Genomic DNA, 51,986 nt, shown 5'->3' with positions numbered 1-51,986 from the left:
AACATTATCGGCGTGGAAGGAGACTGGCCCTCTGCTTATCGGTTAAACCGGTATGTTAAAGGGATGGAGGGGTCCGATTCTTCGGCAGCCGATGCACTGGGTGATTTTACCCGCTGGCCGACCTGGATGTGGGCCAATACGGATATTCGTGATTTCGCGGAGTGGCTGAAGGAGTACAATGAGATGAATCAAGGGGGCGGAAGTGATTGTCCCAAGGTTGGATTTTATGGCATCGATATGTACTCGTTATGGGAATCGATGGAGGCAATCATCGCTTATTTGGAGGAGACCAAGTCTCCCCACTTGGAACAGGCCCGCAGGACATACGCCTGTTTTGATCCATATAGCAGGGACCATCAAAATTATGGTATTGCGGCAGGATTGCTCTCGGAGAGCTGTGAGAAAGAAGTGGTTGAGCTACTAAAGCAGATTCAGAGCAGGCGCATGGCGTATCCGGGAAGTGAGGAAGAACTGAATGCGGAGGTGAACATGCTCGTCACTTCCAGTTCGGAGGCCTATTATCGTACGATGGTCCGGGGCGGTCCGCAGTCCTGGAATATACGGGACAGACATATGGTTGAATCGCTGAAGCGAATCATGTCCTATTACGGCGCCTCGGCAAAAGCCATTGTCTGGGAGCATAATACGCATATCGGTGATGCGCGGGCAACGGATATGATGGCTGATGGCATGGTCAATGTGGGTCAGCTACTGCGGGAAGATCCGGAACATCGTGTGTTTGCCGTTGGCTTCGGAACCTATCAGGGCGAGGTACTGGCGGGAAGAGCTTGGGGAGCTCCGGTTGAGAAAATGACCGTGCCGCCCGGACAGCCAGGAAGCTGGGAGTATTGCATGCACCGGGCGGGAGACGGCCGGAATGGCATGGTAATGCTCTCCGATGCATCTTCCATACTGCATACGGTCATTGGCCACCGAGCCATCGGTGTGGTATATGAGCCTGCTCATGAACGATTCGGCAATTACGTGCCTTCCAGCATGGCGGATCGTTATGATGCGTTTGTTCATCTCGACCGGACCACCGCCCTTCAGCCACTGCCTATCCTTCAACCGGTTGCAACGGATGCTTTATTTTCAGAATAACAGCTCGTAAGAACCGTCTGTGGAATGCAGGGTAGCTGGTATAGTTTACCGTCAGGGCTCCGGATTATAATTATAAAACTGGCTCCAATATAAAGCAGCGGCAGGCTCGGACTTTGTTTTATCAGTCTGAGCCTGCCGCTGTTTTATTGAGCTAACGTATCCCGTCAGTTCAATTAAACACTTTCTGATTTTTGGTGGAAAGCGTTAGTCTTCTTTTGATGATAGGTACGTCAATTCAACTGCTCCCTAATATAAGGTCTTGGTATAGACATGCTTGAGAGACATCGTGTTGATGTTATCTGTAAACATCCGCTTTCCACTCATCCGCCGCTTCCAAGCACCAAGATGTTTCTTCCGGGTTGCCCTTTAAGTTTCAAAACTTCTTATCATCCATTATAATACTTTGATTCAAGAGATGCCCAATCTATTCACGTATGGTCCTCACCTGTGACAAAACTGTCGGATGCTATTAGCTAGTTCCTCCGCATGAGTAAGGACAAGCATATGATCGGCTCCTTTGATTTCGGCAAACCTAATTGCAGGTACACGCTTGAAGTGCTCGGCGATATTGTACATATCCGGCCATTCTATGGTTCCTTGTATAAATAACGTACTCGCTGCAACCTTTTCTAAACGTTCAATCGAAGGCGCCTCTGGCCAAAGGACCTCAAAGCTTCTCCACTCGGTAAATACCCTTGTCATGTAGTGATTATGCATTTCAGTCAAAAAACTCCGATGGTGGCTAGCCATCGTAGCCCGATAGATCGGTGCGGCTAAGGACAACTCTACAAGTTTTGAAATATCGGGAGCGACCGCATTCACCGATGTCATATAATTGGTAAATTCTTGCGAATATGCAAATCCCGTTAATGAAGGGGCAATTACCACTAGCCGCTCAACCATAGAAGGATATGATAACGCAAAATCAGTCGCGACTTGCCCACCGATGGAATGGCCAACAAGTGTGACAAGATCCAGTCCGAGATGTTCGAGAAGTTTGCGCAAATCCTCCACAAGTGAAGTCGGCTCTTGCATAGCAGGCGAGCGGCCGGTTCCTCGACCATCGAAGGTAATGATCTTGAATGATTTTGCCAGTCCAGGTACCATATATCTCCATACCCTTGAGTCGACACCTCCCGAGTGAATCATGACTATAGGGACTCCATTCCCTTCGATTTCGTAAAAAAGTTCCACCTTGTTCCCCTCCCCAATGTGGTAATATTTTCCTGGCTACCATTTTAGCCATGACTGAACATACAGTCTATATTAAAAAGATATCCACTATGAAGTCACTTTGAATAACTGCCCGTCGCTTAATTAATGCCTCGTCATCTTGTGTATAGAGGACGAGAGCTGCTGGGATTATGCGAAAAGTGATGAACAAACATGGCGGAGACATATCCTGGACCATCTTCTACTCAACATGCCCAAAATATTTTTTATGCCTCCAAATCCCTCTCTTTGTCAGCAGAAAATAAAGTATTAGACTGGCTCTATAAATTGAACAGCGACAGCCGAGGACAAAAAATAAAGTCCTAGACGGTCGCTGTCCGCCACCCTTCACAACCCGGTAGAAACCGCTTTCGCTATCCAAGTCTCCATACCAGTCCCAACACCATTCTCTTACGTTGCTAGACATATCGTAGTAAATTCCTAACTCGTTGGGTTTCCGAGTATCGATTGATTTTGTTTTATTATTGTTGCTCTCTATAATAGGCCAGTTCCAGTCTCCAGATAAGTATTTGTCTCCGGCGTTTTTCCAATACCATTCACCTCGTCAGCATTATTGCTTCCGCTGTATGTGTAGCCCTTGCTCGCCTGACCTCCGTCTGCAGCATATTCCCACTCCAATTCTGTAGGCAATCGGCAACCGTTAGCTCCCTCATTAATCGTTACTGTCCATTTTATATTATCGTTATCATTCTTATTTAGTCGGGTCTTTTATTATCCTTGTCTATGTTGTAATACGGTTTTAAGCCCTCTCGTATACCTCTTTGATTACAGTACTCCACAACGTCATACCAACTCACCATTTCTACTGGCAAACTGTCGCCAATGAATACCGAGGGATTACTTCCCATGACTTCAACCCACTCTTTTTGAACTACTTCATATTTGTTGATATAAAAGTTCGATAGGGCCACGCTTTTTCCAGAGTTGTTGTACTTGTTGTTCTGAAAAGTCCCACCTTCCACGAATACAAGGTTATCCCTTTTCTCAGGCTTATCTTGCGAACAAGCGCTGATCACAACCATTGGTGCTATTAAAAGGAAAATCAATAGCTTTCTCATTGATATATCCCCTTTAAGCTGATAGGGAAAATGATAGGCCATGACGGCCCGCAATTCGCCTCCAGCAGCGTCGAAGGCCGTTCGTCTAGCAGGTAACGGCCTGCAACGCATCCGCACTGACGGATAGACTGGAGGAGAACGGCCATCGGCCTGTCTACAATGCTTAGAGATCGTTGTTTCCTCCATGGACCAATTCGTGTAAATCCTATCAGACAGCTTTCGGAACCCGTTTATCCCGTGAGACAGCCCCAACCGCGCCTGTTCGTTGAACAGCTTGCAGTTAAGTGGTTACCACACCGTTACGTTAGAGCTCCCGCTACTCTGATACCCCTCTGTCGCCAACACCTGGTAAGACCAGTTACTTCCCAGATTCATTCCTTTGCTCGCCCATGCTTTCACGTGGTTGCTGAAAGTGATCGTGGAGTTGCCCCCGGTCGGTCTCTTCGACTGTCGAACACTCCAGTACTGAATAAACGTCGTTTTTTGGCCTTCAATGGAAGGTGCGTCGTATCGCATTGTTGTGTAGATGTCATATGTGCCCCCATCACTGGTCACCGTACCTTTATACGTTCCGGTAGGTCGATAAGTCCCCCAGCTATCAACGACGTAATATTCGATGAGTGAGTTTCTCGTCCACCCGTAGAGAGCCAAATATCCATTACCGGACGGCGCCCAGACACCGGCATTGTAGTTAATCGTTCTGTTTGGCGATCCAGTAGTCCAGCCTTTGCCGACAACAAAATTCCCGGTATCCTTCCATGTTACGCTGTAATTACCGCCTGATCCATTTACAGCATTGACCGTCCCGCCGCCATCGGTCCAATTTTGCCAATAGTCTGTCGCTGCACTTGAGGTTGTTGCAAACAACCCAAAACTCATGGAAGCTGCAAGAACTACCGTCATCATTTTCTTACTAAACTTAAACATACTCTACCTCCTAAAATTTTGTGTTTGTCCCATACACTTGCTTGTTGGTTGATTCTCTTTGCAGTATATCACCTATCCGTGCCATATTCCGTATTTTTTTACTTTAACCTCCTTTCTGAGTGAAATTATAGAATAATAGCGTTTGCATATAAACCTAGCAAATTAAAGCTTTAACTCTATTATGTTTAGCTTTCTTTGAAATTTTAGAACCCGTCGAGGGTAACAATAGATACCGAGTCCCGTAACGTTGAAAGAAGGGCTTGGCTGCTTTTAATTAATTCGAGCAATATGCGAATCCATTTTTTATGTTTTCCTTTTTAGCTATTCACCTAATCAGTAACGATACCAAGTTCTTGTCCCTTTCGGCAATGGAATCAAGTCTTGTACTCCGACACCTTTGTAGTCTTTTGTTGTTGAGGATTTTCCATTGGTTCAAAATCGGGTCAGTCCCATCACCGCGGGAGCTTTATTTCTGGAATTATTCATTTTACCTTTAACGTTTAGGATTACCTGTCTGACCAAGAATAAATTCAATGCTCACCTTATATGTAGCTTCCACATGTAGTGAACTTTGGCTTGGGTGATGGATTTACGTGAGGATAAAGACTTAGCAAAACAGAATTTATAGAGAGGAAATGGCGTCCCAGTGAACGAATAAAGTCAACCGACCCTGAGTCTCAAAAAGTGAATTAAAAAATTAGTGATCTTATGGAGATGCTAAAAAAATAAACTACCAGCAGTCGATTTTGAACAAATTGAAGTCATGCTTGATTTACTAAGCGAATCAACTTCCCTACACTCGGCAGCAGCGTTCATCCACGGCTATCGAACGGGGCATTAACGATGATTGAAGTGTTTAGCGGGGAACACGAGTTTATACCAAAACGAGTGTGAAGGAACCAGTAATAGATAGGAAGATTTAACGAATGAGTTCAGAAAAGAGCAGCGAGGTTAGACCACCTGCTCTTTCAAAATAAAAGCGGGCAAACCACTCCGATCTAGTATTTATAGTACCTGAGTTATAATTCGTGAATACTCCGCTAAATTGACGGGAAGCTTGGCATTTTCGTAATAAAGAGAGTTTCCTTTTAATATAATATCTTTTTTCATCACATCATTATAGAGGACTGTTTGACAAGTCTTGCAGCTCTTATTGCATAATGATGACGTTTTCCACTCAGACATAGATGACTTGCTATACAGGATGCTGGAAAAACATCTTCGGGCAGTTGTAATGTGTACGTAAGGGTATACTAATTCCCTGCTAAAAGGGAGCACATCAGTATCAGCATCATCAATATCATTATTATTTACCAGATCATGATTGTCTTTGATATCCAGCTTATTACCTTGTATTCTATTATCATATTGAATAGCAGAAATTTTATATTTACGCATGAACCTAATATTGGGGACAAACCCTCCCGCAGTATTCTGTAAGGCAATTTTCGAATCATCATCAAGCTTGGGAAAATAGTTTGCAATAGAAGGACTTTTTTTAGCTTTATTCAGTAGTCTACCTAAAATAAGTTTAAAGCGGCCGGGATAATGATTTTCAAGAAAATACAACATTCCGAAATCATTAACCACCAACTCATCAAAAATAGATGCTTCACTTACTTCCTTTAAGATGTTCACAATCGTGTTCATACTTTCATCCGTCATATAAGGAGTAATCAAGGTTAGCTTCATGTCGTGCTGCTCACAAAAGCTGATAACTGATTTTAGCTCCCTTACTGTTAAGAAAGTACGCGGGCAAAACTCCTGTCCATAATACAGACGCTGATACTGGTTCTCCACATTCGTTAATTTACGCAGGTCGTCAACCATCATCGCTTTTTCCATATTATACACTCCCCTGAACATTATGAATGCCATTTACATGGTCCAGAATTTCCGGGTAGTAGCAATGTGTAATCAATTGATCGTTTTTCCAGCTATTCTGACATATTTGCGAAGAAATCATGTGATGGTACTCTTCGAAGTTTGCCACCTCGCCGCATAAATCTATCGCTGATTTTATCATCCTGATATCACTTAAAACCTGACTTCTGTCTGAAGCTCTCCCGACCAATTTCAAGCTATCAACCGATAATTGGTTCAGATAATATAAGCTGCACACACCACAGTCACCCTTATTGTCTAAAATCCAGTTTAGCTTTTTCTCCAGCAGTGGTACATCATACGGTATGGGCGTAATACTCTCAATAACCTGATATCTCAAAACACATGGAGGATTAAAAATGACCCCATCATTGTTATTCATAAATCGAGTCCCATGCACAAAATTACAAAAGCCATCTATATAAGTACAGCCTTCATTTTTGATAAAAACCTCAAACTCTGTATTTGGTGAGCTTTCAATTATGATTTTCATTTCTGCCATGGACAAGGAACGGGGCAAAATAAGCCGATCCGCATGAAATTCTTTGGTGTACATTTCTGCTGTGTAACAGTTAAAAATCGTGCCGCCTGTACTGATATGCACATCCACATTCGTTTTCTTATCCGCAAAATAACCGGCCAAGCCCAAATCAGCAAAAATAATAGCATCCACTTCACAACGAACAGCTTGCTCCAAATAGTAATCCAGGATACCAAGCTGCTGGTTGTTATAGCAGTGTTCGTTCATCGTAAAAAATACCTGGCACCCATGAGCATGCGCTATATTCACGACCTCCGCAAGTTCAGCAAAACTGGAAAAGTTCGCATCAGGCCAAGGTCTGCGATTCAAGGCAACGATATAGTTATACCGATCCAACCATTGTTCATCAATGACGCCACAATAAAATTCTTCGGCTCCGGCCTGAATAAAAGGCACTAAATCATCAATGGTCACTAATCCTGTACAAATTCGCATATGTCTACTCCTTTACCAGAATTCCAGCCGATTTTTCAGCCAGATGATGACTAATGATCGCTTTCAACAAAACAATTGTAAACTCCCGAAACAGGACACATGCATTGCTCTGAAGCTGATTAATCAATAAATTGCAACGTCCTCCGCACATATATCTTGAAAAACAACTTTTACAAGGTGCCAAATCGTCCACAGAATCGATACATCCTATCTCGTCGCTTGATTTCTCCAAGCCCGCCTTAGCATATCTATTGCAGCGAAAAAGCGCTCCATCACCATTTACTTGAAAAGAATGTACCCCAGCTTCGCAGGGAAACAATTGGGTTTGATTCGAGTCCAACATACTCAGCATTTTTGCAATATACTCATACTCATTTAATTCACCATAAGAAGGATGGGTATGACGCAAGTTTTTAATGTGGTTTTCTCCCTCTTGCAATTCCTCCTCCGAATACAAGGGACTACAGCCCCTGTGCCATTTTTGTAGAAAAAAATCCAGGTAAGCTGTTGGGCTACTAGGTCTGTAGTCTGCAACGAATTCAGGACGTTCCAGCGGTCCTTCAATTACACTGAAATCAGTCAGATGTAACCTACGCGCAAGCTGGGCAATTTCGGCCTGAGCCTTGTCCGTGTTTTCCAGTTGATAAACACGCTCTATTTTCACAAAATTAGAAAGGTCATTTGCTCTTTTATGATGTTTAAATTCCGAGCTATAACTGTAATCCGTGACTTCTGAGTAGGGGTTCTCCCTATGAAAATGACCATTTTCGATATCATAGCTAAAAACAGCTTTTGGGGAAACGCGAATTAAGATGACCTCGGTATTCATCCACTACAACTCCTTCGAATCCATCATTAAAGCGCTTTTGGAGGGTACCTCTGTGTTGTTGTAGCTTCTACGGAAAATGAAGACATACAAGCAAAATAAAAGGCTAAACAAGGAATAGATAATCAGGAGTACAGCAATACTGTAGCTTTCAATAAGATGCCCACTGATGATAAGCATCATAGATAGGAGAAGATTATGTACACTGTACACAGTAGATACGGTTGTCGCCCTGCTAGTTTCGCTCGTGATGCTGGTATCAATGTGACTTTGTATTTTTGGAATAATGATCCCCCAGTTAAACCGAAACAAACAAATCAATACGATCCCAAGCCAAATGGACTTGGTTAACGCCATCCCTAAAAAAACAACAGCAAGGATCAAAGGATTAAGTATATATATATACTTCCCTTTGATTAAATGTGATAACTGAGCAGAGATGAGTGGAATAATGCCGAAAAGAGCATAAATAACTCCAAAAAAAGTCGGTAAAATTTTTAAATGCTGTAGATAGGGTTGATATTGAAAGAATACTGAGGTTAGAATGATAGCTGTGAATATATAGTAAATAGAAAATAATAGTAGTTGCCTGTTGACTCTGATTTCCTGAAAGGATTCCTTCATTATTTGTAAAGGACGAACTCGTTGAAACGCTTTTTTACCTGTTTTGTCTTCATAAACTCTCTCCTCATGAACCAGACACACAAAAAACACCGCTAAAAAATTAGAGAATGCCGAAATGTAAAAAGTAACCGAATAGCTATATTGAATAACTACTGAGCTTAGAAGAGCAGCAGCAATCGTAGACAAAATACTTGCTGAAAAAATTTTTCCGTAGCTACGGTTCAAGACATCAAGCTTGTCATGCTTTTCATGAAGCTTATAAATCAAGCCTTGTTCCGAACCTGATATGAAGGATGAGCCCAATGCAAAAATGATATGAGCTATAATAAGTAGCATATAAGTTTGTAATGATCCCATAAGAAAGATACCAATACATTGAAAAACCGCTCCGATAAGGATAGCCTTTTTCTTCCCAATCAGGTCTCCGATCATTCCCGTGGGTATGTCAAATAGTATGGATGCCGTATAGTAACTGGCCATTACAATCCCAATTTGGGTATAGTTAAGCTTAATCATATTACTAAAATAGAAAACCAAAATGGAATTATATACATAGAATGTGTTCAGAAACCTCAATAAACCAAATAATCTGACCTGACTTTCAAACTTTTTAACCACCTACGCTTCCCCTTCCTCATCAAACAGGCTTACTTCCATTTCAAGTTCCCATAAATGCTCAATCTCATTACGAATACGCTCATTTTCCTCAAAAGAATCAACTGACCAAGTCACAACTCCAGCCACATCACCGGAACTGCCGCTAAAAGACAAGCAGTCACCCACTTGTGGTAAAATATCAGCCCGCTTCACACCTTGTATCTGAAGAAAGTCAGAGCTTGGGGTGACGTGTTTAACCCTTCCTTTCTTCTTATAGAGCAGCAGATACCCGCCATTCGTCTGTGGATAATATTGATTGAAAAGCGGCTGTTCGCCGACAAAAGCGCGAGCCCCCTCCAGTAGCGGGTTTACTCCACATGTATCCTCTATACCAAAAATAATTCCTCCGCCTGCAATTCGTGCCGCTGTTTCGCAAAATAAGATCTCCTGCTGCTTAGTGACTAATAGTTCAGTATGAGCTACTCCACTTGTGATCGGCATTGCACTCAATACTTTGTTATTTGCCGCGATAAGCTGTTGGACCAAGGGCATCTCATGGTCAGGGTAAAAATACCCGCACAGTGGCTTCCCCTCCCTGCATTCCAAAGTGCTATGCGTATAGCAGGCAACTGAAGTGAATGCAACTTGGTTATTATATACAACGCTATCCATATGGAACATTTCTCCATCAATATATTGTTCAATCTCAAATTTTCCGGCATGGTCGTTAAGCAATTGTTCATATTCGTGGATGTTATCCAAATGAACCCGAAACGTATGAAGGGACCCCGCTCCGTCAATTGGTTTAATAATGGCCTCGGGAGCATGTTTAGATAAAAAGTCGATTGCATCAGCAAAGTGGTGAACGGTTCGATATTCAGGAATAAGAATAACTTTCTCTTGAGCAAGATGATTTTTCATTTTTACCTTATCTCTAAAAAAATCACCATCTCTCCCGATGACTCCACACGTAAGACCCAATCGCTCTCTAAGCAAAGCGGTAAACTGCACCAAATCCTCACTCTCGGAAAAAATACCGTTCACGGGCTTTTCATCATGCAGTGTTAGTATAAACTCAACAACTTGAGGTGATGTTAAATCTTCGACACACAAGAAATGGTGATAATGATCACTACAACGCTCAATCAAACGTTGATTATTAGTAATCAACGTTTTTTCATACCTTAAAGAGCTCAAGCCTTCATTCACAATACGAGAAAAGTTTTCGAATTTCGCGAAAATTACATAATGTTTATCCATCCCTAATCCTTTCGTTTTATTGATAGAGAGACCTGGCATTTACAAGATTCATACAAAAAGAAAGTCCCCATTTTTTCAAATATAAAAGCAAATGTTCTTCTGACAGAAAAAAAGCATAAGTTTGTTTAATTTCCTGTTCAAACTCAGCAGCCTGTATATCTGCTTGCACCTGTGTCATCCCACTTTCCCTGCTAAACTCACTATAAAATCGTAAATGCTGGCGATTGTTAAAAGGTATTTTTTGAATGGAATACATAGCAGGATCGGCAGCAATAGGAGAATTTTCAAATAGAATAAAACGGTTATATCGGATATCTATACAATAGGGAAACAGTTCCCGTAGCCGTGCTTGATTAGCAAGAGCTTCTTCACTGGTTTCACCTGGAAACCCGATCATCGCTGTTAATTTCACCGCAATCCCAGCCTCATAGCAACTCTTAATCAGCACAGGCGCATATTCAAGATCTATTCCTTTGTTCATCAGTCTGGATACCCTTGTTTCAAAGGTCTCTACTCCAAAAGAGATCATGATGCATCCTGCACGGTTTAACAGTTCAAACAATCGGGAATTAAAACCCTTTTCCAGTCTGGCACGACAGGCCCAGGATAATATAAGCTTCCTTTCTACAATTTGAGTTGCTATTTTCTCTAAATCTGTGGGTGAAATACAGCAGTCTCTGAATCGTAATACCGAAAATGTCTGTTGTTTTGAAAAATTCTCCATTAATTGCAGGATACTCTCAATACTCTCTTTCTGATAAGTACCATGCTCTTTAATAGAACAATAAGTACATCCCTTCCAGTAACAACTTACAGACGCAGCTACATTTAAAACCTCTTCCGGCATTAGACCACTTGCAGGAAGAGAAGATAAAACGGGTAATGTTATTTTATTGGTGTAATAGTGTTTATTAGTTTCTTCAATATAAGGTTGAAGTTCTTTTTGAGTAAGTAACCAAGATAGTTCTTCCAACTTAGATGAATCCTCAACAGCTCTAACCAGTTCGCTCAATCGATAATGCTCATTTCCCAAGCCAAACGAATCCACATGAGAAAACAACAAATGATACTCCTTATCTGGAAGATTTCGCACTAATATTTTTGTATTAATCTGATCCTCCAGATTGCCGAACAGATGAATGTGTAGATTAGAGTTATATTCTTTTAACAATGAAGTCAACGAAAATAAGGGAATAACCTGATCTGGATGAAAAATTGAAATAGCAACCACCTTGACGCCTTCAGGGACAAGATCCGGTAAAATTTCTTTGAAAAAATCAAAATATGGATTGTGTTCCTTCTGTTCGGCAATCCTTAGTACCTCATCAATATTACGTAGATCCACTCCCGGATCATATAAATTCCATCGCAGCACCGCGGGTGAAATCTGTTCACTAATACGATCATAAATCTCAGCGATTTTTTGGCAGGTTTCTTCTAAATGTTCAAAATTATAAAACAGTTCAGTGTCCGTAAGATGAGTGATGATGTCCGAACGTCCCCGAAAAAAGTAATGAAATGATTCCAAATTTAAATCACGGATTTTGGTACCCACTCCTTGGTGATGTAATAAAGCAGCCGCAGCCGTAATATCGGGTGGCACAGACTGGTAGTACCATAAGGGTGGATTAATCAGCAAAATTTCGAATTGATTTTCATCCTTTTTGCTTTTCATAAGTAGTCTCTCTTTCCATCACAAATTGGATCGTATCTTCAACTTGGTGGCTCACTTTCTCTAATTCATCATAAGTATCAGCTTTAAGAACAAAAAAACCATATCTGTCCATACTGCTAGTCATCTCATCCGGTACTGTATCTCCCTCCTTCTTTTCTATAACAATCTCTATGACACCCGGCAAACGTCTGGCTTCTTCCACCCCTGATATTTGTTTGATTTTTCCACTCTTTTGATGGAAATAACGGATTCTTGAAATATCGTTTCGGGTTTCATGCAGGTACTCATCCGGTCTTTCTCCCAAAGCGCACAAAATCGAAGCCTTATGCAGATTTACTCCGTAACTCAAGCTATACAAATCAGTTATACGGTCCCCTGCAAGACGAGTAGAATATTCGATAATATAAATATGTCCCCCGGACAGCACAAATTCCAAATGACAGGGTCCTTCTGTAATTCCAAGCTCAGCCATAAGATTTATGAAGCTGTTTAATAATTGAGTGTATTTTGAAGATTCCATAGATGCTGGAAGGGTATGCTGTAGCTCAACAAAATAAGGAAGGGGAGTTTTCATTTTTTCAGTAATATGGGCAAATTTACAAGCACCTTTAAACATAAAAGCCTCGAAGCTATATTCCTGGCCTCTGATATATTCTTCTACTAGAAATGAAAGATTCGATGGATAACCGAAGTTATCCTCATTCTGAATAATCTTTTCGGCCTGCCTAATTAATTGTTCAGATGTTTGCACACATTTGACTAACATACTACTTGTCATATCAACGGGTTTAACAATAGCGGGGAATTGGATCTGGTCCAACTGCTCCTTTAGTTCGGATACGCTGTGATACAAATGGTAATCTGGATTGGATACATACTGAGAACCTTTTAGCCCGTTTCTCATACACTCTTTGCTGCGGGCATTATGGGCTACATCTGGGCGAATGGAATTCCAGCCAAACTTTTGGGAGATAATCGCGGCGACCGGTACTGCATAGTCGTGGCCAGGTACAATACCCGAGTTGCGGGATATATCCGGATGCTGACTGAAAAAATACTCCATTTTCAAGTAAGTAGACTCGGCATCTGTAATGTCACTGATGATTTCAAAATGTACCAGATGCGCCTTCTCCACCTTGGGGCCGCCTTCTCTTCGAATGACAATTACAATCAACTCAAGTTCAGCGGCAAATTCAATATATTTTTCTCCAAAAAAACAAGGCTCCAGTAAAAATATAGCCCTTGAACTATTAGCAGACATACCAAAGTCCTCCTTACGATCCTTCATTGACAGGAATACAATTTTGCGACACTATTCGCTTTATTTCTTGGGTTCCAAGAAGTGTATTTTTCGAGTTCCCCCTGATATTGTTTATTAGTGATAAGGCAGGAGGGCCTACTCTAAGTCGCTTGCTTAGTACCTCTTCCACAAGTGTTGCAGTTGAAGAAGATTTTCTTTTCCAATAATCACAAATACGCTCGCCAGCTCTATTTATTAATTCCGTGGCCGCATACTCAGTGATTCTTTTACCGTCGGATGTAAAATAGTAAAGCTCACAGTCAATTCCGTAGCATGAAGCCCTCCTGAAGTTTTCCTTCACAAAAGTAACGGGAAGAAGTCTTTCTCCGCCTTTGCTTAAGCTTAAATCCAAAAGCGCATAGACTCCGAGATGCAGTGCAATATCTTCCCGAAGTGTTGGCTGGATCGGTATAAATCGCGTTTCAAGCAAGCATGCTGTGGGCTTACCGCTGCCACCTACCAGTTTTAATCTCGCAATTTTCCAATTCATTTTTTGATTGAGGCTAAATGCATACCGTGGATCGGATTTCATATGTTTTTGTTGATACAAAGTAGCCCAATAATTATGGAAATTTGCATAATATTGATGAGGAAATGAAACGCGAGTAGACAGAGCTGCCAAAAATTCAGAATAGGTCCGCAAATCATAACCAATCTCCCAAATCAGGTTACGAGTTTCGAGCAATCCGGTTAATCGCCTGTCCAAAATCGGAGAATTGGCCCCAATGGCAATAAAGAGAGGTGAGATCTCAATCGTCTTGTTCAAAAGATCAATAGCAGCCTGATTATAGTTAACCTGTACATTCATTTGTGTCGACTGACACCCGCTAATTAGCTCATGAACACGACTTGATAGATCAACTTCTCCCAAATGAAGCTCAAGGTGATGTTTTCTTGAACTTTTAAACTGGTCGAGTATCATTTGATAATTTTCCCGGTCATCTGTAATTTCCAAGTCAGTAAATGAACCAGGATAGGTACCAAGACGCGCCAGTCTATTATTTTGGGCATGTGCTATGGCTGCCGCCTCTTGCTCCATTTCCTGCATTTCATTTATAAGATTTTCAAGTCCCTCTGCAAGTGTGAAAGGACGGGATACCAATTCAATTTGGCTGGCACCTATTTCCCGTTTTATAAATGTTGCATTTTCAATTACACGATTCCGGACCTTTTCATCTACCAAATTAAACTCAAAATCAAAAAGAAGGTATTCGGTTTCTAAACCCATAATTCCGGATAAATTATTTTTAGTAACCAAAATATTTTTTTCAAGCTGTCTAAGTTGTCGTAAAAAAGCCCTGTTCATTAACGCCGTTGGATTCAATGAAACGGTTTTGGACATACCCTTATTCTCCCATTTGCTCTATTGATTGAGTTGCAATAGGTAATAGTAAGAATCGTTTCCCCGTTTAAGTTTCTGTTGTTTAACTTGCACTATTTTTAGTCCAGCAGCCTTTGCCATCTCCTCTATTTCATGTTTCAATAACATCCGACATCGACAGGTACAACGGCTGGTTTCATTTTCATTTTTATAAACTGTGAAATACATCATTAAGATCTGATTAAAAACATCGATTTTGACTTCTCCATATACTTCAAATGCTTCCCCGTCGATAGTCAGTGATTTAATCACTTTAGGTGCCCCGCCATATTCCATGATTTGATGTTCCGTCACTGGCGTAACATTAACCATTCCAACCCCTTCGGCTGATAAACTTGAAGCAATTACTCTAAAAATATCAAATTGGTTTTTATACGCAGGGAACATTTGGATAGAATTATCCCCAATGTGTACGATGTCAAATTTTTGAGGGCAAGACCAATCATTTAAGTCAGAGCATACCGTATTAATCATATTTCCATGATCGTTATGCTTGTTGAGCAACAATTGCAACGATTCCGGCGAACGATCAACTACAGTTACAGATTCAATAGACTTGTTTATAAAACCAAATAAGTGTTCACCACTCCCTGAAGCCAGGTCCAAAACCCTTGCATGTATCTTCTCAGGCCAGACATCACCAATAAACTTTTGCATTTCAATCGTATCCGGACCTAGAAAATCAAAAATCAGTTCGTCTGTCTCCATGAGTCACATGCCTATCCGGTCCGTCTGCTTCCAATCTACAGGAGAGTATTGATGATCTTCCTCGCCCATAAATCTTACTGCATGGGGTGTGACTTGAAACAATACAAACTGATTTCTTTTCTCATTGCTAAAGGTTTCTTTTATCATAGGGTTGTTTTCCAAAAATAGATCTTCTTCCTTCTTTTCACTCACCCGTTTGGCCTTACCTGCCATTCTGAGCTGAGCCCCGTCTCCAAAATAAGTAAGCTCCACATTCTCACACGTCCGGATTTGTTCAACCTTATCTGTATTGCTGAAGGTAGAGAAATATATATATCCGTTGTGAACAGTCCCCGCATCTACAGGTCTTACATGAGGTTGATTATTGAATGAATCATACGTTGCCAGATAGGCAATAGAAACGTTTTTAATCCATTTTGAATATTCTTCTTGATTCATTGTATTCACCTTCACTTTACTCTTAGTTTTTAATTTCATCCGGGGCAGTCATGAGCTTGTATCCCCAGCCATCCCTTATATAATGCATTAGTACAATCGCGCGATTTAGACTTTCTGGTTTTAATATGTAAGCCGAGTCTTGTTGTTCCACCAGATTTTCTTGAATTAAAACGGACAAAAGAATATTAACATCTTTCTCCATTTCCATTACTTTTTCAAAATTAACTCCTAGATACTGCTCTAACGTTCGTTCCTCGATTTTTCCATAGGCATTCAAATGCCCCCATACAATCGTAAACGCATAATTATCGACTGTAATTTCTTCTTCGACTGAATGTGGAAGTTCTATATAATTTTTAATATAAGGAGGTGTGAAGCGTACACGATTATTATCCCAATATCCCGCAGATCCGGGTCCAAAAGCCAACACCGGCTCTGTTTCACTTATAGCATCTTTTTCATAAGGAAATATATAATCTGGTAAAGAAAAAACAGTATTATCTACTCTTATATATCCGTTTTGTTGTAAAAATCCGCACACTTCTTCATAAACTGAGATTTTATCGGACAATGCTAAAATATGTTTTCCTCTTTTCTCGCATCGCTCGACAAATTCCTTTCCCCCTGGATAAGAGGAGTAGAAAAGACTAACCGAAATATGTTCCGGTCGTATATTCACTGTATCCCTTATGCTTTCCATGACCGTGCTCTGCGTCTGCCCCGGGATTCCGATTAGCAGATCAATATTTAACATGTCGTAATCAATTTCTCGGATCAGGCTTGCAGCCTTTATAATTTTTTCTCGTGAATAGGGCCGTCCCAGCAATTTGAGCTCTTCATTATTAAAAGACTGGGCACCGATACTTACACGATTAAATCCTTTTCTCCTGAAAATAGACAAGGTTTCTTTGGATGCGGTATCTGGGGAAACTTCATACGCCATAAATTTCATGTGGGTAAATTGTTCTGGGGTAATCCTATTTCGAATGGAATTTATAATAGTGTCTAGCTGACTTTCATTTAGGAGGGATGGGGTTCCTCCACCAAAAACTATCGAGGTGATTGCTGATTTTGGAAATTCAGTGCATTCAATGTCCACTTTCAAGGCTTTAACATACTCATCCATTACATCGAGGTTAATCATCTCCTCTTCCGAAAATTTGGCTGTAAAGTAGCAGTATGGACAGCGCTTCTTGCAAAACGGAATGTGACAATAAATGTGAAAACGATCAATCATTCAAATCCCAACCTTCCACTTTTAAATTGTGGAGCTAGTAACAGAATTTGTTTAAATCGTGGTAGCATGTTTTACATGTTAAACCCCATTTCTTACACAATCATATGAAATAGATCACATTTACTGGAATAAGAACCATTTCAAAAAAAAAAAAGCATTCTTCGTTCGCTTAACAGAGCTCAAATAGCCTGCTTCAGCTTACATCAGAATACTTCTTTAAAGTCGCTTTTTGGAGATATAAAACACATATACACAAGTATGCAAAGATGATATGCATCTTGGGCTAAGCTTCCACCCGATTCAAAAACACCTTCGTCCGCTCCAACTGCGGATTGCCAAAAATCTGCTCCGGTGTACCGGATTCTGCAATTTCGCCATTATCCATAAAAATGACGCGATCCGCCACATCTCGCGCAAAATTCATCTCGTGGGTCACGATGACCATCGTCATATTCTCCTCAGCCAGCTTTTTGATGACCCGCAGCACCTCGCCTGTCAGCTCGGGATCAAGGGCCGAGGTCGGCTCGTCGAACAGCAAAATATCTGGATTCATCATCATTGCCCGGGCAATCGCCACGCGCTGCTTCTGTCCACCCGACAATCGGGACGGATACGCGTCAGCTTTATCCGCCAAGCCGACTTTGGCCAGCAGTTCGGCGCTTTGGCGGCGCAGTTCAGCCTTACTCACCTTTTTCACCAGCTTCGGAGCCAGCTCCAGATTATCCTGCACCGTCAAGTGAGGGAACAGATTAAAATGCTGAAACACCATGCCCATACCGGTGGTAATGCCTTTAATGTCACCTGCCGGAGCGTACTGACCGTTTTCCACCAGTGCTTTATCATGAATGCGGATCGTCCCGCCCGTCACATCTTCCAGGTGTACTAAACTACGGAGCATGGTACTTTTCCCTGAACCTGAAGGACCGATGACAGCTACAACCTCGCCCGCTTTAACGTTAAAGCTCACTCTTTTCAGAACGTCGAGCTTGCCGAACGATTTTTTCAAATCGATAACTTCTATTGCATTAGTATTCATATCCCGACATTCCTTTTACTCGAATTTAAAACGTTTTTCCAGCGCCCTGAAGAATAGCGTCAGCACCAAAGCTAACAACAAATAAATAACCGCTGCTACAACATAAGGTACAATCGAAAAATCGCGGTTTACAGCCGTATTGGCAAAATGCAGCAGTTCCGGTACCGCTACTGCATACAGTAGTGCCGTATCTTTTACTAATGTTGTCGCCTCATTGGTTACCGCAGGCAAAGCGATCCGTACCATTTGCGGCACAATGACTCTTATCAGCGTCTGCGACTTGCTCAAGCCCAGCACTTGCGAAGCCTCGTATTGCCCTTTATCAATCGACAACATTCCGCCTCTAAAAATTTCTGCAAAATAAGCCGCATAATTCAATACAAATGCCAGCACGGCAGCCGTTGTTCGATCCATTACCAGATACTCCCCAATGACAGGCAACATCGGCAGACCAAAACAAAAGAACAATAATTGCAGCAAAAGCGGCGTGCCGCGTATAACATAAATGTACGTGTGCATCAGCCAAGCGATTGGCTTAATCCGGCTTTTGGCCAGCAACGTAACGACAAAACCCAATGGAATAGACAAGATGAGCGTGATGAAAAATAAAATAACCGTCATCTGTGCCCCTTCAAGCATAGGCTTCATAATTCGTAAAATATATTCCATACTCATGACCTTCGACTCCTAAACCTTAGTTCAATACACTACGTATTAATTTAATACTTTATCTTCACCAAACCACTTTTTCGAAATTTCAGCAGCTTTTCCGTTCTTGTGCAGCTCATCCAAAGCGGATTGCAGCTGCGTCAACAGCTCTTCATTCCCTTTTTTCACACCGATGCCGTATTCCTCAGGGGCCAATGATTCATCAAGCAGCTTATACGTCCCTTGTTCCTTCGACATATAATACTTGGCAACGACTTCATCAATGACAACCGCATCCAGACGCCCGGTTTTCAGATCTGTCAAAGCAAGAACGTTATCCGGGTACTCAGACACTGACTTCAATTTACTTTTGATCGGATTCGCATCCAGTGCGTCGGCTGCTGAAGACAGCGTCTGGAGCCCCACCGTTTTGCCCGCCAGATCAGCCAGCTTGGAAAGACTGGAAGTAGCCGGAGCGACAATGACCTGACTGTTCTTCAGATATGGCTTCGTGAACAGCACTTTTTCCTTACGCTCATCCGTAATGGTGTATCCATTCCAAATGAGATCAATACGTCCGCTGTTCAGCTCGGATTCTTTGGCAGACCAGTCAATCGGCTGAAATTCCACCTGTTTACCCATTTGTTCCCCGGCCGCTTTCGCATAATCAATATCAAAGCCGGTCAGCTCATTATTTTCATCTCTAAAGCCCATCGGGGCGAATTTATCATCAATGCCAATAATCAATTTACTGTCGTCCTTACCGCCGGAACACCCGGCCAACACGATCATCATCAATCCAATTAACATCGTAAACATGGCTGCTTTTCTCATCTTATTCCCCTCCAACAATGGTGACCCCCGTATCCAAGAACAGGTGGCAAACGCTTTAGTTCGTTAACACGTTATCAGAGTATCATCATAACACACCGCAGGATACTCGTCGAGAGGAATGAGCGGAATCTTAGCCTTATATAAATGGAAAACCTGTGACGAAAATTTGACCTGTGTTCTATAATGTAAAACCTTACCTTGACATGTCACCTAAACCGTCTTATTATTTCCTAGTATTCTTATATACTTTTACTTATATTAAATTTTTAGCAGCAATAGTATGTAAATCAGCTTGATAGACAGGAGAAATTAAGCCCCATGTACATTTTAAAGCGTCTTTTTACGATGTTCATTACACTGTGGATTATCGTCACTTTAACGTTTATCATCATGCACATCATTCCGGGTGACCCATTCTCGAACGATTCCAAAACCATTCCGGAAGCGGTATTGCAAAACATGCGTGCCAGGTACAATCTGGACAAGCCGCTCGCTGTGCAGTATGTGCTGTATCTCAAAAATCTGCTAGTGCTGGATATGGGCCCGTCTATTCAATCGAAAACGACGGACGTCAATATGCTCATCGCCCGAGGTTTTCCACCTTCTGCATTGCTCGGTATTCAATCCATCGTGGTCGCGATTATTGCCGGAATTTCGCTTGGAACACTGGCTGCTCTACACCATAATCGACCACTGGATTATATGTCGATGTTTATCGCCATTGTTGGTATTTCCGTACCCAGCTTCATATTGGCACCGTTGCTAATCAAGTATGTTGCCGTTCAATGGCACCTTCTTCCGGTCGCCTCATGGGGAACCTGGCAGCATACGGTGCTCCCATCGCTGGCTCTCGCTGTTTCACCTCTTGCTGTTATCGCCCGCTTTATGCGGACGAGTATGCTGGAAGTCATGCATGAGGAGTACATACGCACTGCCAAAGCGAAAGGGTTGTCTTCTTGGGCAGTAGTTCTGCGTCACGGATTACGCAACGCGTTGGTTCCGGTGCTTTCTTTTATCGGACCGCTATTCGCTTCCGTCATTACAGGTACCTTTGTCGTTGAAAAAATATTCGCCATTCCCGGCATCGGTAAATACTTCGTAGATAGTATCTTTAACCGGGATTATCCAGTGATTATGGGGACGACCATTTTCTACAGTGCCATTCTAGTCGTTACTTTATTTTTAATTGATATTTCCTATCGCCTTGTCGATCCACGAATCAAATTAGTCAGTAAAGGAGATTAACATGAAAGCAGCACCTACTGTCGAAAAGGACAGTCTGTTCAGTCTTGTAGACCGCAGCCAGATCCCCACCGCCACGTTGACCAGACCCAAAGAATCACTCTGGCGGGATCGGCTACGCAGACTTTTCAACAACAAGCTTGCTCTTTTGGGGCTTTCCCTACTAATCATTATTATTGCGCTGGCGATTGTTGGACCTTCCATGGTTTCTTATGCACCTAGTGATCAATCTCTTTTGAAGACGAATCTCTCTCCTTCCAAAGAGCATTGGTTTGGCACGGATGATCTGGGGAGGGACGTATGGGCACGGACATGGGCCGGGGCTAGAATTTCACTCATGATCGGCTTTGCCGCTGCCGCCATTGATTTGGTGCTTGGCATTCTCGTCGGCTGTGTTGCTGGCTATTGTGCTGGGCAGGGTAAAACGGGCGACCGGATCGACAGCATTCTCATGCGTATTATTGAAATTTTGTATAGTATTCCTTATCTGCTAGTCATCATTCTGCTGCTCGTCATTATGAAGCCCGGTCTGCTCACGATGATTATTGCATTATCTATTACTGGCTGGGTCGGTATGGCACGTGTAGTACGTGGGCAAATCTTACAGCTGAAGCAGCAGGAATATGTGTTGGCAGCCCGTAGCTTGGGGACATCTCATTCGCGTATTATCTTCAGACATTTGCTACCAAACGCAGCGGCAATCATTATCGTGAATTTAACGTTCACTATTCCGTCGGCTATTTTTGCCGAATCGTTCCTGAGCTTTCTCGGTTTGGGGATTCAGTCTCCTTCGGCCAGCTGGGGGACGATGGCTAACGATTCACTTGGCGTTATTTTAAGCGGTCAATGGTGGCGCCTATTTTTCCCCGGGCTGATGATATCGCTCACCATGCTAGCGTTCAATACGCTTGGAGATGGGCTTCAGGATGCACTTGACCCGCGTTCACAGCATTAACAACAGAAAGATCCCAATTGGACAAGGAGGGATGTCACCATGATCCGCAGCTTCTCGCCTAACCGCAGGAAGAACGGCAGTTCCTTTATCGAAGTGCGCACACGCGGCATACCTGCGGGAAAGGAGGATGAATAAACCCCGGTACGGTGTACTTTATTTTTTGCATAACTAACCACAATAATGGAGGAAAACCACGATGAAAAAAATGCATTGGATGACGATCATCTTACTTTTGGCCGTAACGGCTTTGGCTGGATGCTCTGGTACTACAGACAAAACAGCAAGCAACGACCCGTCCGCTGCGCCTCAAGCAGATATCCCGCAAGAAATTACTGCCAATCTGGCAGGTGGAGAACCTTATACGCTAGACCCTGCTTTCGCATCAGATACAACGTCCTATTTTGTAATTGATAACTTGTACGAAGGGCTGTATACATACGATAAGGCCGGTAAAATCGTAGAAGGCGCTGCTAGCAAAGTAGACGTATCTCCTGACGGCAAAACCTACACTTTTACTATTCGTGACGGTGCAAAATGGTCGAATGGTGACCCACTGACAGCTAAGGATTTTGAGTACTCCTGGAAACGGGTACTAAATCCAAAAACAGCTGCCTACGATCCTTCTGCCCTCTACTATATCAAAGGTGCCGAAGCGTACAACACAGGCAAAGGTAAAATTGAAGACGTGGGTGTTACTGCCAAAGATGATAAAACTCTTGTAGTTGAGCTGAAATCACCGCTGAGCTTCTTCCCCACGATCGCCGTGGGTCATGCTTATCTGCCAGTAAACCAATCAGTTGTTGAGAAAAATGACAAATGGGCAGCAGAAGCGGGCACAATTGTCGGCAACGGTGCGTATGTAGCCAAGGAATGGAAACATAACGAACAAATTACGCTGACGAAAAACGATCAATTCTGGAACAAAGATGCCATTACAATGGCAACGATTAATTTTAAAATGGTGCAAGACTCCACAACGTATTATCAAATGTACAAAACGGGCGATCTGGACCTGATTTTGAGCCTTCCCGTAGATACATTGGATCAGGAAAAGAGCAACAAGGAATTCCTGTCGCATCCGTCTTTCAGTGTGTACACCTATTCTTTTAACGTAAAACAAAAGCCGTTTGACAATAAAAAAATCAGACAAGCCATTGCCTATGCTATTGACCGCGAAGCACTGGCTACCAGCGTAACCAAAGGTGGCGAAACTCCGGCTTACGGTTATGTTCCATACGGAACAACAACACCATCCGGCAAGGACTTCCGTGATGAAGCACCGAAAAAATACTATGAGTTTGACGCTGCAAAAGCGAAACAATTGCTGGCCGAAGGTCTGAAAGAAGAAGGTTTGACCAAGCTGCCACCAGTCACCTTCAAATACAACACTTCGGACAAGCATAAAAAAGTAGCTGAAGCGATTCAGGAAATGCTGAAAACAAACCTGGGTGTTGAAGTGACGCTGGAGAATCAGGAATGGAAAACGTACATTGATACCTTTAAACAGAAGAACTTCCAGATCGCCCGTATGGGCTGGGAAGGAAACTTCCTGGATCCGCTCGGCGTATTGGGGCATTATACTTCCAAAAACTCGAACAACTTTACCAACTGGAGCAACCCGGAGTATGACAAACTGATTGAATCCTCAACCTTTGAGCTTGATCCGGCAAAACGCTTTGAACAGCTCCATCAGGCAGAAGACGTATTGATGGAAGATCTGCCGATTATTCCGATCCAGTTCTCTGCGGACACTGCATTAATCAGCCCTAAGATTCAAGGTATCGTATTTGATGCTCGTTCGAACCCAGACCTGCGCTTTGCGAAACGGGTCGAAAAATAATGATTTTACGTTTTGGGATCATCGCCCTGATTGTCAGTACCTTAGGGTTTCTGTACGCCACCCCCCATCTCTTGAATGGTCGTGAACACATGGCTACTGCAAATCTGTTATTCCTGTTGGGGTTGCTGGGCTTGGTGATCGGTGCAATCTTCCACGTTCTGCAAAGCGGTTTTCTAACCCTCTTCCTGCGGGGATTTGCCGACATCGGACAGTTATTCATTCGTCAATCCAAGGCATTACGAGAGGAAAATGAGCGTTTGCGTTCCGATGAATCTTTGTCAGCCTGGAAAACATCCATGTTCCGCCACCTCAAGGTATATACTTCGGGGTGCGGAGCAGGGCTTATCCTTTGCTCGATGATACTAATGGGGATAAGTTAGGGTGGTATGAGAAGCTTTCTTGCGGTTGGTGAGCGCTGCGCGTGCAGATTGTTCTTCCGATCGCTGTTATCCCCGGATTTCTATTGAATAGAACCTGTAAGGGTAAAATCCGGGGATAAAGGCGAACGCTTCGCTTCTTCAGAACAATTCTGCCCGCTCCGCTGGCAACCTCCGTGGAGATTCTATACGTTTTAGAGGTGTGTAAAGAAAAAGAGAGTTTCGCAAAGCGTTTGCTAGCGGAACTCTCTCTTTTTGCATTTTTTTATATATTAAGCTTTGAAAAGGGCTCATAGTACTAGTACAACACTTAGTATCCTTAATAAATATGCTTTTCCTTCGCTTCTTGCAGCCATGACGGGAACTCGTTAAGCAATAGTTCGTACAATTCATTATCTTCCATAGATTCGATATCTTGTATTTGAAAAAAATTAGCGTTATCTACCACACGGCCTTGTATGTTGTCGAGCTTCTTTAATACACCAAAATCGGACTCACCCACACCTATAAATTGCCAGAAAATCGGCTCTCCTGACGAATCAATGACCGCGTTGTCGATGTTGTCTCCTTTTCCACGCTTCACACCGCCATCATTAATAAAAATAACAAAGGCCGGATCAGAAGAGGGTTCTTCCTTGGTGTATTTGGCGATGACATCGCGCATCACAGGCGGCTCATCATTACGACCGAACTTGGGCAAATAATCATTGGACAGAATATGTCTTTCAACATAGTTGTCAACATCATTTTCGGTAACGGAAGGTAACCGTGAAAAACGGTGATCATACACCCATACGTCCAGTACACCATCATCATCCAAAGCACTCGCTACTGCAACAATTCGTTCCAACACCTTTTGAACGGTACCATTTTTGTACAAACTTCTCATAGATCCTGAAATATCGAGCACCAATCCAACTCTCGCAGTCACATTCGTTAGATTCTTTTTAGTCAGTACCAGTTGCGCATTCTTTTTAAGTAAAGAAATACTGCTCATGTTCCCCACGCTCCTCTATGATGTTTGCGTTTGTACGTCTAGTACGTCTACTCTACCATCTGCGTCGTTCGTCGCCTCTCAGGGGAAAGTCGCTTAATTCTCCGAGTTGGTCATGTGCAGCCTTATAGATTCGAAGAATAGCTTGTACCTTGTTAAAATCATTGTCTTCGGGGCCGAATCCTTCCATATACATTTTTTGAATGATGTTTTGGAAAAAGTCCATACGTTCGCGGACGGAATCCTGCTCGATTTGCAGTACCTCTTCAAAGCTGTGTGTCTCGGCAAAATCAGACAGTTCATCAAATTCCTGTTCCTGATATCGATCTCCCCGAGTTTCGGGATTGAGATCAATAGAGGTACGCAGGGTTGATAATAAAATATTTTCGCGTGCCAGCATGACATGAAAATCTTTGTTCTTAAACAGATCCGTAACGATCAGACGGCACATTTCCTTGTTCTGCAGTAGAATCCCGTCAAAAGGATGCAGCGTCCACACACCGTAGTTAAAAAATAAATTAAAATTGAAGCTGCTGCTTCCATACTGATATACAATGTTAATTTTCGATTCGTCGATGATTTCAAATGAAAATTCCAGCATGCATTCTCCTTTTGGATTCCAATATTTAACTCTATCCTATCAGAAAATGCATGATTTTCAATAAAAAATTTTATTTCACAGAATCATTTAACTCCACAATTGAATCTGCTTTTTCGCTACTGGCAGCCACAAGTAAATAGACAATGACACAGCCCAAAATAAAAGACATCATACGCTCGCTCTCTCCTTTTGTCATTCGCTTTTTAAGAGTTTATGCACGAGAATGCTATGTATGTTCATCATGTCCTTTATTAGCTGCTGGCAAACCAAAAAAAGACGCCCTTCGGAGTCATCCCGGCGTCTTTTTCATAGATTGGTCTATTATTCTACATTGTCATCAGTTCAAAAACGAGCTTAAACCCTCAGAAGAATTACTATCCTTCAGCGGTTTGGAAGGTTCTTTCCCTTCGATCCCCAAACGTTGGCTAAGGTTGGCATTGATTGCTGTCATTTTACTTGTATAATCATGGCAGCTTTCAATAATCCGACGGTTTGATTTTTCAGACAGATCCAAAGCAGATACCAAATCACCAATCGCCTGATTCACAGCCTCCAGTGACATAGAAGGCTTGCTAAGCAGATCTGTCGTTCTCTCGGTCGTCGTTTTGAGAAGCTTCGCATTTTCCTTGAATTGATCTTCAATGGTACGGTTGGTCGCATCGACGGCTGAAATGATTTTGTCCTGATCGGCCAGCGCCATCGCGATCATAGCCGATACAGTGATCAGATTCGATGTTTTATCAATCGCATTATTTACAGAATCAATCAGTTTATCATTGTTATCATTAATAATATCCGTTGCCGCAATCGCCTGATTGTATAACAAAATCATTTCGGTCATAGACTGCGTACGAGTAACCACCTTGCGCAATCCCCGCTCCAGATGAGGCTTGCGGTTTTCATTTTCCGGCTTGGCAATCTCGGTCTCAAACAGTTCTTTCAGGCGATTACCAAAGGCGATCTTCGTCTGTAAATTGTAGATTTCTTCAATGGAGGCTTTCTTCAACTGTCTCATGCTGACGATGTTTTCTTCCAGATTATCCTTACCATCTCTCAAGGCAGTAATGATTTTCTCGATGTTCGTCTTCACCGACTGATACTTGTAAATGTAGTTTTTTAACGGGCTTTTACGCAGAAGCTTGCCAAAAAAACTCACATTTTTGCTCTGCTGGAGCGTTTCACATTCATCACGCAGCTTTAAGATCATATTGGATACCTCAGCCCGATCACCGGACATGAGGTCGTTTACCGGACGATCCAGCATTTTAAGGGTCTGCCCCGCACGTTCCTGCGTTTTAACCCCCAGCTTACCGATATCATCCATTAAGGTATCCAAGCTCATGACATCGCTTTGTGATACCTTCTGAATCAGCTGTGAAGCCTCCTCAGTCACCTTCTGTTCATCTTCTTTTTTCAACTCAGCCCATGGGGTCGCCATACGCTACCTCCTATTCTAAAAAACAACTGTTCCCAAGTATAATCGTTGTTTTTCAGAGCAGCTAATTTGCTACTTTTTTATTTTCTTACAAATCGCCTACAATTCGGAACTGCTATAACGCTGGTGAATAAGCTCCGCTTTGCTCTGTAATTCCATGAGATCCTTATGCTCCACCGTGGATACAATTACTGATATTTTATTATCCACATCCCGTAATCCGTTTAACAACGTCCTCCGGTTGGTCCGCTTCGCATCGCCGCTGAGCCGAAGGAACGGATTAATTAGCCCATTCAAATCCTTCAAAATCAATCTCCGAACCGTATGATTCACTTCGCTGTTGTTCAGTTCATGCAAAAGCGGAATGACCCGCTGCAAACGTGCAAATAGAGCCAGCGCCTTCTCGACAATCTCGTTATCAAGCGCATCCTTCTGTCCCTCGGAGATCACCATATCCTCCAGTACCTCCAAATACTCCATCACCTGAGCAAATTCACTGCTCACCTGATCTGGTTGACGTACTTGTCCTGTCATAGACTCCGGTCGAACGGCAGCTTCCTTTTCATGCTGCTGTGTCTCACCGACCTGCTCCTGCACCACCGGAATCACGGAACCGGTCAGATTGGGGCGAGGATGGCGAACAGCCATGATGGCGCTGTATCCTCCCAAACCAAGGATCGGAATCGCCAAACACACAAACAGTGGCAACCAAAAACTTAGTAAAAGCGCAATCAGGTAGCTAACCACAGCAATCGTGGCACCCCACATTTTTGACGTCATAGCTTGTACCTCCTGACGTAAACCCTTACCATATTGTAGAAAACAATATTTGTGTGTGTCAATGTACGGATTTACGTATGGTGATTGGCTGCTCGATATGACTGGCTAAAATGTCGTATTGCGGATGAAGTGAACCGATCTCATGACCCAAGGCCGATTTCACCGCTAGATAAGGAAAGTTGATACCTGACAAACATGATACATGAAGTCCTCCGGACATCCGCGGATTGATCTCTAGCAGCTTGGCATGCTCGCCGTTATATTTTACCTGAATATTATAATTGTACGGAATATGATACGCCTCAGCGACCTTCTGTGCCACCTCCAACAGCTCGGGATGCTGCTCCAGCAGCCGTAATCGTCCTCCTGCCTTCCTACGCGGAACTGCTGCTAGCAGCTTTCCGTTCCGGTCAGCCAGGCAGTCAATACTGTATTCGTATCCCTCCAGCAACTCCATCACCATCAGATTGGGAAATGATTCTGTGGATGACAATACGCGGTGTGCTTCCTCGAACGAAATATGATTCAGCGCATGTCCGAACAGTTCGTCCAGCGGATTACGTTCATTGTCGATGATACGAAAGCCCATTCCGCCTTCTGCATTACATGGCTTAAAGCATACCTTATGCCCAAGTGCTATTAACGACTCATAAGCCTGTTTAAACTGCTCGGCATTGCTGGCAATGGCATAATCGGGAATCGTGACAATGTCCTTTTGACGGATGGATTCATAAAACAGATCCTTTTCCATCAGTTGCTCCAGCAGTTCGGTATCTTGGCATACCATCACTTTTGTCCCAATATCATCGAACAAATAAAGATGCTTGCTAATATCGAGCATATTCCACCGTGGGATAAAGACATCAATTCCGTGCCGTCTGCAAAAATCAGCGCAAAACCGTGCGTACTCCACACCACTGGTGCGAGGCTCTACTTCAGCTACATCACTGGCCTGTAACGCCATATGCTGCGGATCAGAGTGCGTCGCATAGATCTCGAACGGAATACCGTCCTTATTGTTACGAATAGCATTCATATAATGATACGCCACTGAAAACCAGCGGTTAAAATACACTTTAACCTTCTTCACAGAGCCACGTCCCCTATCTATTCTGAAAATGAAGTTTGAGCTGCGAACACACTCCGGTGTATTTCATGAACATACGCCATGATTTCGTTCGCTGCATAAACCCCCGACACTTCTGTAAAACGATAATTGACCTCCAGCTTATCCCGCAGTTGTTCCCGATACAATTCACCATGACGCGGAGCAATCGCATAATCGGCATAGTCCAGCAGACAACGGTCTAGCAAAGAGTCACCGGACGCAACCACGGTCCCTCCATTCGTAAGGTTACGGATATGCTCCACGGCTGCCTGTTTATTCACGGCTGCAGGTACCAAATACACCTTACGACCTTGAATGGATACCTCCCAGCCCATTTCACGCATGATTCGCGCCTTCTCCAGCACCTGTTCCAGCGGCATACGATCCCGTTCAATCATGAAAGCATAGAATAACTCGTCGCAAAAGCGTTCGTTTACCACCCAATCTTCATGCAGCACCTGCCCGAACACCTGACGTGCTTCTTCCGCGTGAGCACCATCACGGCGCACTTGTTCATGAATACGTCGATTCCACTCTCGATCCACCTCGCCTCCAACGATGATGTTTCCGCCATTACTCGTCACGGCATATGCGGGAACCAACTCCGTCTGAAACACGGTGATTCGTCGATACTGTTCCATCGTCCGAGTCGTCACGGGCATAAACATCACATCTTCAGGCAGTGTCTTTAGCCATTGCAGGGCTTGTTCAGAAATAAAAGCCGACGTCGCCCCGTCTATCTGTTCCGCAGGCAACAGACCAGGGGACTCCAGCGGTACGCCAAGCGAACGTTTGGAGTAAATCAGTGTCTGATCCAGATCACTTGCGTAGATCATTCTTGTCCCCCCTTGAGCGGCTTGATAATTCCGCAGCAGGAATAAGTCAATCCTTCAAATACCTCTACAGGCACTCCACGATCCTTTGCCAGCAGCATAATATGCTGGAGATTCGGATTATCTTCGCGATCAATCAGAATTTTCCACGGCACTCTGCGCAGCAGTACACGAGTCGTCTCCCCCACTCCGGGCTTGACCAGATTGATATCCCGAATGCCAAATGCCTGCTGAATCGCCTCAATATCCCGTAAGCCCTGCCATGTCACCGCAGGCGGATTCAATGTCATTAGTTCAGCATATGCAACGGCCGCTTCAGCCACGTCTTGAAAATACCCGGATACCGTATCCACAAACGTATTGGACTGATCCACTGACCGCCAGGATTCATAAAATTTGGCCCCATGGAAATCGTCAGGGCCTATGAGATCGTCGCGTAATACCGTCCGACTCATCAAACCTGATACAGTCGAATTCAGACAAGCACTTGGAATCAAATAATCTTCTCGTGTACCAAAGGTTTCTGAACATCTGCCCGGATCGGCCAGCACCGCCAGATCATCATTTAGGCGCAACCCGTAATCCGCATTCATCTCACGACAGGCCTCAATCAATACCTGGCGAATTGCCCCTTTCCCCGTCCAGCCATCGACAAACTGAAGTTCAATCCCCAGCCCATGCTGCTGTAAAATGTATAATATCGCATTCCGGTCAATGCCTTTGCCACGAATAATAGAAATGCTGTAATGCGGCAAGGATACGCTATACTTCCAGTCAATATAACGCTTGATCAGGATACCAATGGGCGTCCCTGCTCTAGCCAGAGAAACAATCGCCGTATTTAAGCCTCTTTTTCTCACAATCATCTCAGCCACAGAAGCTGCCGCTAATGCAACCTTTTGGGCAGATTGGGCAAGCGTTTCGTGAAACAATGCAATATACTCTGCGGTGGGCTCATATTCCACTGGCAGCATTTCTGAATAATGGACGCCCGACTGAATCGCCTCTTCACGATCCTCCGTCCCTTTTTCCAACGTAACCCGACTCAAATCCTTCAATAAAAATGTGACATCCGAGGCAGGATAACTGCCTAGCGGTTCGGGCGGATGAATGTTCTTCTGCTGTATTTGCTCCATGAGTGCTTGCTTCATATCCGCGCTCCTTTACTCTCCTGTCTAGTTAAACCGTTAAAATAAACGACATGCACTTTATCGCAGCCCAGACGGTTCAAAGCCTCCAGCATGGGGTTCATCCGCTCTGGGTCCGACTCCCTTTCCATCAAAACGAATATTTCGTCATACTGACCAGGGTCTACATTATAAATAAAATTGCGTATCGTACTGTCCTCAGGCGATGGATATGTCACACCACAAGCGACTCCATACCCTTCTTCTCGGTGGGGATATACCGGGCTGCGTGTCGTCGATTGAAAATACACATCCGGGCCTAACTCTGCTGCAATCCGCATTGGAATGTACATGAATTCTCCCGTGCCCATAACCAGCGTGCGTTGCCCAGAACGAAGTTGCTTCAGTCGTTCGGCTGTACGCGTGATTTCTGCATCCAACGCTGAATTGTCAATGGATTGTAGACCAAAACGGCCTGTATATTTTAGATAAGGAGCTGTATTGATGTACCCGTCCGTTGACATGGAGCTGTGTACTACCCGCTCAAAACCGGAAGCCTCCTGTTCAAAACGGTGGTCAATTATTCCAGAAGCATCTTTATTAACCTCTGCCATGCTAGTGGCTGCATGTTCTGAGTGCCCTGCCTGTCCAGCATATTCTGCGTGGTCCAGTATCGGTACTCCCTGTACCTCAATCTTGCCTTTGAGCAAGCTTAAAGGCGTAATCGTAATGCCTAGCTCTACCTCCAGATCAGCGAAAGCCTGCTCGTCGCTGTCTGTCCGCCAATCCAATAACGAAGCAATCACATACTGTTTACGCGGAAAATGCTCCTGAATATCCCGTATGATATTAAGCGTTGTTTTCCCCGTCGTAATTTCATCATCTACCAGCACAATCGGGCCATCACCCGCAAAAGCACCTTCATCCAGTGCATAGCAACGATGATCAACAGCGTGCGAATGCTCTTCTTCAAACCGAATAATAGGCCGAAGGCCCGGGATATCCTCGCGTGTCGTATGAATATACGAGGTACCGTCGTCAAACAATCGGTACATGCTGTGTCCCAATGCTGTAGCCGTCTCGGCAAAACCAACAAACTTGATCGGCTCCGTAAAAGCAAAAGCTAAACGCTCATCCATCAGCTTTCGGTAGGCCTCTTTCGCATAGTCCGGGTTAAGTAGTCCTCTCACGGCCTCTCCAATCAGTTCATCCATCTGTTGTCCCGCTTGTGGGACAAGCTCCTTATATAGCAGGATCGCCAGCGCCGCACCACTGAGCAGAGAGGTGTATGGGTTTACCGGAATATGCTTGCCCAGCACCTTGCTGACAAATAAAAACGAACGCTTTTTATTGACCCGTGCCGCCATCGCAAACAGCTTGTCCACAGGAAGACGGAATGGATTATGTGTCTCCGTAATTTTAACGCTGAACTGCTCCAGGATTGGCAGCAGATGTGTTTTCGTGGTTGGGTAAGAGACTGACAAAATGTTGTTGTTCATGTAACACCCCGTATACTTTTGATCTATTGATAATTCGATGAGCCCAATTCAAATGCGGCTTAATTTCATTCATTTTGTTGGCATAGGTACTTTTGAATACCCCCAGACTACCATCGTTACGCTCAACAATTTCAAGTGCATCCATATACTCTTCATGTGTCACCGCATACATGGCCTGTACCGGCTTAATATGGGAGGGATGAATAATCGTTTTGCCGATAATCCCATTCTCTTTGTCCATCATGACTTCTCGGATCAGTCCGTCTACGGCATCTGAGATGAAGTCCATCCGCAAGTGTCGGCCCGGCTTCCCAAGTGCATCTTCGAAAGGAGATACTCTTAATTGAGGTTTAAAGACACGTTCTCGGTGAGAGAAATATTCCCATACAGGACCGGAAATGACGTAATTTGAGCCCACGCGTCCAAACAAGTTAATAATATCTGCGATGCAATCCCGAATGACGGCAATTTCATAAATCGTAATATCCGGGCTGCGTCTCAAGCCATACAGACTGGAAAAATCGGTTGCTCCAATGCGTACATTCAACACATATTCCTGGTACTCGTCTAAGATTTCTTTAATCGACAATAGCTCTTTCCAGCGGGTTTCCCGATAAATGATTTTGGAGCTTTCAAGAATCGGTAGCCCGTACAGCACAGGCATGTTGTTTTCGTTTCCTGCCCCTGTATGCATACTCCGGTTATATTCTGCAATGAGTGCAAAATACGCTCGTCCATTATCAGAAGAGAACTTGGGTAAGACAAAGCCCGTGAGCAGCGACAAAGATTCACCCAAACCGTTCAGTAGTCGTTCCAACTGCTCCACAGAGCGCACACGCACAAATAACAAAGGTAATTGCTGTTCACTCATCATCCCCGTCCGTACATAGGACAATAGTTGAAGCAGCTGCTGTGCCAGCGATTGTTCTGCCTGACCGACCTGCTGATCCCCTATCGCATCCTCCAAATCCAAAATGACCGTTGTTAACCCTTCATGTTTTCCATTTTTGATCTCTTCCGCTACTTCCGAGCGGGTCGCTGGCATGTACAAAGCCGCTCCTATCGCATAAGCCAATATACTTTTGGGAGAACGGTTATGAAACTCCAACGGTGGAGTATAAAAGATCGCTTCTACTTCCTCAGAGGTTAAATCATTAAAATATTTCAGGGCTCTTCCCCTCCTCTTGCTCTTTCTTGCCTGACTGAAGCCCTGTGCTCCGGGTATAAAAGAAATCCCCCCTTAGTTTCAGGAGGGATTTCGCTATACTTTGTACATTAAGCCTCTTTGTCGGCCTTTTTCTTTCTTTTCGCCGAGCTGATAACCATTGTGCCTACAAAGACAGCAATCAAAATGCCGAAGAATAAAATCTGCGACATATGAAAGCCAAAAGCAGCAGCCAGCATTTTACCCCCGATAATGGCGATCATAATAAAGGCTGTCTGTTCCAGTTCCGGAAATTTATCAATGAGCTTGAGGAACACTTGAGCAACGCCACGCATCATCAGAACGCCGAGAATACCACCCAGGAACAGAACCCATACTTTCTCGCTCACACCGAAAGCTGCAATGACGCTGTCAATACTGAAGGCAATATCCATCAGTTCGACCATTAATACCGTTTTCCAAAAAGAAGTAGGTTTGTTTTTCACTTCTCCATCACCTTCGGACTTGAATAAGCCCTTATAAGCGATATAGAGCAGATAAGCTGCACCCAGTACCTTAATCAGGGTGAACTTAATCAGGAATGTACCCAAGCCGATAGCCAGGAACCTGAATATATACGCACCCAAAATCCCGTAAAATAAGGCTCTCTTCTGTTGTTCCTTAGGTAAGTGTTTAACCATAACTGCGAGAACCAAGGCGTTATCCGCCGATAAAAGTCCTTCCAGCAAAATGAGAGTTCCTATAATCCCCCAACTCACTGGATCAGTAAGCGTACCTACAACATCACTCCATGAAAAGAAATGGCCGTAGTTTTCGCTGATATTTTTAAACAAATCATTCAACATGAAAAGAGTGCCTCCGATAATTCAATTTATTTGCTACCCTGCGACCAGCGCATGCCCCAGTTATAGGCCCGATCCAACTCACGATGACCGCCATAGAACTGCACGAGTCTTTCAATGCTAAACGTTTCATCGTTTACATTTTGGATCATGGCAATTGCACACATCCCTTTGCGATTGTCATGTTCATTCATGTGAACGATAATGTCCGGCCCATCCTTCTGGTACAACGTGACTACCCCGTCCGCTTGTGACCAGTTCGTGACTCCTTCATAGATGAAGGTAAACACCAAAATTCGCTTAATTTCAGAAATTTTAGCACCGTTGATGCGAAGATTTTCCCCTGTTTTCACAGAGCCTGTACGGTCGTCGCCATCCAGAGCAATGTACGGAAAGCGATTTAGAGAACCGAAAACTTCCCCGAGCGCCTGTACAACGCCTTTATCTCCATTCTTCATCTCATATAAGCAGCCCAGATCCAGATCGACACCCTTGGAGCCGCGATTAAAAAATCCCTTGCTTTGCTGCACCTGATTCCAGTTCAGATTGATCAGGATTTCACCCAATCCGCCTGAGCCCTTTTTCAGATTAATGGTGTCGCCCTTCTTCTTCAGCTCAATTTTCCGCAGATTCAGATTCACCGGTGTTGCAGATGGCTCTGGCTTCGGAGCAGGTGGTACTGGTGGCGGCGTTGGTGCTGGTCGAGGCGCTGGAGACGGAGGTGTAGGCACTGGCGTGGGCGGAGCCGGATTATTTTCCACTTCAATCCCAAAATTAACGCACAACGCATCCAATCCACCGGAAAAACCTGCGCCAATCGCGTTGAATTTCCATTCCCCGTTATGACGATACAGTTCACCAATAACAATCGCAGTTTCCACTGTAAATCCACTGTCCAAATTAAACCGCAAAACCTCTCCACTAACCGGATGAGCAAAACGAATGAACCCACCTTGAACCTGTCCAAAATTTTGCCGTTTCTGATCCGCATCATAAATCGTCAGCGTAAACGCAATCTTCTCGATGTTTGCAGGAATTCGCGTCAGATCAAGGGCAAATTGCTTTTTGTCACCGGACTGTTGTCCGTCTGAATAGGTGATAAAGGGCGTGGTCGGATTGTTATAAAAAATTAAATCCTCATCGCCCGATACTTTTCCTCCAGGACCTAGCAAAAATGCCGAAGTATCCAGCTCCAGAGACGCTGGGGACTCCCAGCCAATCCCTACGTTGACATGGGTCAGGCCCGGATTTGTTTTCGTCAAATCCGCCTTCTGTCCCTTTACTACGATAACAGCCATGATTGTGTCACCTTTCTGTCGGTTTGTCATGTGTCAGCGTACGCTAATGTAGCATTTTGCATCATTCGATTCCCAACGCTCATAAGTACAATATATAGACGAACTAAAGCGTTTCGATCTATATATTGCTGATTTAAAAATGCTCTTGGGATTTATGCAAAATGCTCAATGTAATAGCTTAAAAAGAAAGGGTAGCGCCCTATGGACACCACCCCAAGTGGATATTATTGAGCGTCCAAGCCATAGTTTTTAGCAAGCGCACCCAATCCACCAGCAAAGCCACTACCGATAGCCTGGAATTTCCAGTCTGCATTCTGACGGTAAAATTCACAGAATACGACGGCCGTTTCGGTGGAAAAATCTTCTCCCAAATCGTAGCGCAGCACTTCACGATCCGTTGCTGCATCTACCACACGCACAAAAGCATTGGACACTTGACCAAAGTTTTGCGCGCGTGCCTCGTAATCATAAATGGTAACCGTGATCCCGATACGGTGGATGTTCGCAGGAATCTTCGAGAAATCAACGATGATTTGCTCGTCATCCCCATCGCCCTCACCTGTGCGGTTATCGCCTGTATGGGTAACCGATCCTGCTCCACCTGTCGGGTTGTTGTAAAATACAAAATCATCCGCAGCTTTGGCTTTGCCGTCTTCATAAAGTAGGAAAGCTGAAGCATCCAGGTCAAAGTCCGCGCCACCACTGTATTTATTCGTATCCCATCCAAGACCTACAACGACACGAGTCAAGCCAGGATTCGTTTTGGTCAGATCAATACGTTGTCCTTTGGAAAGGCTAATGGTCATTCCGCATACCTGCTTTCTTTGTATAGATTTTTTATGCCAAACCGTAATCGCGCGTCAATCCTGCAAGACCATCTTGGTAGCCACTACCAATGGCATTGAACTTCCATTCACCGCTATGACGATACAGTTCGCCTACAACAACGCCTGTTTCGATTGAGAAATCTTCTCCCAGATCAAAGCGGACCAATTCTTCATTGTTTGCTTCGTTTACGATACGAGCGTAAGCACGGGACACTTGTCCAAAGTTTTGGCTGCGTTCTTGTGCTTCATAGATTGTAATCGTAAAAGCGATCTTTTCAACGTTAGCTGGCACGCTACCCAGATCAATTTTAATTTGCTCGTCATCTCCGTCGCCATCACCTGTGCGGTTATCCCCTGTATGAACGACAGAGCCGTTCTCATTTTGTGGGTTATTAAAAAAGACAAAGTTCTTATCGGACTCTACTTTACCTTCCGCATTAGCCAAAAATACGGATACGTCCAGGTCAAAATCTTTACCGCCATCGTATTTGTTTGTGTCCCAACCGAGACCCACTGTGATTTTGGACAAACCTGGATTTGTTTTCGTCAAATCAATTTTTTGACCTTTGGATAAGTTAATTGCCATGAGTAAGAACCCCTTTTCACATTAAGTTTTGTATGAGCAACCTAAAATTACATATAACGCTGAGCCAGCACATCAATATGTACGGCATGGGTTCCTTCACCGATTGCAGCAAACTTCCATTCGTTGTTATGACGATAGAGTTCTCCACAGACCAGTGCGGTCAGCCCCTCATAATTATCAGATAAATTAAACGTCACCAGTTCCTTGGAATTAGCACCATCCAGAATGCGGATATACGCTTTCTCGATCATGCCGAAGTCCTGTTTCCGGTTAACGCAATCATATATATTCACAACAACAAGCACTTTGTCGACATTGGCAGGAATACGTGCCAGGTCAATTTCAATTTGTTCATCATCGCCGTCACCTTGTCCGGTCAGGTTATCACCGGAATGCACGACAGAGCCACATGGACTTTTTTTATTGTGGAAACACACTACGTTATCTGACTGAGTCAGTTTTCCGTTGGCATCCAGCAAAATGGCAGAAGCGTCACAATCAATATTGGGTTGCTTCTTGAAGCCAAAAAATCCTTTGGACTGTACAGGGTCCCATCCCAATCCTGCTATAACCTTGGTCAGTCCTGTGTTTCCCTTGGTCAAATCAATTTTCTGGCCCTTGACCAGATTAATTACAGCCACTGATTAACACACCTCCCTTCCGTAAAATTTACAGACTAAATTCAGACGGATTCAAACCAAGCGCGCCGCAAATCTCAGCCACAATTCGCTGCTCATTGGCATCAAAGTCACCATCAGCTGCGCCAATAGCGCTACATACGCCAACGACGAGTCGGCCTACTTCTGGCTTACCTTTCAATTTACCAATCGCCTTCAGTGCTTCCTGTTTACCGATTTCAGGTGAAAACTCAAAGTTCGCTACATAGTGATTGAAACGGTTGATGACCTCACCCATATCAAACACTTTCAATTCTTCACTGATATTTATGTATCCGGCCATTTTTGTTTTCTCTTCCGGACTAATCGTACCGTCAGCAAATGCTACTAATGCACAGCCTGCAACAACAGCTTCCATAAAATCTTTATTCTTAAACTTCTTAACTTGGTCTCCAAGTCCTTTTTTAGTTGTATTCAACCAATTTTTAAATGTACTCATGTTTCCCTCCACAATTACGTATTTGGGTAAAGGTATCCTAGTTAATTTCTTCCTTTACTATAACCTGAATTACGATCTTTTTCTACAATAATATACAAAAATACGGTAAATCCGATCTATTTATTATTAGTATCCTCTCTATCTTTAGCCCTATTTTCTACATAAAAGGCCCTCTTCTATCATCCATCATTTGCTACCCCAATTGCAAGTCTGTGAAATGTCAATGTCAAAATTGATAGAAAGGCACAGCCTTCCAATTCAACAGAAGCACTGTGCCTTTTACCATAATCCACGGTTCACCACCGCTTTTTTTAAATTTGTATAGAACGCTTCAAGATCCGTGTGCTCAGGCAGTCCCGAAACTTGCCCATCTCCTAATTCTATAATAATCCATTGTCCTGCTTGTGTACGAGCAATATCCATTGTGAAAAATGGACTTTGGATTTGACGGGCAATCTGAATAAATTCATCCAGATCTGTAGGAACGGTCTCATATGCAGCCTCATCCCAGTAATTAACTGTAAAAACAGGCTCTCCGAACATGAAGAATAGACGATATTCTTTAGACAAGGGCATGCCACTTTTGGGGTGAAGGGTAAGAAATTCTAAAGGTACGAACTCCCTTAACACAACTCCTCCATTCAATTCTGTCCCCTGAAGTTCAACAAAACGACGAATCACCCGTTCCACATACACCTGATCTGACGCATCCGGGATATAACAGGCGTCCAGCCAATCATGTTTCCGTGATTTAACGAAGTCCTTGACCATTATTGCTGTCGTTCCAAAAGGTATGACCGCCTCTAGAATATGCTCCGCATCCAATTGGTCCCGCTCCAGCCATACACTCCGAGGCGTAAAATTTTGAATTAACGAGTATGAATCGGGAAAATAGTGACAGTTCCTATAACTCTTAGCACTTGTCAGCATCCTGATTCGATCGGCCTCCAAGGCTGCAGTCCAAGCACCATATACTTTGGGCCTTAACATCCATCCACGGTATAGCGCGTTCACGTACTCGCTTCCCTGTTTAGCAACATACTCTCGCATATTCTTAGAAACAATATATGGGTTAGACTCTGATCCTTCCCGTTCATCCTCGATCAGATTATCAAAATTGACCAACCCTATATCAAAACCAAGACTCTGTGCAACCTCGCACTCTTCACGGTAATCCATATCTACACTTTTAGAATTTAGAGGATCACTACAAAATAGAAGATACATATGAGTTCCTCCTTTTAACAAATGTATTAGCCTTTAATTTTATTTACCATAAATATAATTATTTTCTATTTAATTCGCTCATTTTGTCTATAAATTTATAATCCCATCTCTCTGATCCGATCTGGGTTATCAACAGTTCTTTGAATTGTCGGCGCTCCAGCCTACTAGAAAAAATCCGCTTGGGGACCAATATAAATTTATGATTAGGCAGCAATATATAAAAGGCAGTCAGCGTATTAATGACCCCCTTTACTTCATCCCAGTTGTAACCCGCAGAGTACGTAAAATGAAGACCCTCCTTTGAAAACTCATAATCTTTTTCAATAGGCCATTGTGGGTGATTTAGGTAGTTTGCTTTCACTTCTTTAATAGTAAAGAAAGGAATAATTACAAAAACTAAGAATGGAAAGAAGAACATCGCTATCGTATTAGGATCTACTTCATTATCTACTATAAGCTTGTATGTAGCCATAATGACCAACAGAAACTGGATTGATGCCATCAACTTAAGCCCAGTAGACTTCTGATACTTCAAACAAAAATTAAATAACATGATATCTTTCAATGTTAGCCTGTACGTGTACAGTAATGTCTCTGATTGTTGCATATCGTAACTCCTCTCCCTACCCTCTCAAAACAACACAACTACTAATACTAATGGATGGTTTTTTCATTTACTATTTCTCCCTCTAAAACTAGTACTTTAATCTTTTTCGAATATTCAATTAAATTACCTTGGATATGTATTCTATCTATTTAATATATCGGAATTCAGAAAAAAATGGTAAACAAAAAAATCCACAGACCTCTCCAGCTAGTGAGTTTACAGTTTCCACCTGCCGCTCACCTGTTCTAGAAAAAAAGACTGTAGATTTTATGGGTACTCCTAAACACGTTATTATCGTTCACTGCTCAAGATCTAGTTATAATCCTCCCAATAGCGATACTCCATTTCATTCTCACCTTTGGTGACGATGATCATGTTCTCAATATGTCCGGTTTCTTTATTCGTTCGGTAGATCATGGTACGGGTTTCGCCCTCATCGGGTACAGAGAAAAGTACTTTGTCACTGAGCATGCCGCCACCAATGCCGACGACGTGTTCCCCCCAGCCGGAGGCTGCGCCAGTACCGATGCCCGAACTTCCCCCACTAACACCAGCCCCGCGCGACAAAATAAGACCTATTCCATATCCGGTGACGGTCTGGGCCGTTTTACCTAGAGCATGCTCTCCGGCTGATTGGGTATGCTTTTGGACCCAGTAATCGTATTTATCCGTATTTTGCTCATAACTCACAACATTCCCTTTTTTATCTATAGATATATCCGTTTTGCTTCCGTCTTTACCTGTCAGTTCAGTGACGGCGACAAGGGAATCGGATGTGATCTTGGAGGTCTCTCCTGTATTGTAATCTGTACGGGTAACGGAGTCCTCATATTGCAGCTGCAGGACATTCATCTGGTCGTGAATTTTCTGCATAACCTGCTTGTCGCCGATGGCCTCGGCGTTTTTCAGTAGTTCCTCATATTGATGATATTTAACCGCGTCTGCCTGCTCCCATTCGTCTATGTTTTTGGGGTGCTTCGCAATTTCACCACCATGATCTCCAGCCTCTCCACTGCCTGCCAGCGCTGCGCTAGCGCTCATTGCCGCTGCTAGGGCTGTCCAGAAGCCACGTGTGCTTTCACCATCCGCATTTCTAAATTTCGAAGCGATGCTTTTCAGCTCAATTTCAATGGATTGAACCTTATTTAATATAGAAGATAGTGTATATTTAGCCGTTCGATAGTCATTATAAAAACGATTCCTCTCCATACCATCCCACTGGCTGTGAAGGTGGTTCATTGTGCTATCCAGGCCATTTAACTGGTTATACAGTGTGCCGTGGGCATTGGCAAATTGGGAGGCCACGCTGTCCAGCTGCTCCGGTGTGACTTGGATTTTTGTCATGGTGATCACATCCCATCTATGAAAATAGGAGATAGAAATTATATTTTACAGTAAGCCTTATTTCATATTGTAAGCTATAGAGGTCGGACATTCATGAGGATTTATACGTATTTGTGTATTCAGAAGCAGTTCCTTTGATATAATGAATCCATATGAGTTCATTTCGACAAATACATTATTGAAAGTCAGGTGTAAGGACATGTCAGACAAAAAAATTATCTTTTTCGATATTGACGGTACATTGCTGGACGATGACAAGAAAATGCCGTTAACGGCAGAAAAGGCCGTCTTTGCTTTGAAAGAGCTGGGACATGAGGTGGCCATTGCAACAGGCCGTGCACCTTTTATGTTCAAAGATATCCGCGAGCAGTTGGAAATTGACTCCTACGTCAGCTTTAATGGGCAATATGTCGTGCTCCGCGGGGAAGTGGTCGCTACCAATCCGTTGAACAGAGAAGCCTTGCAAACGATGACCGATCTGGCCCTCACACATAATCATGCCCTTGTATATATGGATCATATGGACATGAAGGCCAATATTCCTAACGATGAGCTTGTAGAGAAATCGGTCCAAACGCTTAAGGCCAAGATTTCAGTTGGATACGATCCGCTCTATTTCCAAGGAAGAGATATTTATCAGACGCTGTTAATGTGTACAGCAGAAGAAGAGCCTTTCTATGAAACGGTATTCAAGGCGTTTGACTTTGTGCGCTGGCATCCGAGTTCTGTGGACGTTGTTCCTCATGCTGGTTCCAAAGCGAAGGGTATCCGCGAAATTACGTCCAGACTGGGCATTGCCGCTGAAAATCAATACGCCTTTGGCGATGGCTTAAATGATGTGGAGATGCTGACAGCTATACATAACAGCGTCGCGATGGGCAACGGCTGTGATGAAGCCAAAGCCGCAGCTAAAATGGTCACAAAACGCGCAGATGAAGACGGTATTTTGTACGGACTGCAAAAGCTTGGTTTGTTAAGCTAACAGAATTGCTGATAGACTGGACATGTTTCGGGAAAAATAAAGTCTGTTTAAAGACTTACATATGAGAAAATAGGAGGTTGTCCTTAAATATGGAGACGGAAGGCTTACGCAATGTCGAACAGCTAGCCATGAAGAAGTACAAAATTTACAAGCAGAGCCTACTCCGGTATTTGGCACGTTCCATGCTGGCGAGTATGTTCATCGGGTTCGGCGTTATTGTAGCCTTCAAGACGGGCAACTTTTTTTACATGGAGCATTCTCCATTCACTTATCCCATGGCGGCGCTCACATTCGGAGCGGCTATCATTCTGATCGCTTACGGCGGCGGGGATTTGTTTACAGGTAACACCTTCTATTACACTTATGCTGCGCTCCGTAAAAAGCTACGCTGGGGGCAGGTGCTTCGATTATGGGCTACCAGCTATGGCGGTAATTTGCTGGGTGCGGGGGTATTTGCACTCCTTATTTACTTGACCGGTCTGTTTGACTCCTCCAGCGTGAACAGCTTTCTACTGAGCGTGGTTGAGCATAAAATGGAAGCGCCTGCAATGCAGCTATTCTTCCGAGCTATTTTGTGTAATTGGCTGGTCTGTCTTGCCTTTTTTGTTCCCATGTTTATGAAGGAAAATGGTGCAAAGATGTTTGCCATGATGCTGTTTGTGTTCTGCTTTTTCATTTCGGGATATGAACATAGTGTGGCTAATATGTGTACTTTCGCCATTGCGCTCGTGCTGGACCATCCGGGTACAGTTTCTGTCGCTGGCGTGATCCATAATCTCATTCCGGTTACGCTCGGAAATCTGGTTGGCGGCGTGCTACTTATGGGGGTTATGTACTATTCGGTGAATCTCCCGTTTTTGGATGAGAAAGAACACTAAAAAAAGAAGCCGTGGGACTTAGGTTCCACGGCTTCTTTGCGTTATTTTAGTAATAGATCATCCAGTGTTTACAAGTGCCTGCTTGCCTTTTATCCTTCTTGAGCAGGAAAATGGATAAACTCCTCCAACTCCTTGAACAGCTTCTTGGGATTAACATTGTCAGGTACAACCAGAGTTAGCGGCTCATCCAGCTTCAACACGTACATGCCTAAAATGGATTTGGCATCTGCCATGCCGCTTTTGCCATGAATCCAGATGTCATACGTATAATTGGATACGATTTGATTGATTTTTTCAATATCCTTAACGTCTTTTACCTTGATGGGTGTCATCATTGCACAGCACTCCCCTGCATTGAATTGAGGCTTACGAAACAAGCCTTAACATCACTTTACCCCATATGAAGCCTGTTGCAAAATCTTAATTTAGAAAATGACATGCGGCGCAGAGCTGATTTTCCAGTAGCTGCCGACCTTTTCAAAATTCACGGTGATTTTCTCATTCGCCTGCTTGGTTTCTGCCGGATAAGGCACGGTCAGCAGGTAGCTGCGCTTCACCGGAGTCATGGTTACCATTTTCGCCGTAGCCCGGTTGAACTCTAACAAATTGCCACCATCTGCGTTCAACTGAGCTAATCTGCCATTAACTTCGACGAAAAATTTACCGACAAATTGCTCACTGGCCTGCTTTGTGTAGGCCTGCGTCAGATAGCTGATCAATTTGGTCTTTGTACCGATGTCCTCGGACAGATAGCGGTAGCTTTTACCGTTCAACTGGAACGACTTACCCACCGGGCTGCCACCACTGATTGCATATTGATAACGAGACTGCGCCTCCAGCACAAGCGGAACCGCACTCTCGTGGTTCAGCTTGTCCAGTTGCGTCGGTTTCACGTTGGTAGCCGCTGCTGCTGGCGCCGCAGTGGACGGCTGTTGCGGCTTAGACGGCTTCACAGTCGAAGGTACGATCGGAGCAGCCGCGGGTGCTACCGATGTAGATGGACGCTGTGCTGGTGCAGACGGAGCTACTGGTGTAGCGGCTTTGGCAGAACCTCCGGCTGCAGCCGGGGGCGAGCTTGCTGGAGCCGACGGCGCTTGCGCCGGGGCTGGAGTCGTAGCCGGTGCAGACGCTGCTGGTGCTGGCACCTGAGCCGGGGCGGATGCGGCCGAATTGGCAACGCTCGGCTGCGTCGCTTCCGCTGGAGCCGTCACAGCGGGCGCGGCAGCAGCGGCCTGTGCCACGCTCATAAGTGTGGCCGCAATGCACAGTGCGGATAGCTTCGTATTTAATTTCATACTTATATACACCTCCATAATCATATGTCTGCATAAACTGCAGACATTTCTATTATAAGAATTTCGCTTCTCGATTGGGTTGCTAAATTGTTTCTATTTGCCTTTTTTTGTTCATTCTGCACGAAGTTTGTCCGTATTTGCCGGGGACGGTTGTTCTGACTGTTTCACTTGCTTTGCCTCCATCTCTTCCAAAGATAGCGATAGTTGCTTAACAGATCGGTCCAGCTCCTCTAATCTGCGACTCAAAGTGACGAGGATGTATTTTAACAGAATCAGACTTAATGCAGCAGGGAATCCGACATTAGTTACGAGCTCAATCATGCCTTCAGTCGTTAAAGAACTCACAGATTCCGCCTCCTTTTTCATACATATATTCCATTGATAAGAACTAATGTTCCCATTTTTATGAAAATCATACGTTATCTTGCGGGCTATCATAACAAAAAGAGCTCCAATTCGCTTGGAGCCCTCTCTGTTTTTGTTCATTCTATTTGTTTTCAAACCACTGTCTAACGACATATCAAGGAGTATATATATTCGGCTGCTGGGGCTTGGACATCCCTTCTCCCAGATAAAACCCGGTGTGCGGCGGCTGATTATAAGCTACGTTTTGCCAGGCAACACTCAAGCGATACACTGGATCATGCATAAGCGTGTAAAATCGATGTTCTGACTCGTATGGTGTTGTGTAGATACGCAGCGCTGAATTATCACTTTTACGCCAAATGACTTCCTCACGCCAGTCACCGAACAGATCGGCCTGCAAGGACGGCGTTCCTTTGGTTCCGTTATTGGAACTCGTTCCTGTTGCCGTAAGCAAGTTGGAAGTAGTCGAGTTCGTGTAGTTCCACTTGTCTATCTTTCCAGCGCTTGATGAGGTATGATCCAGCAGTTCACGGAGGAGATCCCCATCCCACCAGATGCCAAAATTAATGGAAGACGGTAGCGTGTTGGTGATGAGCTGTCCCTTGGCTGAACGCAACCCAATACCCGGTGCCCACTGCTCGTTCCCTTTGGTCCGCGGGTCAATGTCTGCTGACATGCCTCTTCCGGTATCCTTGCCTGTATTTACGCCCCATAAAATATTTCCATTACGCGGATCGTACATGGCAGCTCCGTAGGTGGCATTTTTGTCCTCGTTCACCTTGAACACTTCATAGCCCGAACGGTCGGGGTCTAGATCGCCAACATGAAGTGCATCACCATGTCCCATCCCGGTGTTAACCAGCTTCGCTCCGTTATCGTCTACAACCAGCGAGCCATACACAATCTCATCCTTATCATCTCCATCCACATCCGCTACACTCAAGCTGTGGTTCCCCTGTCCAGCCGTTCCGGCATTGGTGGAGCTGTTGCTGTCAAAGGTCCAGCGTCGGCTCAGGTTACCATTCCGCCAATCATATGCGACCAGAACGGTGCGAGTGTAATACCCACGTGCCATCACTATGCTGGGTCTCACGCCATCCAGATAAGCAACCCCGGCGAGAAAACGATCTACACGGTTACCATAATTATCCCCCCAGCTCGATACCGTTCCGCGTGGTGGCACATAGTCAATGGTACTAAGAGCCTTGCCTGTATTTCCTGAGAACACGGTCAGAAACTCGGGTCCGTTCAAAATATATCCACTCGTGTTTCGATGATCAGCCGAAGCGTCCCCAATCTTTACACCTGTACCATCTACCGTGCCGTCTGCTGTTTTACATACGATCTCTGCTTTGCCGTCTCCATCAAAATCATAGACGAGAAATTGCGTGTAGTGGGCTCCAGCCCGTATGTTCCGTCCCAGGTCGATCCGCCATTTGCGCGTTCCATCCAGTTCGTAGCCATCCAAAAATACATTTCCCGTATAACCGGATTGCGAATTATCCTTGGCATTGGAAGGGTCCCATTTTAACACAATCTCATACTCGCCATCCCCATCGAGATCCCCTACGCTGGCATCATTGGCATGGTACGTGTAGTTCACATTATCTGGAGTTGTGCCTCCTGCGGGCTGCTGGATCGGAACATCCAGATAGTTATTGTTCCATACCTTCACCGCAGGAGAAGCGGCCTGCTCTGCTCCATTGACCACGGCACGAACAGTATACGAAGATGAGGTCGAACCTGCCTTGTCCAAAAAGTTGGTTCTCGATGGTGTCGGCGCATCATTCACCTTGCTTGTCCCTCTGTACAAATTAAAGCCGACCGAATCCGCTTCCGTGCCCAGCAAGCGCCAGCTCACCAGTACACCCTCAGGCACCTTAACAGCGACGGCTCCCCGGTTCAGCTTTTCCATTTGTCTCGTAGAGGCAGCAGAGACCTGGCTATCCATCGGGGTAACCACTCCACACAACATGACACCGAGACAGAGCAACGCAGTATACCGAAACCTTTTGTTCATCTGAATCATTAGCTCCTTTCATAGTTTGTATTTTCAATAAATTTATTTTATGTGACTGATAAGTTATTGTTGTTTAAATTCTATGACAGCGCTTACATCAATGTAAAGGGACGAATACGTCCTTTTTGTTCAAAAATCCGGGCTAATGCTTTAAAAATCAGAGGTCCATGAATAATCGTTCTTCATCCGCAATGCTCTGGATATCCTCCGAGCTGATGCTAATATACTGATAGCCCTCTGCCTGTTGTTTTTTCAATGCAAGTTCCTTCATAAAACGTGGGCTGCCCTCTCCGGCATCCTCATCGTAAACAAGCAATAAACCGTCTGTTTTGCGGAAAAGAAGTTCATCCCGTGCCCTAAGTTGCCATATCCCCTGATAAGGCTGGCGGCTGACTACTCCTACATAGTCAACTTCGGCACAAATCTGCTGAAAATATTCCTTTTTGTCCTCCTTCCATTTTTCGTCCATATTTTGATAAGCCATCATAATAGAGCATTTGAGGTGGGGATATTGCTGTTTTAGTGCAGTAACGACCTCACAGGCCCACAAGTCCACCCCATATTGGCCTGGGGTAATCACCCATTCCAGCCCTTCTTCAATCAGGGGAATAAGCCTGCCTGCAATCGCCTTTTTAATATATGGAATGCCTTCGTGCTTCTGACTGAAAATATTCAGCTCATGGGCACGATAGCCCGAAACGAGCAAGTTTTTCATCTTCTCAACGTCCTTCTCCGATTATCATAAAGGTTATTGTACCACTTCAGAGCAGGCCACTAAACACTTCATTTTTTGGTGGAACGATTGGAATATAACACAAAAAAAACGAACCTCTGCCATATAGGCTAAACAAGGTTCGTCTTTTGGAAACTTGGTGTAAATCAGAATTGCTTTTTTGGTGCTTAATGAATTCCTATTACCTCCGCACATCACTCCTCGGACGAGTTCGCGCGCCGATCTTGAATTCTAACATTGCTACTAAATATACCGGCATCACTACTTAGCTTGAACGACGGGTAACTAGGGTCTGCCTCAAGCCGCATTCTGCTATCGAACTGCTGTTCCTGCTGCTGATCTACCCAAAAAGAATAAGGCTCAGACTGTACTGCTTTATCAGTTGCATTGGGCGCGGTGACAACCAAAATGACGAGTACGCCATTGCATCCACAATCCTCGGTGTCATAAAACAGCTTGAACATTCCCGGTCGTCCTGAAAGGGCCATTTCTAGCCTTTCAACGGATAAGGAATCCAATTCCAAATGTATGCTCATGAGATGAATCCTCTCCTTTGTGAGTAAAGTGTGTGGAACCGTCAGCCCCAAAAAGACTAAATTTAAACTATATGTACATTATAGTCATGTTTTTGTATATGTCTATGTGACTGCACTCACTGCTATAAATGATCTCTTTTATCATTACCTCTTTGTACATAAAAAGGTGTAACCCTCCATAGTTGATGGGTTACACCTTTTTAAGAATTCATGACCTGTCTTCAAAAAACAGGCGATCGCAGACAAACATACCGTTTATGGTGTATGAATGCCGACAAATTGAAAGGTCCCTTTCGGGAACGCATTCCACTCATCTGGCTGATTATAGGCAGACGATCCATAGGATATTCCTGACTTGCGGACGAACGTTCCTCCTTGTGGAGTAAACTGTTCATGTGAATTTGGATTTCCTAATACATCCACCACTTGTCCTTGGTATTTTAAAACGTATGCAACAGTGTTAAATTCGTTCGGGTTGTAGAAATCGCCCTCATCATTGAAATACCAAGCATTCGTAATATCCATGAAATCATAGAAAATAGTGTCGATGATTATATAGGGCATGGCAGGATAAACCGGATTAATCGGTAGAGTGGTAACTTTCATTTGGTTTGTTTTCTTCATCCATTGATGAAACTCCAGTGAGTAACCGTCTGCCCGATGGGAAGGATCTCCATTCCCGTTATAATACAATTGCAAAACAATTCTTCCATCCCCGCCATCCACATATTGCGAGAAATATACAGCAGGCGCTTGCTGTGGTTCCTGTTGGACCTGAAATACGACAGCTCTTCCATCCGCTCCTACCACCCATACCAGTAAAGGTTCGGGGGAAAGGGGAATGGAGGTGCCTATGAGTTCTACAGGACCGATGAATGTCGATGATGGCGTTCCTCTATATACCAGGAATTTAGATTGTCCTGGGAAATAACTGGACAGATCCACGGTTCTATGCGGCAAGCCGTATTTAACCCCTATCGGAGTGATCCCCCCGGAAACCAGTTCGGCATTGCGTGTATTCAACGTGTATTGCACAGAACCTCCCCGACCATCCGTGGCTGTAATGGTAACAGCGGCAAGACCGCTACCTGTTCCAGAAGCCACCGTTAAGATACTGCCATTAATTGATGCACTCACCAATGTCGGATCACTGGAGCTGACCGTAAACTGAAGCACATCTCCATCCTCATCGCTGAACAGCTGTTGCAAATCATAATCTCTTTGCTGTGTAACTCCGGGAGTCAATACCTGCTCGTTTATAGCCGCTACGACTTGAGGAGCTTGATTTAGCTGAGGCATGCTGACGGTAACCGGGAACGTCGCTCCCTCTGCACGTCCGTACTGATCATACACACTGAGTGTTACACTCGTGGTCCCTACACTTACTGGGTTTAACTGTAGTTTCTGACCATTCATATGGGCCGTAGCAATTCCTGGATCATACGTGTCTGCTGTCACTGACAGGGATGCTAGATCCCAGTTCAATAAGAACGGTGAGAGATCCAGTTCTGATGCAGCATCTCCCAATTGAAGCAACTGCTCAGGGATCGCTGTAATAACCGCATTTTCCAATAGATGAACCTGTAGGTCTGCGCTAATCTCTCCGCCTCTATCGTCTTTAGCCGTGATGGTAATCACGGTATTGCCGCTAGTCAACCCATGAATGACAAGCTGATCATTTTGAACTGTAGCATCTGCCACGGCTGGATCAGACGAACTGATTTCATAACGAATCGGGTCATGGTCCGGGTCAGCAAAGATGGTGGACAGATCCACAGTTCCGTCAGCCTTGCCTAAAATCAGATGTACAGCGTCTGGTGCACGGGTTACTACCGGGCTACTGTTAGGTATGGGCAAAACCGTTACAATCAAGGTAACTGTATCTGTTCCACCCTTGCTGTCGTCTGCCGTCAAGGTAATACTTACACTCCCCGCTTGCAGCGACTGCAAAGAGAGCTGAGCTCTCATTAAGGTAGTCTGTACGATGGAAGCATCCGAACTGATCGCTGTGAACACCAGTGGATCGCCATCTGCATCCGTAAATATTGTTGAAAGATCCAGTGTCATATCCGGCTGGCCCAATGTGACGGTTAACGGCTGAGGGGCTTGTCCATGTGGAGCATGGTTAGGAGCGCCCTGAACCGTTAGCTTGAAATCAATCTGCTTTTGGCCTGTGCTACCATCCTCTCCTTGCTGTCCGTCATTGGCAGTGACATGAACGCTCGTACTGCCCGCTCGAAGCGGACTCAGACGCAATTCATCCTCCGCAAGCACCACCGACGCTACAGCAGGATCATCAACCGTAACCTGATACGTTAAGCTTGCATTTTCCGGGTCCTGAACATAATCATTCAAATGCAGTACCGAGTCCGATTGTCCCACAGTAAGGGCCTGATCTGGTATACCCGCAGATACTGGCTGGCCATTCACGGTGATTTTGAAGGTAGACGACACCCTTTTTCCCCGTCCATCATTAGCCGATACACTGATGGATGCTTTTCCGACACTGACTGGCGTAAACTTTAATATATTGCCCGATACGGACGCCCGTACGATGCCGGATTGAAGAGAAGCTGCCGAAAAGGTCAAGGTATCCCCATCAGGATCGGTAAAGAATTGGCGTAAATCGTACAACTGTTCACCAGCGCCTTCTGTGATTACACGCTCTACTGAAGCATTTACGACTTCCGGTGAACGGTTAGCGCTGCTGGATGAACCAGATGAGCTTCCAGAAGATGAGGACGTACCTGTTACACTTGCCGCAGCTAGACCCGTAACAGCGTTGGAAGCTACTCCGGTACCCAGTGTGACCGCAGAAACCTGTACATTTCCACTCACATTTACCTTAGCTGCCGGGTTGCTGACTTGAATATTTTCAATACTGCCTGTCGTTTTCAATTCCAAAGCCCCCGTCCCTGTGACGGTCAGCTGTTGGATTGTACTATTACCTGTCATCTCGACGGACTGGCTGCCATTTACCTGAACGGTCTGAACCGTTCCCTGAAGATTGACTTTGTTCGCCCCTTCATTAACATTCAGCTGCGGCAAGGAAGCATTCGCGCTAACCTCAATGCTTGCGCTGGATTGGACGTTCATGATCGTCGCGCTTGCGGTACCACTAAGTACAACGTGAACTTCTGGCTTTGTGACATCCATTTGCGTCAACGTTGAGCTATCAAATACAACTGTATTGTTATCTCCGCCATTAATATGGGTCTGTCCCTGCACCTGTACATCCTGTGCATAAAAATCCTGCTGTACCCGGGCATCCACCGTTAACTGCTGTTCCACATTCAAGTGCAGTACGGATGTAAAATCACCAGCGATCACCAAATCTCCGTTTAGCGTGGAGCCGTGTCCGTTCAGCACAATGTTGCCACTGAACTCCGCTTCGCCGTCACGAGCCGAAGTCCCGCTGCTGCGAAGCTCCAACCAAGTCACCTTGTCCACCGTCCGGCCTGTGGCATGGAAACGAATGCCCGCGTTGCGCAGCGCGGTCTGATTATCCGCGTGAAAAATGCCGCGCAGCGGCTCTGCCACGTCATACGCGATGCCATTGATCCGTATCTGCTTGCCGTCCATTTCCTCGAGCTGCGAAGCACGCTCCTGTGGAAACAAAGCAGATACGAG

Annotated in this window: 50 protein-coding genes and 1 pseudogene (2 of these 51 only partly in view); 8 read left to right on the top strand and 43 right to left on the bottom strand. The window is 44.3% G+C overall.

Translation table 11 applies throughout. From position 1 onward, the window contains the following. Positions 1–1,101, top strand: the 3' portion of a protein-coding gene (locus tag NSS94_RS05395; protein WP_341038850.1) for an erythromycin esterase family protein. It extends 216 nt beyond the left edge of the window; the window shows 1,101 of its 1,317 coding nt (coding positions 217–1,317); its start codon lies off the left edge, out of view; it ends in the stop codon at positions 1,099–1,101. A gap of 441 nt (positions 1,102–1,542) precedes the next feature. On the opposite strand, the gene NSS94_RS05390 is transcribed toward NSS94_RS05395, so the two are convergent. The 3 genes and pseudogenes from NSS94_RS05390 to NSS94_RS05380 form a co-directional block, all read right to left on the bottom strand. Then, positions 1,543–2,295 carry an alpha/beta fold hydrolase gene (locus tag NSS94_RS05390; protein WP_340954428.1) on the bottom strand — a complete coding sequence of 251 codons (753 nt, stop codon included), beginning with the start codon at positions 2,293–2,295 and terminating at the stop codon, positions 1,543–1,545. A gap of 355 nt (positions 2,296–2,650) precedes the next feature. Beyond that, positions 2,651–3,392: pseudogene (locus NSS94_RS05385) on the bottom strand (formylglycine-generating enzyme family protein); the annotation flags it as partial. Between the two features lie 288 nt (positions 3,393–3,680). Further along, on the bottom strand, positions 3,681–4,319 hold the full coding sequence (locus NSS94_RS05380) for a glycoside hydrolase family 11 protein (protein ID WP_025720875.1): 639 nt from the start codon (positions 4,317–4,319) through the stop codon (positions 3,681–3,683). A 763-nt stretch (positions 4,320–5,082) separates the two neighbouring features. Here NSS94_RS05380 and NSS94_RS05375 point away from each other — a divergent pair. Further along, positions 5,083–5,160, top strand: coding sequence for a hypothetical protein (locus NSS94_RS05375; protein WP_340887063.1), 78 nt, complete (start codon positions 5,083–5,085; stop codon positions 5,158–5,160). Positions 5,161–5,324: 164 nt separating this feature from the next. Here NSS94_RS05375 and NSS94_RS05370 read toward each other — a convergent pair whose 3' ends face one another. From NSS94_RS05370 to NSS94_RS05305, 14 genes are all read right to left on the bottom strand, one after another. Continuing rightward, the gene (locus NSS94_RS05370; protein WP_165150045.1) at positions 5,325–6,164 is read right to left on the bottom strand and encodes a hypothetical protein; all 840 of its coding nucleotides are present in this window, start codon (positions 6,162–6,164) and stop codon (positions 5,325–5,327) included. Between the two features lies 1 nt (position 6,165). Next, positions 6,166–7,179 (bottom strand): peptidase U32 family protein, encoded by a 1,014-nt coding sequence (locus NSS94_RS05365; protein WP_029517539.1) that lies wholly within the window; start codon positions 7,177–7,179, stop codon positions 6,166–6,168. 4 nt (positions 7,180–7,183) lie between these two features. Continuing rightward, positions 7,184–8,008 (bottom strand): hypothetical protein, encoded by an 825-nt coding sequence (locus tag NSS94_RS05360; protein WP_029517540.1) that lies wholly within the window; start codon positions 8,006–8,008, stop codon positions 7,184–7,186. Positions 8,009–8,011: 3 nt separating this feature from the next. Beyond that, positions 8,012–9,247 carry an MFS transporter gene (locus tag NSS94_RS05355; protein WP_341038849.1) on the bottom strand — a complete coding sequence of 412 codons (1,236 nt, stop codon included), beginning with the start codon at positions 9,245–9,247 and terminating at the stop codon, positions 8,012–8,014. After that, entirely contained in the window at positions 9,248–10,486 is a 1,239-nt protein-coding gene (locus NSS94_RS05350) for an ATP-grasp domain-containing protein (protein WP_341038847.1), read from the bottom strand. Positions 10,487–10,502: 16 nt separating this feature from the next. Next, the gene (locus NSS94_RS05345; RefSeq protein WP_069012390.1) at positions 10,503–12,161 is read right to left on the bottom strand and encodes a B12-binding domain-containing radical SAM protein; all 1,659 of its coding nucleotides are present in this window, start codon (positions 12,159–12,161) and stop codon (positions 10,503–10,505) included. Then, positions 12,142–13,422: an ATP-grasp domain-containing protein gene (locus NSS94_RS05340; RefSeq protein WP_340931449.1), complete on the bottom strand. Its 1,281-nt coding sequence runs from the start codon at positions 13,420–13,422 to the stop codon at positions 12,142–12,144. The genes NSS94_RS05345 and NSS94_RS05340 overlap by 20 nt, the downstream gene beginning before the upstream one ends. 13 nt (positions 13,423–13,435) lie before the next feature. Beyond that, the gene (locus tag NSS94_RS05335) at positions 13,436–14,803 is read right to left on the bottom strand and encodes a glutamate-cysteine ligase family protein (RefSeq protein WP_341038843.1); all 1,368 of its coding nucleotides are present in this window, start codon (positions 14,801–14,803) and stop codon (positions 13,436–13,438) included. A gap of 21 nt (positions 14,804–14,824) precedes the next feature. Next, on the bottom strand, positions 14,825–15,550 hold the full coding sequence (locus NSS94_RS05330) for a class I SAM-dependent methyltransferase (RefSeq protein ID WP_029517546.1): 726 nt from the start codon (positions 15,548–15,550) through the stop codon (positions 14,825–14,827). Between the two features lie 3 nt (positions 15,551–15,553). Further along, a complete protein-coding gene (locus tag NSS94_RS05325; protein ID WP_080658625.1) occupies positions 15,554–16,027 on the bottom strand; it encodes a pyridoxamine 5'-phosphate oxidase family protein in 474 nt (157 codons plus the stop codon). After that, positions 16,011–17,225 carry a radical SAM protein gene (locus NSS94_RS05320; RefSeq protein ID WP_029517548.1) on the bottom strand — a complete coding sequence of 405 codons (1,215 nt, stop codon included), beginning with the start codon at positions 17,223–17,225 and terminating at the stop codon, positions 16,011–16,013. Before NSS94_RS05320 ends, NSS94_RS05325 begins: the two co-directional genes overlap by 17 nt. A gap of 283 nt (positions 17,226–17,508) precedes the next feature. Continuing rightward, the gene (locus NSS94_RS05315) at positions 17,509–18,261 is read right to left on the bottom strand and encodes an amino acid ABC transporter ATP-binding protein (protein WP_029517549.1); all 753 of its coding nucleotides are present in this window, start codon (positions 18,259–18,261) and stop codon (positions 17,509–17,511) included. Between the two features lie 15 nt (positions 18,262–18,276). Continuing rightward, complete coding sequence (locus tag NSS94_RS05310) at positions 18,277–18,936, bottom strand: amino acid ABC transporter permease (RefSeq protein ID WP_029517550.1); 660 nt, start codon at positions 18,934–18,936, stop codon at positions 18,277–18,279. Between the two features lie 39 nt (positions 18,937–18,975). Continuing rightward, complete coding sequence (locus tag NSS94_RS05305) at positions 18,976–19,743, bottom strand: amino acid ABC transporter substrate-binding protein (protein WP_039272524.1); 768 nt, start codon at positions 19,741–19,743, stop codon at positions 18,976–18,978. Positions 19,744–20,061: 318 nt separating this feature from the next. Between NSS94_RS05305 and NSS94_RS05300 the strand changes: the two genes are divergently transcribed. The 4 genes from NSS94_RS05300 to NSS94_RS05285 all read left to right on the top strand — a co-directional run bounded on the left by NSS94_RS05300 (position 20,062) and on the right by NSS94_RS05285 (position 24,160). After that, a complete protein-coding gene (locus NSS94_RS05300; RefSeq protein ID WP_341038840.1) occupies positions 20,062–20,988 on the top strand; it encodes an ABC transporter permease in 927 nt (308 codons plus the stop codon). Between the two features lies 1 nt (position 20,989). Next, the gene (locus NSS94_RS05295) at positions 20,990–21,940 is read left to right on the top strand and encodes an ABC transporter permease (RefSeq protein ID WP_165150033.1); all 951 of its coding nucleotides are present in this window, start codon (positions 20,990–20,992) and stop codon (positions 21,938–21,940) included. Positions 21,941–22,136: 196 nt separating this feature from the next. After that, positions 22,137–23,780 (top strand): peptide ABC transporter substrate-binding protein, encoded by a 1,644-nt coding sequence (locus tag NSS94_RS05290; protein ID WP_069012387.1) that lies wholly within the window; start codon positions 22,137–22,139, stop codon positions 23,778–23,780. Positions 23,781–23,869: 89 nt separating this feature from the next. Further along, positions 23,870–24,160: a DUF3899 domain-containing protein gene (locus NSS94_RS05285; protein ID WP_238437970.1), complete on the top strand. Its 291-nt coding sequence runs from the start codon at positions 23,870–23,872 to the stop codon at positions 24,158–24,160. Positions 24,161–24,476: 316 nt separating this feature from the next. On the opposite strand, the gene NSS94_RS05280 is transcribed toward NSS94_RS05285, so the two are convergent. The 19 genes from NSS94_RS05280 to NSS94_RS05190 form a co-directional block, all read right to left on the bottom strand. Then, on the bottom strand, positions 24,477–25,154 hold the full coding sequence (locus NSS94_RS05280) for a vWA domain-containing protein (RefSeq protein ID WP_029517556.1): 678 nt from the start codon (positions 25,152–25,154) through the stop codon (positions 24,477–24,479). Positions 25,155–25,206: 52 nt separating this feature from the next. Continuing rightward, a complete protein-coding gene (locus NSS94_RS05275; RefSeq protein WP_029517557.1) occupies positions 25,207–25,752 on the bottom strand; it encodes a hypothetical protein in 546 nt (181 codons plus the stop codon). Positions 25,753–25,822: 70 nt separating this feature from the next. Next, complete coding sequence (locus NSS94_RS05270; protein WP_277884418.1) at positions 25,823–25,948, bottom strand: hypothetical protein; 126 nt, start codon at positions 25,946–25,948, stop codon at positions 25,823–25,825. Between the two features lie 141 nt (positions 25,949–26,089). Next, the gene (locus tag NSS94_RS05265) at positions 26,090–27,190 is read right to left on the bottom strand and encodes a toxic anion resistance protein (protein WP_039272510.1); all 1,101 of its coding nucleotides are present in this window, start codon (positions 27,188–27,190) and stop codon (positions 26,090–26,092) included. 96 nt (positions 27,191–27,286) lie between these two features. Then, positions 27,287–27,967, bottom strand: a complete 681-nt coding sequence (locus NSS94_RS05260; RefSeq protein ID WP_029517559.1) for a hypothetical protein — start codon at positions 27,965–27,967, stop codon at positions 27,287–27,289. Between the two features lie 58 nt (positions 27,968–28,025). Further along, positions 28,026–29,057: an ATP-grasp domain-containing protein gene (locus NSS94_RS05255; RefSeq protein ID WP_341038836.1), complete on the bottom strand. Its 1,032-nt coding sequence runs from the start codon at positions 29,055–29,057 to the stop codon at positions 28,026–28,028. A 17-nt stretch (positions 29,058–29,074) separates the two neighbouring features. Beyond that, a complete protein-coding gene (locus NSS94_RS05250) occupies positions 29,075–29,911 on the bottom strand; it encodes an HAD family hydrolase (protein WP_039272506.1) in 837 nt (278 codons plus the stop codon). After that, entirely contained in the window at positions 29,908–31,059 is a 1,152-nt protein-coding gene (locus tag NSS94_RS05245) for a cysteine protease StiP family protein (protein WP_341038833.1), read from the bottom strand. Before NSS94_RS05245 ends, NSS94_RS05250 begins: the two co-directional genes overlap by 4 nt. Further along, positions 31,056–32,402 (bottom strand): phosphoribosyltransferase family protein, encoded by a 1,347-nt coding sequence (locus NSS94_RS05240; protein WP_341040393.1) that lies wholly within the window; start codon positions 32,400–32,402, stop codon positions 31,056–31,058. The genes NSS94_RS05245 and NSS94_RS05240 overlap by 4 nt, the downstream gene beginning before the upstream one ends. A 52-nt stretch (positions 32,403–32,454) precedes the next feature. Beyond that, entirely contained in the window at positions 32,455–33,642 is a 1,188-nt protein-coding gene (locus tag NSS94_RS05235) for an HpcH/HpaI aldolase/citrate lyase family protein (protein ID WP_341038830.1), read from the bottom strand. Positions 33,643–33,809: 167 nt separating this feature from the next. Next, entirely contained in the window at positions 33,810–34,544 is a 735-nt protein-coding gene (locus NSS94_RS05230) for a TerC family protein (protein ID WP_029517565.1), read from the bottom strand. A gap of 26 nt (positions 34,545–34,570) precedes the next feature. Beyond that, complete coding sequence (locus NSS94_RS05225; protein WP_029517566.1) at positions 34,571–35,839, bottom strand: TerD family protein; 1,269 nt, start codon at positions 35,837–35,839, stop codon at positions 34,571–34,573. A gap of 224 nt (positions 35,840–36,063) precedes the next feature. After that, positions 36,064–36,645 (bottom strand): TerD family protein, encoded by a 582-nt coding sequence (locus NSS94_RS05220; RefSeq protein ID WP_023987194.1) that lies wholly within the window; start codon positions 36,643–36,645, stop codon positions 36,064–36,066. Positions 36,646–36,676: 31 nt separating this feature from the next. After that, positions 36,677–37,252: a TerD family protein gene (locus tag NSS94_RS05215; protein WP_013308970.1), complete on the bottom strand. Its 576-nt coding sequence runs from the start codon at positions 37,250–37,252 to the stop codon at positions 36,677–36,679. Between the two features lie 47 nt (positions 37,253–37,299). Further along, positions 37,300–37,893 carry a TerD family protein gene (locus NSS94_RS05210; protein WP_069012933.1) on the bottom strand — a complete coding sequence of 198 codons (594 nt, stop codon included), beginning with the start codon at positions 37,891–37,893 and terminating at the stop codon, positions 37,300–37,302. A gap of 28 nt (positions 37,894–37,921) precedes the next feature. Then, entirely contained in the window at positions 37,922–38,368 is a 447-nt protein-coding gene (locus NSS94_RS05205; protein ID WP_013369616.1) for a tellurite resistance TerB family protein, read from the bottom strand. A gap of 279 nt (positions 38,369–38,647) precedes the next feature. After that, on the bottom strand, positions 38,648–39,595 hold the full coding sequence (locus NSS94_RS05200; protein WP_341038829.1) for an ATP-grasp domain-containing protein: 948 nt from the start codon (positions 39,593–39,595) through the stop codon (positions 38,648–38,650). Positions 39,596–39,653: 58 nt separating this feature from the next. Beyond that, on the bottom strand, positions 39,654–40,067 hold the full coding sequence (locus tag NSS94_RS05195) for a YcxB family protein (protein WP_341038827.1): 414 nt from the start codon (positions 40,065–40,067) through the stop codon (positions 39,654–39,656). A gap of 447 nt (positions 40,068–40,514) precedes the next feature. Next, entirely contained in the window at positions 40,515–41,546 is a 1,032-nt protein-coding gene (locus NSS94_RS05190; protein ID WP_340931441.1) for a WXG100 family type VII secretion target, read from the bottom strand. A gap of 199 nt (positions 41,547–41,745) precedes the next feature. On the opposite strand from NSS94_RS05190, the gene NSS94_RS05185 reads away from it, so the two are divergent. Together NSS94_RS05185 and NSS94_RS05180 are read left to right on the top strand one after the other, a co-directional pair. Continuing rightward, positions 41,746–42,528 carry a Cof-type HAD-IIB family hydrolase gene (locus tag NSS94_RS05185; protein ID WP_029517570.1) on the top strand — a complete coding sequence of 261 codons (783 nt, stop codon included), beginning with the start codon at positions 41,746–41,748 and terminating at the stop codon, positions 42,526–42,528. An 89-nt stretch (positions 42,529–42,617) separates the two neighbouring features. Continuing rightward, the gene (locus NSS94_RS05180; protein WP_341038826.1) at positions 42,618–43,406 is read left to right on the top strand and encodes a formate/nitrite transporter family protein; all 789 of its coding nucleotides are present in this window, start codon (positions 42,618–42,620) and stop codon (positions 43,404–43,406) included. 89 nt (positions 43,407–43,495) lie between these two features. Here the strand turns inward: NSS94_RS05180 and NSS94_RS05175 are convergent, their stop codons facing one another. From NSS94_RS05175 to NSS94_RS05145, 7 genes are all read right to left on the bottom strand, one after another. Continuing rightward, positions 43,496–43,741, bottom strand: a complete 246-nt coding sequence (locus tag NSS94_RS05175) for an HPr family phosphocarrier protein (protein WP_023987189.1) — start codon at positions 43,739–43,741, stop codon at positions 43,496–43,498. A 90-nt stretch (positions 43,742–43,831) separates the two neighbouring features. Then, a complete protein-coding gene (locus NSS94_RS05170) occupies positions 43,832–44,701 on the bottom strand; it encodes a DL-endopeptidase inhibitor IseA family protein (RefSeq protein WP_341038824.1) in 870 nt (289 codons plus the stop codon). Positions 44,702–44,812: 111 nt separating this feature from the next. Next, positions 44,813–45,046: a hypothetical protein gene (locus NSS94_RS05165; protein WP_039272563.1), complete on the bottom strand. Its 234-nt coding sequence runs from the start codon at positions 45,044–45,046 to the stop codon at positions 44,813–44,815. Between the two features lie 175 nt (positions 45,047–45,221). After that, complete coding sequence (locus NSS94_RS05160; RefSeq protein WP_445671533.1) at positions 45,222–47,087, bottom strand: rhamnogalacturonan lyase; 1,866 nt, start codon at positions 47,085–47,087, stop codon at positions 45,222–45,224. Between the two features lie 157 nt (positions 47,088–47,244). Next, the gene (locus tag NSS94_RS05155) at positions 47,245–47,802 is read right to left on the bottom strand and encodes a DUF1273 domain-containing protein (RefSeq protein ID WP_069012927.1); all 558 of its coding nucleotides are present in this window, start codon (positions 47,800–47,802) and stop codon (positions 47,245–47,247) included. Between the two features lie 212 nt (positions 47,803–48,014). Beyond that, a complete protein-coding gene (locus NSS94_RS05150; protein WP_029517576.1) occupies positions 48,015–48,356 on the bottom strand; it encodes an iron-sulfur cluster biosynthesis family protein in 342 nt (113 codons plus the stop codon). Between the two features lie 255 nt (positions 48,357–48,611). Next, positions 48,612–51,986: the 3' portion of an S-layer homology domain-containing protein gene (locus NSS94_RS05145; RefSeq protein ID WP_341038822.1), read on the bottom strand. Its footprint extends 678 nt past the window's final position; the window shows 3,375 of its 4,053 coding nt (coding positions 679–4,053); the start codon falls outside the window, past its right edge — the gene reads right to left on this strand; the stop codon is at positions 48,612–48,614.

Source organism: Paenibacillus sp. FSL L8-0644 (assembly GCF_038008165.1).
GTDB lineage: Bacteria > Bacillota > Bacilli > Paenibacillales > Paenibacillaceae > Paenibacillus > Paenibacillus polymyxa_D.
Note: the sequence above shows the minus strand (reverse complement) of the source record. Positions and strands in the feature narration are given on the sequence as shown.

Excerpts from the sequence above, each read along its gene's own strand:
- NSS94_RS05380 (WP_025720875.1), bottom strand. The coding sequence starts at position 4,319 with ATGTTTAAGTTTAGTAAGAAAATGATGACGGTAGTTCTTGCAGCTTCC.
- NSS94_RS05375 (WP_340887063.1), top strand. The coding sequence starts at position 5,083 with ATGCTTGATTTACTAAGCGAATCAACTTCCCTACACTCGGCAGCAGCG.
- NSS94_RS05370 (WP_165150045.1), bottom strand. The coding sequence starts at position 6,164 with ATGGAAAAAGCGATGATGGTTGACGACCTGCGTAAATTAACGAATGTG.
- NSS94_RS05365 (WP_029517539.1), bottom strand. The coding sequence starts at position 7,179 with ATGCGAATTTGTACAGGATTAGTGACCATTGATGATTTAGTGCCTTTT.
- NSS94_RS05360 (WP_029517540.1), bottom strand. The coding sequence starts at position 8,008 with ATGAATACCGAGGTCATCTTAATTCGCGTTTCCCCAAAAGCTGTTTTT.
- NSS94_RS05350 (WP_341038847.1), bottom strand. The coding sequence starts at position 10,486 with ATGGATAAACATTATGTAATTTTCGCGAAATTCGAAAACTTTTCTCGT.
- NSS94_RS05345 (WP_069012390.1), bottom strand. The coding sequence starts at position 12,161 with ATGAAAAGCAAAAAGGATGAAAATCAATTCGAAATTTTGCTGATTAAT.
- NSS94_RS05340 (WP_340931449.1), bottom strand. The coding sequence starts at position 13,422 with ATGTCTGCTAATAGTTCAAGGGCTATATTTTTACTGGAGCCTTGTTTT.
- NSS94_RS05335 (WP_341038843.1), bottom strand. The coding sequence starts at position 14,803 with ATGTCCAAAACCGTTTCATTGAATCCAACGGCGTTAATGAACAGGGCT.
- NSS94_RS05330 (WP_029517546.1), bottom strand. The coding sequence starts at position 15,550 with ATGGAGACAGACGAACTGATTTTTGATTTTCTAGGTCCGGATACGATT.
- NSS94_RS05325 (WP_080658625.1), bottom strand. The coding sequence starts at position 16,027 with ATGAAATTAAAAACTAAGAGTAAAGTGAAGGTGAATACAATGAATCAA.
- NSS94_RS05320 (WP_029517548.1), bottom strand. The coding sequence starts at position 17,225 with ATGATTGATCGTTTTCACATTTATTGTCACATTCCGTTTTGCAAGAAG.
- NSS94_RS05315 (WP_029517549.1), bottom strand. The coding sequence starts at position 18,261 with ATGAATACTAATGCAATAGAAGTTATCGATTTGAAAAAATCGTTCGGC.
- NSS94_RS05310 (WP_029517550.1), bottom strand. The coding sequence starts at position 18,936 with ATGAGTATGGAATATATTTTACGAATTATGAAGCCTATGCTTGAAGGG.
- NSS94_RS05305 (WP_039272524.1), bottom strand. The coding sequence starts at position 19,743 with ATGAGAAAAGCAGCCATGTTTACGATGTTAATTGGATTGATGATGATC.
- NSS94_RS05300 (WP_341038840.1), top strand. The coding sequence starts at position 20,062 with ATGTACATTTTAAAGCGTCTTTTTACGATGTTCATTACACTGTGGATT.
- NSS94_RS05295 (WP_165150033.1), top strand. The coding sequence starts at position 20,990 with ATGAAAGCAGCACCTACTGTCGAAAAGGACAGTCTGTTCAGTCTTGTA.
- NSS94_RS05290 (WP_069012387.1), top strand. The coding sequence starts at position 22,137 with ATGAAAAAAATGCATTGGATGACGATCATCTTACTTTTGGCCGTAACG.
- NSS94_RS05285 (WP_238437970.1), top strand. The coding sequence starts at position 23,870 with ATGGCTACTGCAAATCTGTTATTCCTGTTGGGGTTGCTGGGCTTGGTG.
- NSS94_RS05280 (WP_029517556.1), bottom strand. The coding sequence starts at position 25,154 with ATGAGCAGTATTTCTTTACTTAAAAAGAATGCGCAACTGGTACTGACT.
- NSS94_RS05275 (WP_029517557.1), bottom strand. The coding sequence starts at position 25,752 with ATGCTGGAATTTTCATTTGAAATCATCGACGAATCGAAAATTAACATT.
- NSS94_RS05270 (WP_277884418.1), bottom strand. The coding sequence starts at position 25,948 with ATGACAAAAGGAGAGAGCGAGCGTATGATGTCTTTTATTTTGGGCTGT.
- NSS94_RS05265 (WP_039272510.1), bottom strand. The coding sequence starts at position 27,190 with ATGGCGACCCCATGGGCTGAGTTGAAAAAAGAAGATGAACAGAAGGTG.
- NSS94_RS05260 (WP_029517559.1), bottom strand. The coding sequence starts at position 27,967 with ATGACGTCAAAAATGTGGGGTGCCACGATTGCTGTGGTTAGCTACCTG.
- NSS94_RS05250 (WP_039272506.1), bottom strand. The coding sequence starts at position 29,911 with ATGATCTACGCAAGTGATCTGGATCAGACACTGATTTACTCCAAACGT.
- NSS94_RS05245 (WP_341038833.1), bottom strand. The coding sequence starts at position 31,059 with ATGAAGCAAGCACTCATGGAGCAAATACAGCAGAAGAACATTCATCCG.
- NSS94_RS05240 (WP_341040393.1), bottom strand. The coding sequence starts at position 32,402 with ATGGCGGCACGGGTCAATAAAAAGCGTTCGTTTTTATTTGTCAGCAAG.
- NSS94_RS05230 (WP_029517565.1), bottom strand. The coding sequence starts at position 34,544 with ATGTTGAATGATTTGTTTAAAAATATCAGCGAAAACTACGGCCATTTC.
- NSS94_RS05225 (WP_029517566.1), bottom strand. The coding sequence starts at position 35,839 with ATGGCTGTTATCGTAGTAAAGGGACAGAAGGCGGATTTGACGAAAACA.
- NSS94_RS05220 (WP_023987194.1), bottom strand. The coding sequence starts at position 36,645 with ATGACCATTAGCCTTTCCAAAGGACAACGTATTGATCTGACCAAAACG.
- NSS94_RS05215 (WP_013308970.1), bottom strand. The coding sequence starts at position 37,252 with ATGGCAATTAACTTATCCAAAGGTCAAAAAATTGATTTGACGAAAACA.
- NSS94_RS05205 (WP_013369616.1), bottom strand. The coding sequence starts at position 38,368 with ATGAGTACATTTAAAAATTGGTTGAATACAACTAAAAAAGGACTTGGA.
- NSS94_RS05200 (WP_341038829.1), bottom strand. The coding sequence starts at position 39,595 with ATGTATCTTCTATTTTGTAGTGATCCTCTAAATTCTAAAAGTGTAGAT.
- NSS94_RS05195 (WP_341038827.1), bottom strand. The coding sequence starts at position 40,067 with ATGGCTACATACAAGCTTATAGTAGATAATGAAGTAGATCCTAATACG.
- NSS94_RS05190 (WP_340931441.1), bottom strand. The coding sequence starts at position 41,546 with ATGACAAAAATCCAAGTCACACCGGAGCAGCTGGACAGCGTGGCCTCC.
- NSS94_RS05185 (WP_029517570.1), top strand. The coding sequence starts at position 41,746 with ATGTCAGACAAAAAAATTATCTTTTTCGATATTGACGGTACATTGCTG.
- NSS94_RS05180 (WP_341038826.1), top strand. The coding sequence starts at position 42,618 with ATGGAGACGGAAGGCTTACGCAATGTCGAACAGCTAGCCATGAAGAAG.
- NSS94_RS05175 (WP_023987189.1), bottom strand. The coding sequence starts at position 43,741 with ATGATGACACCCATCAAGGTAAAAGACGTTAAGGATATTGAAAAAATC.
- NSS94_RS05170 (WP_341038824.1), bottom strand. The coding sequence starts at position 44,701 with ATGAAATTAAATACGAAGCTATCCGCACTGTGCATTGCGGCCACACTT.
- NSS94_RS05160 (WP_445671533.1), bottom strand. The coding sequence starts at position 47,087 with ATGAACAAAAGGTTTCGGTATACTGCGTTGCTCTGTCTCGGTGTCATG.
- NSS94_RS05155 (WP_069012927.1), bottom strand. The coding sequence starts at position 47,802 with ATGAAAAACTTGCTCGTTTCGGGCTATCGTGCCCATGAGCTGAATATT.
- NSS94_RS05150 (WP_029517576.1), bottom strand. The coding sequence starts at position 48,356 with ATGAGCATACATTTGGAATTGGATTCCTTATCCGTTGAAAGGCTAGAA.